Genomic DNA, 56261 nt, shown 5'->3' with positions numbered 1-56261 from the left:
GGCCTGTCGGTCGGCGCGATCGTGTTCAAGACGCGGCCGCTGTTCCGCAAGATGCAGGTCCGTCTGGACACCGTGAACCGCGTGCTGCGCGAGCAGATCACCGGCAACCGCGTGATCCGCGCCTTCATCCGCGACGACTACGAGAAGGACCGGTTCCGGGAGGCCAACGCCGACCTGACCGGGGTCTCCCTCGCCGCCGGCAAGCTGCTCGCGCTGATGTTCCCGACGGTCATCGTGGTCGTGAACATCTCCAGCGTCGCCGTCATCTGGTTCGGCGCGATGCGCGTCGACAGCGGCGGCATGGAGATCGGCCAGCTGACGGCCTTCCTCGCCTATCTGATGCAGATCGTCATGTCCGTGATGATGGCCACCTTCATGTTCATGATGGTGCCGCGCGCCGAGGTCTGCGCCGAGCGCGTCCAGGAGGTCCTGGACACCGAGTCCAGCGTGGTCCCGCCCGTGGATCCCGTGCGCAAGCTGCTCGCCCGCGGGCAGCTGGAACTGCGCGGCGCCGACTTCCGCTACCCGGGCGCCGAGGCGCCGGTGCTGCGCGGGGTGGACCTGGTGGCCCGCCCCGGCGAGACCACCGCGGTCATCGGCTCCACCGGCAGCGGCAAGTCCACGCTGCTGGGCCTGGTCCCGCGGCTGTTCGACGCGACCGGCGGCGATGTGCTGGTCGACGGCCAGGACGTACGCCGCCTCGATCCGGAGCTGCTGGCCAAGACGGTCGGCATGGTGCCGCAGAAGCCGTACCTCTTCTCCGGGACCGTCGCCTCCAACCTGCGGTACGGGCGTCCCGACGCCACCGACGAGGAGCTGTGGCACGCGCTGGAGGTGGCGCAGGCCAAGGACTTCGTCTCCGAGCTTGAGGGCGGTCTGGACGCGCCCGTCACCCAGGGCGGAACCAATGTCTCCGGCGGCCAGCGCCAGCGCCTGGCCATCGCCCGCACGCTGGTGCAGCGCCCCGAGATCTACCTCTTCGACGACTCCTTCTCCGCCCTCGACTACGCGACGGACGCGGCGCTGCGCTCGGCGCTCTCGCGCGAGACGGAGGAGGCGACGGTGGTGATCGTCGCTCAGCGGGTCTCCACGATCCGCGACGCCGACCGGATCATCGTGCTGGACGAGGGCCAGGTCGTGGGCGAAGGACGCCACCACGAGCTGATGGCCGACAACGAGACCTACCGGGAGATCGTGCTCTCCCAGCTGACGGAGGCGGAGGCCGCATGAGCGGGCCCGGAGGACGGATGATGATGGGGCCGGCCGAGCGGTCCATGGACTTCAAGGGCTCGGGCAAGCGGCTGCTGGGCCAGATCGCGCAGGACCGGGGCAGGCTCTGGGGCATGGTCGTCGCCGTCGTCGGCAGCGTCGGCTGTTCGGTCGTCGGTCCGAAGATCCTCGGTGAGGCGACCGACCTGGTGTTCGCGGGGATCGTCGGCCGCCAGATGCCGGCCGGGATCACCAAGGAGCAGGCCCTGGACGGGCTGCGCGCCAAGGGCGAGGGCGGGATGGCGGACATGCTGTCCGGCACCGACTTCACCCCCGGCCAGGGCATCGACTTCGGTGCCGTCGGGGTCGTGGCGATCTGGGCGCTGGTGGTCTTCACCCTCGCCGGCCTGCTGATGCTGGTCGCGACGAGGCTGTCGAACCACATCATGAACGGCACCGTGTACCGGATGCGCGAGGAGCTCCAGGGGAAGCTCTCGCGACTGCCGCTGTCGTACTTCGACCGGCAGAAGCGCGGCGAGGTGCTCAGCCGCGCCACGAACGACATAGACAACATCGGGCAGACGCTCCAGCAGACGATGGGGCAGCTGCTCAACTCGCTGCTGACGATCGTCGGTGTGCTGGCGATGATGTTCTGGATCTCCCCGCTGCTGGCGCTGGTCGCGCTGGTGACGATCCCGGTGTCGGTGTTCGTCGCGGCGAAGATCGGCAAGAAGTCGCAGCCGCAGTTCGTCGCGCAGTGGAAGTCGACGGGCGCGCTGAACGCGCACATCGAGGAGATGTACTCGGGCCACACGCTGGTCAAGGTGTTCGGCCGGCAGAAGGAGTCCGCGGCGGTCTTCGCCGAGCACAACGAGGCCCTGTACCGGGCCTCGTTCAAGGCGCAGCTGGTCAGCGGGATCATGCAGCCGGTGATGTTCTTCATCTCGAACATCAACTACGTGCTGGTGGCGGTCGTCGGCGGTCTGCGGGTGGCCTCGGGGTCCCTGTCGATCGGTGACGTGCAGGCGTTCATCCAGTACTCGCGCCAGTTCTCGATGCCGCTGACGCAGGTCGCGTCGATGGCGAACCTGGTGCAGTCCGGCGTGGCCTCGGCGGAGCGGGTGTACGAGCTGCTCGACGCGGAGGAGCAGGAGCCGGACGCGGAGGTTCCGGAGCGTCCGGAGCAGATCCGCGGCCAGGTCACCCTCGACAAGGTGGCCTTCCGCTACGAGCCGGACAAGCCGCTGATCGAGAACCTGTCGCTGACGGTCGAGCCCGGCCACACGGTGGCGATCGTCGGCCCGACGGGCGCCGGCAAGACCACGCTGGTGAACCTGCTGATGCGGTTCTACGAGGTCACGGGCGGCGAGATCGCCCTGGACGGCGTGGACATCGCCAAGATGACCCGTGAGGAACTGCGCGGCGGCATCGGCATGGTGCTCCAGGACACCTGGCTGTTCGGCGGCACCATCGCGCAGAACATCGCCTACGGCGCGGCGCGCGAGGTCACGCGCGCCGAGATCGAGGAGGCGGCGCGCGCCGCCCACGCGGACCGGTTCATCCGCACCCTGCCGGACGGCTACGACACCGTGCTGGACGACGAGGGCGCGGGCGTCAGCGCCGGCGAGAAGCAGCTGATCACCATCGCCCGGGCGTTCCTCTCGGATCCGGTGATCCTGGTGCTCGACGAGGCGACGAGCTCGGTGGACACCCGTACCGAGGTGCTGATCCAGAAGGCGATGGCGCGCCTCGCGCACGGCCGTACGTCCTTCGTGATCGCGCACCGGCTGTCCACGATCCGCGACGCCGACGTGATCCTGGTGATGGAGAACGGCTCGATCGTGGAGCAGGGCACGCACGAGGAGCTGCTGGACGCGGAGGGTGCGTACGCGCGCCTGTACGCGGCACAGTTCGCGCAGGCGGTGGCCGAGGTCGACTAGCGTCGGGGGCTCGGCTTGGCGTGGGGGTGCCCTCCTGACGGGGGCACCCCTTCTCCGTGTCAGTCTCCGTACTCAGTCCAGGTAGCCGCGGAGCTGGTCGGCGAAGGCGTGGTCGCGGAGCTTGTTGAGCGTCTTGGACTCGATCTGCCGGATGCGTTCGCGGGTCACGCCGAAGATCCGCCCGATCTCCTCCAGGGTGCGGGGCCTGCCGTCGGCGAGGCCGTAGCGCAGCTGCACGACCTTGCGCTCGCGCTCGCCGAGGGTGGACAGCACGGCTTCCAGGTGCTCGCGGAGCAGGAAGAACGCGGCGGACTCCATGGGCGAGGCGGCGTCCCCGTCCTCGATCAGATCGCCGAGGGCGACGTCGTCCTCCTCGCCGACCGGCGCGTGGAGCGAGACCGGCTCCTGGGCGAGGCGCAGTACCTCCAGGACCCGCTCGGGGGTCAGCTCCAGGTGGACGGCGACTTCTTCGGCGGTGGGCTCGTACCCGCGCTCCTGGAGCATGCGGCGCTGGACGCGCACGACGCGGTTGATCAGCTCGACGACGTGGACGGGGACGCGGATGGTGCGGGCCTGGTCGGCGAGGGCCCGCGACATCGCCTGCCGGATCCACCAGGTGGCGTAGGTGGAGAACTTGTAGCCGCGGGCGTAGTCGAATTTCTCGACGGCCCGGATGAGTCCGAGGTTCCCCTCCTGGACGAGGTCGAGCATGGTGAGCCCGCGGCCCACGTAGCGTTTGGCGACGGAGACGACGAGCCGCAGGTTCGACTCGATGAGGCGCCTCTTGGCCATCCGGCCCATCACGACGAGCTTGTCGAGGTCGAGGGCGAGGCGCAGGTCGAGGTCTGGGCTGTTGCCCAGCTTCTCCTCGGCGAACAGGCCGGCTTCGACGCGTCGCGCGAGTTCGACCTCCTCGGCGGCGGAGAGCAGCGGGATCCTGCCTATCTCGCGCAGGTACTGGCGGAACAGGTCTGCGGAGGGGCCGGCTCCGCCGGTGTCGGCGCGGCGGCGCGGCTCGGGCACCTGCTCGATGAGCTCCGGTACCTCGGGCTCTTCGGGCTCCTCGTCCACGGCGTCCACCTCGGGCTCTTCACCCGCGGTGGCCTGGGTGTCTTGGACGGGCGGGCTCGCGTTGACGGTCAGGATCCGGGTCTGCACGGGGGCGACCTCCAGGGCTCCGAGGACGGGGGCACCGCACCTCAGTGTGGGGTACGGCACATCGCTGCCACGAGGGGCGTGCGGGCACTTTCTGAGTCCGGTGCGTGACCGGATGGTTACCCGCCGCCGGGAATCCCGATGCGGACCGGACGCATGTCCGAGAAGTTCGATGCCGTGCAAACGCCCCCGGGACCCTGGTCCGGGGGCGCTCGTGCCGGTGGGCGGCGGCGAGAGGTGACCGGCGGTCAGGCCGGCTCCACGCGGACCGCGCACACCTTGAACTCCGGCATCCGGGAGACCGGGTCGAGGGCCGGGTTGGTCAGGGTGTTGGCGCGGCCCTCGCCAGGCCAGTGGAACGGCATGAAGACCGTGTCCGCACGGATCGTGTCCGTGATGCGGGCCGGTGCCACGGCGCGGCCGCGGCGGGAGACGACCGCGAGCGGGGCCCCCTCGACCGCGCCGATACGGGTCGCGAGGCGCGGGTGGAGTTCCACGAAGGGGCCGGGGGCGGCCGAGTTGAGCTCGTCCACGCGGCGGGTCTGGGCGCCCGACTGGTACTGGGCGACCACGCGGCCGGTGGTGAGCAGCAGCGGGTACTCGGCGTCGGGGACCTCGGCGGCCTCGCGGTGGGAGACGGGCGCGAAGCGGGCCCGGCCGTCGTCGGTGGCGAAGCGGTCGAGGAACAGGCGCGGGGTGCCGGCGTGGGAGTCGTCCGGGCAGGGCCAGAAGACGCCCTGTTCGGCTTCGATGCGGGCGTAGGAGATGCCCGAGTAGTCCGCCGGGCCGCCGGCCGAGGCCCGGCGGAGCTCCTCGAAGACCTCCTGGGGGTCGGTCGGGAAGCCCTTCTCGATGCCGAGGCGGTCGGCCAGGCCGTGCAGGACGTCCAGGTCGGTGCGCACCCCCGGCGGCGGGGTCAGGGCCCGGCGGCGCAGCAGGACGCGGCCCTCCAGGTTGGTGGTGGTGCCGGTCTCCTCCGCCCACTGGGCGACCGGGAGGACCACGTCCGCGAGGGCCGCCGTCTCGGAGAGGACCACGTCCGCCACGGCCAGGAAGTCCAGGGAGCGGATGCGGTCTTCGACATGGGCGGCGCGGGGGGCCGAGACCACCGGGTTGGACCCCATGAGGAGCAGGGCCTTCACCTCCGTGCCGAGGGCGTCGAGGAGTTCGTAGGCGCTGCGGCCGGGGCCGGGCAGGGTCCCGGGGTCGACCCCCCAGACCTCGGCCACGTGCGCCCGCGCGGCCGGGTCGGTGAGCTTGCGGTAGCCGGGGAGCTGGTCGGCCTTCTGGCCGTGCTCGCGGCCTCCCTGGCCGTTGCCCTGGCCGGTGAGGCAGCCGTACCCGGAGAGCGGGCGGCCCGCGCGGCCGGTGGCCAGGCAGAGGTTGATCCAGGCGCCGACGGTGTCGGTGCCCTTGGACTGCTGCTCGGGCCCGCGGGCGGTCAGCACCATCGCGGAGTCCGGTTCGCAGAACAGGGCGGCGGCCTCGCGGAGTTTGGGGACGGGCACACCGGTGATCCGTTCCACCAGCTCCGGCCAGTGCGCCATGGCCGCGGCGCGGGCCTGCGGCCAGCCGGTGGTGCGCCCGGCGATGAACTCCTCGTCGGTGCGCCCCTCGGCGACGACCAGGTGCAGCAGGCCGAGGGCCAGGGCGAGGTCGGTGCCGGGGCGGGGGGCGAGGTGCAGGTCGGCCTGCTCGGCGGTGCGCGTGCGGCGCGGGTCGACGACGATCAGCGTGCCGCCGTTCGCCTTGAGTTCGGTGAGGTAGCGCAGGGCGGGTGGCATGGTCTCGGCGGGGTTGGAGCCGACGAGGATGACACAGCCGGTCCGCGGGACGTCCTCCAGGGGGAAGGGCAGTCCGCGGTCCAGGCCGAAGGCCCGCTGGTGGGCCGCGGCGGCCGAGGACATGCAGAAGCGGCCGTTGTAGTCGATCTGCGAGGTCCGCAGGGCGACGCGGGCGAACTTGCCGAGCGCGTAGGCCTTCTCGTTGGTCAGCCCGCCGCCCCCGAACACCCCGACCGCGTCGGGTCCGTGCGCACGGCCCGTGCGGGCGAGGCCCTCGGCGACGGCGTCGAGGGCCTCCTCCCAGGTGGCCGGCTCCAGCCGTCCGGTGGCGTGGGTGCGGACGAGCGGCCCGGTCAGGCGCACCCGGGAGGAGAGCACGGCGGGGGCGGTCCGCCCCTTGCCGCACAGCGCGCCCCGGTTCACGGGGAAATCGGCCCGCTCTTCCACCACCACGCCCGCGCCGCCCGGCTCAGGGCGGAGGTTCATCCCGCATTGCAGCGCGCAGTACGGGCAGTGCGTGGCGGTGGCGGGATCGGGGGTGCGCATGCGGCCCAGCCTGCGCCGCCGGTGTTACGCCGACCGCCGCCTCCGGTTACGCCTCCCGTACGACCGCCTCAGCACGCCCGCCGCCGCCCGGTGAGGACCGGCGCTACCGCACGCCGGGGTTCCGTATCGGCGGGCCCGCCGTCCAGCCGCCGTCCACGGCCAGTTCGGCGCCCGTCATGTACGCGGCGGCGTCGGAGAGGAGGAAGGCGACGGCCGCGGCCGTCTCCTCCGGGGCGCCGACGCGGCCCAGCGGGGCGCCGGGGAATCCGCCCTCGCCGGACCGGATGCCGATCGGGGCGGTCATCGGGGTCAGCGTCATGCCCGGGTGGACCGAGTTGACGCGGATCCCCGCCTCGGCGAGCTCGACCGCGCCGATCTTCGACAGGCCGCGCACGCCCCACTTGGAGGCTCCGTACCCGGCGGTGAGCGCCAGGCCCATGAGCCCGGCCGCCGAGGAGATGTTGACGATGGAGCCGCCGCCGCTCGCCCGCAGCAGAGGTATCGCGGTCTTGATGCCGATGAAGGTGCCGACCAGGTTGATCTCGACGACCTGCCGGAAGTGCTCGACGCTCTCGTGCTCCAGGAGCTGCCCGGTGGCTATGCCGGCGTTGTTCACCAGGCCGTCGATCCGCCCGAACTCGGCCACCGCGTGGTCGAGGGCGGCCTGCCAGTCGGCCTCGCTCGTGACGTCGTGCCGCAGGAACCGCGCCGCGCCGCCCAGCTTCTCGGCCGTCGAAGCGCCCTCCGCCTCCAGCACGTCGGTGATCAGCACGCTGCCGCCCCCGTCCACGACGGCCCGCGCGGCCGCCGCGCCCAGCCCGCGCGCTCCCCCGGTGACGACGACGGTCTTGCCGGTCAGATCCACAACAGCCATGGTCCACACCCCTGACGAAGCCATATGACTAATCGGCATACCAGGCCGACGGTGCGTCAGTCTGCCAGAGCGGCCAGGACCCGCGACACCCCCTGCTCCTTCGGCCCCAGGAAGCGCGGCTCCGGCTTGAAGGCCGCGTCCAGCGCGGCCTTGCCCGCCGCGAAGACCTCGCGCGTGCCGCCGTAGTACCAGGTCGCGTCGTGCTCGTCGTCCACCCCGACCCCGTACGCGTCCAGGCCCGCCGCGCCGCACAGCGCGACGGCCCGGCGTATGTGGAAGCCCTGGCTGATCAGCACGGCCCGCTTCACCCCGAAGATCTCCTTGGCCCGGACGCAGGAGTCCCACGTGTCGAACCCGGCGTAGTCGCTGACGACGCGGTCGTCCGGCACCCCGTGCGCCGTCAGGTACGTCCGCATCGCGTCGGGCTCGTCGTACTCGGTGCGGCCGTTGTCCCCGGTGACGAGCACCACCTTGGCCTTGCCCGTGTGGTACAGCTCCACCGCCGCGTCGAGCCGCCTCGCCAGATACGGGGTCGGCCGCCCGTTCCACAGCCCCGCCCCGAACACCACCGCCACCTCGGCGGCCGGAGCGTCGGCCGTGGTCCGCAGCCGGTCCGCGGCCGCCGCGTGCGTCCAGGCCGAGGGCAGCAGGAACAGCACGCATCCGGCCACCACCGCCCGGACGGCCCGCCGCCGCCCCGCCACCGTCCTCATCCAGCCCGGCGACGGCTTCCGCTTCCCCGCCCGCTCCAACGTCCGCTTCATGGCCGATCCCCCCGTTGCGCCACACCTCGTTCGCACACATTGACGATCAACGCCCGCGACGCAGTTCCCCCCGCCTCGCCTTTCACTCGTACGAATGAGCGGGTGAGCTACCGGTAAACACCCGTCACCCTTGCGCAACGCCACCGACATCTGCGGACCGCAGGATCGGTTCATGACGGAGCTGGTGCACCCTCCCGAGTCCCTGTCCCTCCCCTTTCCCCCCGCCACCGGCACGGAGCTGCTGACCCGGATCACCACCCAGCTCGGCACGCAGCTCAGCGGTCTGCGCCCCTGGCGCCCGGCGGGGGGCCGGTCCGACGGAGCCCCCTCATGCAGCCCACACTCGTCGCCGTCGCCCACGGCAGCCGTGACCCCCGCGCCCTCCCCGCCGCCTCCGCCCTCCTCGACCGGATCCGCGAGCTCCGCCCCCGCCTCGACGTCCGGCTCGGCCACATCGAGCTGAACCGGCCACTGCTCGGCGAGACCCTCCGGGAGACGACCGGCGCGGCCGTCCTCGTCCCGCTGCTCCTCGGCCGCGGCCACCACGTCAAGCGCGACCTCCCCGCGGCCGCCGCCCGCGCCACCCACCTGGACACCCGCGTCGCCGCCCCGCTCGGCCCGCATCCGCTGCTGGTCGAGGCCCTGTACGAGCGGCTGCTGGAGGCCGGCTGGGTCGCCGGCGCGGGCACCGCCGTCGTCCTCGCCGCCGCCGGCTCCCGCGACCCCGACGCGGCGGCCGACACCCGCCGCACCGCCGGCCTGCTCTCCGAACGCCTCGGCGGCGCGGCCGTCGTACCGGCCTACGCCTCCGCCGCCGCACCCACCGTCCCCGACGCCGTCCGCGCCCTCGCCGCCCGCGGCCACCACCGGATCGCGGTGGCCTCCTACTTCACCGCCCCCGGCCGCTTCGCCGCGCAGTGCGCCGCCGCCGCGCCCGGCCCCGCGTCCGCGCCGCTCGGCGACCACCCGGCCCTGGCCCGCCTCGTACTGCGGCGCTACGACGAGGCCCTGGCCGTGCAGCGCACTTCCCCGCCCGCCCCGACCGCCCTCGAACTGGCCACCGCGTAAAGACCCCGCCCGCGCGAATTGCTCAGATTGGTCGCATTGTCGGTGTTCCCGGTTACCGTCTGAGCATGGAAGGCATGGAACGCACCGGCACCGCACCCGCCCCGCACCCCGACCCGGACGCCCCCGGCGCCCCGTACGACGCGTCCGACACCGAGCGCTGGGCCGCCGAGCCCGACAAACGCCCCGGCCGGACCGCCTTCCAGCGCGACCGGGCCCGCGTGCTGCACTCCGCCGCCCTGCGCCGCCTCGCCGGGAAGACCCAGGTGGTCACCCCCGGCAGCCGCTCGTACGACTGGGACGCCAGCCCCCGGACCCGACTGACGCACTCCCTGGAGTGCGCCCAGGTCGGCCGCGAGCTCGGCGCGGCCCTCGGCTGCGATCCCGACCTCGTCGAGGCCGCCTGCCTCTCGCACGACATGGGCCACCCGCCCTTCGGTCACAACGGCGAGGAGGCGCTGAACGAGTTCGCCAAGGACTGCGGCGGATTCGAGGGCAACGCCCAGTCGCTGCGCCTGCTGACCCGCCTGGAGCCGAAGCGTTTCGTGCCCGACCCGGCCACCGGCGAGCTCGTCAGCGTCGGCCTCAACCTCACCCGGGCCTGCCTGGACGCCGCCACCAAGTACCCCTGGGCCCGCGGCGGCCACCCCACCGATCCCGACTCGGTCAAGTTCGGCGCGTACGAGGACGACCTGCCGGTCTTCGAGTGGCTGCGGCGCGGCGCGCCCGCGGACCGCAAGTGCTTCGAGGCCCAGGTGATGGACTGGTCGGACGACGTGGCCTACTCCGTCCACGACTTCGAGGACGGGCTGCACGCCGGGCACCTCGACCCGAACCTCCTCTTCGCCGAGCCCGAGCGCACGGCCATCTGGCGGGTCGCGATCGGCCGGTACGTGCCGGCCGACACCGCGCCCGAGGAGCTGCGCGAGGCCCTCGACCGGCTGATGGAGCAGGAGTGGTGGCCCCACGGGTACGACGGGTCGGCCGTCGCCCAGGCCCGCCTCAAGGACGCCACCAGCCAGCTGATCGGCCGGTTCTGCCTGGCCGCCGAGGGCGCCACCCGCGAGGCGTACGGCTCCGGCCGCCTGACCCGGTACGCGGCGGAGCTGGTCGTCCCGCGCGAGGCGCGCAACGAGTGCGCGGTCCTCAAGGCGGTGGCCGACCTGTACGTGATGCAGCGCGACGAGCAGGAGCGGCTCCGCGCCGACCAGCGCATCGTCCTGGCCGAACTCGCCGAGGCCCTCAGCGCCCGCGCCCCCGAGGGACTGGACCCGCAGTTCCGGGCGATCTTCGATGCGGCGCCCGACGACAGGGCGCGCAAACGGGCCGTCATCGACCAGATCGCGGCGCTCACGGACGCCTCCGCGCGCTCCCTGCACGCCCGGCTCACACGGCGCGCGCGCCGTGCGGTCGGGTGAGCCGATCGGGCCATTCCCCCTTCACGCGGCAGGCTCAGTGCGGGACGCTCGCATGTGGTCGCATGTGGCGGAGAGGTTATGAGGAGGCATCAGGTGGTCGACGCACACCGGACATTCGTCATCGTCGGCGCGGGGCTCGCCGGGGCCAAGGCGGCGGAGACGCTGAGGTCCGAGGGGTTCACGGGGCGGGTGATCCTGGTCGGCGACGAGCGCGACCATCCCTACGAACGGCCCCCGCTGTCCAAGGGGTACCTCCAGGGCAAGGAGGAGCGCGACAGCGTCTTCGTCCACGAGCCGTCCTGGTACGCGAAGGCCGACATCGAGCTGCACCTCGGCCAGCCCGCGGTCCAGCTGGACCGGGAGGCCCGCAAGATCGTCCTCGGTGACGGCACGGCGCTGCACTACGACAAGCTGCTGCTGGCCACGGGGGCCGAGCCGCGCCGCCTCGACATCCCGGGCACGGGCCTGGCCGGGGTGCACCACCTGCGCCGGCTCGCGCACGCCGAGCGGCTGAAGGGCGTACTGGCCGCCCTCGGCCGGGACAACGGCCACCTGCTGATCGCGGGCGCCGGGTGGATCGGCCTGGAGGTCGCCGCAGCGGCCCGCGCCTACGGGGCCGAGGTCACCGTGGTCGAGCCTCTGGCCACGCCGCTGCACGCGGTGCTCGGTCCGGAGATCGGCCGTCTCTTCGGTGACCTGCACGAGGAGCACGGGGTCCGCTTCCACTTCGGCGCGCGGCTCACCGAGATCGTCGGGCACGACGGCATGGTGCTCGCGGCCCGCACCGACGACGGGGAGGAGCATCCGGCGCACGCCGTGCTCGCGGCGATCGGGGCGGCGCCGCGGACGGCGCTCGCCGAGACCTCCGGGCTCGAGCTGGTCGACCGCCAGCACGGCGGCGGCATCGCCGTGGACGCCTCGCTGCGCACCAGCGATCCGAACGTGTTCGCCGTCGGGGACGTGGCCGCCGCGCACCACCCGCTGCTCGGGACCCGGCTGCGGGTCGAGCACTGGGCGAACGCCCTCAACGGGGGTCCGGCCGCGGCCCGGGCGATGCTGGGCCAGGAGGTCTCGTACGACCGGGTGCCGTACTTCTTCTCCGACCAGTACGACGTGGGCCTGGAGTACTCGGGCTACGCCCCGGCGGGCGGCTACGACCAGGTGCTGATCCGCGGGGACGTGGCCAAGCGGGAGTTCATCGCGTTCTGGCTGTCCGACGGGCGGGTGCTGGCCGGAATGAACGTGAATGTGTGGGATGTCACCGAGCACATCCAGGCGCTGATCCGCTCGAAGGCCCCGGTCGACCGCGAGGCCCTGGCGGACCCGTCGGTTCCGCTGGACTCCCTGGTGGGGGCGGAGGGGGCCTGACGGGTTTGTCGGCGCCCGGCCGTAGACTTCACGGGTGGCAGGACGGATCAACGACGACGATGTGAAGGCGGTACGGGACGCGGTCCCGATCGACGCCGTGGTCTCCGACTACCTCCAGCTGCGCAACGCGGGCGGCGGCAACCTCAAGGGCCTCTGCCCCTTCCACGACGAGAAGTCCCCGTCCTTCCAGGTCAGTCCCAGCAAGGGTCTCTACCACTGCTTCGGCTGCCAGGCGGGCGGGGACACCCTCGACTTCATCATGAAGATCGACCACCTCTCCTTCTCCGAGGCGGTCGAGCGCCTGGCCGGGCAGGCCGGCATCACCCTCCGGTACGAGGAGGGCGGGTACACCGCCGGCACCAGCGGTCGCGGAGAGCGCATCCGGCTGGTCGAGGCGCACAAGGCGGCCGCCCAGTTCTACGTCGAGCAGCTGGGCGGCGCCGAGGCCGAGATCGGCCGAAGGTTCCTCGCGGAGCGCGGCTTCGACCAGGCCGCGGCCGAGCACTTCAGCGTCGGGTACAGCCCGGCCGGCTGGGACCACCTGACCCGCTTCCTGCGCGGCAAGGGCTTCAGCGACAAGGAGCTGATCACCTCCGGCCTGGCCCAGGACAGCCGCAGCGGCAAGCCCATCGACCGCTTCCGCGGCCGGCTGATGTGGCCGATCCGCGACATCAGCGGCGAGGTGGTCGGCTTCGGCGCGCGCAAGCTGCGCGACGACGACAACGGGCCGAAGTACCTGAACACCCCCGAGACGGCGATCTACAAGAAGTCCCAGGTCCTGTACGGCATCGACCTGGCGAAGAAGGAGATCGCGCGGACCTCTCGGGCCGTGGTGGTCGAGGGCTACACGGACGTGATGGCCTGCCACATGGCCGGGGTCACCACCGCGATCGCGACCTGCGGCACCGCCTTCGGCGGCGACCACATCAAGATCCTGCGCCGCCTGCTGATGGACAACGCGACGGCCGAGGTGATCTTCACCTTCGACGGGGACGCGGCCGGCCAGAAGGCCGCGCTCCGCGCCTTCGAGGACGACCAGAAGTTCGCCGCCGAAACCTCCATCACCATCGCCCCCGGCGGCATGGACCCGTGCGACCTGCGCCTGGCGCAGGGGGACGCGGCGGTGTCCGGGCTGGTGGAGGCCCGTACCCCGCTGTTCGAGTTCGCGCTGCGGCACATCGTGGCCCGGCACAACCTGGAGAACCCGGCGGGCCGCGCCGCCGCGCTGGACGAGGCGGCCCCGGTCGTCGCCAACATCAAGAACATCGCGATCCAGCACGAGTCGGCGGTCCAGCTCGCCGGGATGCTCGGCATCCGCGACGAGCAGTTCGTCGTCAAGCGGGTCGCGCAGCTGGCGCGCTGGGCGCGTGAGCGGGGCGGCCAGGGCGGCGGGCAGCAGCAGGGCCGCGGCCGGTCCTCGCAGGCGTCCTCGTACGAGGCGGCCCCCGCGCCGAGCGCCCCCGCGGGCGGCGGACCGGCGCTGAACCTGCGCAGCCCCGCGCACCGCACCGAGCGCGAGCTGCTCAAGCTGGCGCTCCAGCGGCCGGCCCTGGTCTCCCCGGCCTTCGACGCGTACGGGGTCGACGAGTTCACCGCCCCGCCGTACGCGGCGGTCCGCGAGGCCATCCAGTCCGCGGGCGGCGCCTCGCTGGGCACCGACGACTACCTGGCCCGGGTCCGCGACGCCGCGCCGAACGACACGGTCCGCGCGCTGGTCACCGAGCTGGCCGTCGAGGCCATCCACGCCAAGACGGTGGACGAGGTGTACGCGGGCGTGCAGCTGGTCCAGGTCCGGCTGCGCGCGGTAGACCGCCGGGTCCACGAGATCCAGGGCACGATGTCGCGCCTGGGCACCCAGGCCCCGCCGGAGCAGCTGGCGGCGGTCCAAGAGGAGCTCTGGGTCCTCCAGCAGTACGGGCAGCGCCTGCGCAACCGGGGCGCCGAGGGCCTCTAGGGGGCCCGCGTACCCCGCGACTGCGTCCGGCGGAACCAGTCGCCGCCCGGTATCTCGGTGCCGGACTCGCGCAGCCTGCGGGCCAGCAGCGGGGCGGCCAGGTAGACCCAGGCGGTGGTGCGGGTGCCGTCGGGGCGGAGGGCGTCCCGTCGGACCCGGTCGTAGACGTTCAGGGGCCGGCCGGGACCGTGGTACTCCTCCAGCCGGTCCAGTTCGGCCAGCAGCCTCCCGTACGCGCCGGGGGCCGCGGTGACCAGCTCGCCGACGATCTCCGACCCCTGGTGCGGGACGGCGTACGGGTAGCCGGGGCCGTCGTACAGGAGCGCGTCCGGCAGCCGGGCGGGCTCCTCGGCGGCCGTGCGGCCCCGCAGGAACAGATCGTGGTTGACCTCGCCCGGGCGCAGGGTCCCGTACACGAAGAAGGGGAGTTCGGCGGTCATCCGGCCTTCCCCTGTGCCGGCTTCCGCGGCCGATCGGCTGATGTCACGGGGCCCTCCCTCGGGTACGGCGGACAGCGCACCGTCCGGGACTTTGGTCCCGATTCTGCCTGCGCCCCTCCACCGTACGCACCGCTGTTACACAACCTCCCGGTGCCCGTGATCGTCGCCGACTACCGTCGTTCCGTCCTGGCTCAGAACCCATTTGGCTCCTCATGACGCGACCGACCCGCACCCTCGCCGCCGCCCTCCTGTGCGCCGTCCTCTGCGCGCTCGCCGTCGGCGGCTGCTCCGCACCCGGAGGGCTGGGCGCAGGCGAGCCCGCACCGCCCGTATCGGCCCAGCCGCGTCCCGAGTCGCTCTGGCCGCTGTGGACCGACCAGTCCGTTTCGGGACCGGGCGCATCGGTCGGCACCCGGGAGCCCCCGCCGCAGCCGTTGAAGAACGCGCCCGAGGTGGGGCCCGGCGGGCTGCCCGCGGTGAACGTGCAGGACGTCGTACGCGCCGACAAGCAGATGAAGGCGTTCGCGGCGAAGGGCTGGATCAGCGCGCCCGGCAAGGTCGGGATGCGCCCGCCCGTCTTCCGCGACCTCACCGGTGACGGGGGCCAGGAGCTGATCGTCGCGGCCGACGCGGAGACGGGGCGCACCGCGCTGACCGTGTACACCGCCGAGGGGACCCGGATCGTCCCCATCCTCTTCACCGTCGGCCGCCGGCTGGCCGCCGAGACGATCGGCGGCGACCTGCTGCTGCGCACCGCCGCCGACGACGGCTCCGAACAGGCGGTCCGCTACCACTGGGACGGCGAGCGGATGCGGGTCGTCAGCGACGAGCGGCGCTACAGCAAGTCCGTGCCGGGCTGCGACGGCGACCCGGCCACCCCGCGGCCGAAGCGCACCGACAGGTACGGCCAGGTGTGCGAGTGAGGCCCGTCCTGGTCCGCTGCCGCCACCTCCTGCGGGCCCTCGGCCTGCGCTGGAAGATCTCGATCCTGCTCGCGGTCGGCTGCTCGCTGGTCGCCGTGACCATCGGCGTGCTGATCCACGAGGCGAGGGCGCAGCAGGTGGGCGAGGGCGCCCGGCAGAGCGCGCTCGCGCAGCTGATCCGCGTACGCCAGGTGTACGAGCTCACCGGGCGGCTGGACGAGGACAAGGTCGGCGAGGCCGACGCGTGGATCGACTGCCCGCAGCTGCCGACGCCGCTGCGCCGGGCGGCCCTGGCGGGGCAGCGCACCACCTACCTCGACCTGAGCGGGCCGGATCCGTCGGTGTGGGCGGCGCGCCCGGTCGGCGGGGAGCACGTGCTGTCCGTACGGCGGTCGCTCACCGCCGAGCAGGCCGAACTGGTCGAGCTGGACCAGCAGCTGGTGGCCTCGGGGGCCGGGGTGGTGACGCTCGCGGCGATCGGCGGCGCGCTGATGGCGAGCCGGCTGAGCAAGGACCTGCGGACGGCGGCCGAGACGGCCCGCCGGATCAGCGAGGGCGAACTGGACGCCCGGATCGGGGCGTCAGGCGTGCCGGGAACGCGCAATGAGGTCGCCGAGCTGTCCTCGGCCGTCGACACGATGGCGGCCAGCCTCCAGCAGAGGCTGGAGGCGGAGCAGCGGTTCACGGCGGACGTGGCGCACGAGCTGCGGACCCCGCTCACGGGGCTGCACACGGCGGCCGAACTGCTGCCTGCGGGGCGGCCGACAGAGCTGGTGCGGGACCGGGTCGCGGCGCTGCGGACGCTCACCGAGGACCTGCTGGAGGTGGCGCGGCTGGACGCGCGCCGGGAGGAGGCGCAGCTGGGGGCGCACGCGCTGGGTCCGCTGGTCGCGAAGATCGCGCAGCGGTCGGGGGTGGCGGCGGAGGTGGTGGGCGGGGACTGCCCGGAGGTGGTCCGCACCGATGCGCGGCGCCTGGAGCGGATCCTGATGAACCTGCTGGCCAATGCCCGTCGCCACGGCGTGGAGCCGGTCACGGTGACGGTCTGCGGGAACGTGGTGACGGTACGGGACCACGGTCCGGGCTTTCCGGCGAAGCTGCTGCGCGAGGGGCCGCAGCGGTTCCTGACGGGTGCGGTGGAGCGGGGGCAGGGGACGGGGCTGGGCCTGACGATCGCGTTCGGGCAGGCGCAGGTGATCGGGGCGCGAGTGAGGCTGTCGAACCCGGCTCCGGGGGGTGCGGCGGCGACGGTGACGCTGCCGGCGGCGTGAGCCGGGGGCCGGGACGGGATGCGCACTTCGGCCCTGTCTCACCCGGACGGCGTGACACCCCCCGATGGCCGAAGTCAGGGCCTTGACCTGCGCAAACGGGAGCGATACGGCAGGATCTGACGGAACATCGGCATGCGCGTCACGGCCGGGCCGGGTTTCCTCGGGATCACGACCCCGTGTCTCCAGGAGCCCCCATGCGCCGACGCACCGCCCACGTGCTCACCGCCACCGTGCTGACCGCCGCCGCGTTCACGGGCCCGGTCGCCGGGGCGGTCGCCGCCGCGGAGCTCGGCACGGCGGGTTTCGCCCCCGGCGACTTCGCGAAGCTGGAAGTCTGGCCGAAAAACGCCGTTCCCGGAGCCAGTGTCACCGTGAACACCACCGCCTGCGGCGTCGGCGGCCACGCCGACGGGGATGCCACCACGGTCGGCGGTGGCCGCTTCAAGCTGGTCCCCGGCACCCATAAAGAAGTGGTCATCGGACAATTCCAAATCGCCCGCGGCATTCGCCCGGGCACGTACAGCATTGGCGCGACCTGCGCCGACGGGAAATTCGCCACCGGCGATCTCGTCGTCACCGAACGCGGCCCCAAGGGCCACGTCAGCACCGGGGTGGGTGGCGGGACGACCACCACCGTCGACCCCACCAAGATCACGGCGGGAGCGGTCGTACTGGCCGCGGCCGCCGTCGGCGGTACCTGGCTCCTGCGTCGCCGGGCGAGCGGCACGCGGAGCTGACGGACGCCCACCGCGGCTGCGGCCGCGGTCCGACCGGTACCGTCCCCCGTCGCCCGCCCCGCGAGGTCCCCCCGTTCGCGGGGCCGGGCGACGGCCTGCAGGCCGGAAGGCGGCCGCGCGGAGAACCGCCGCGCCAGGCCCGCCGCACCGAACACGGACCGGAACTCACCGCCAGGGGGCACCCATGGGCAGAGGCCAGGCCGGCCGCGGCGGACTCGTCGCGCTCGCCGCCTGCGTCGGCGTCTGGCTCGTCGGCAGCGGCTCCAGCCAGTCGATCGGTCCCCCGCTGCCCTCCCCCGCCGATGCGCTGGGCACGCAGGCGCACTACCCCGGCAGCATCGACCCGCTCCCCGGATCCCCGCCGAGCAGGATCGAGATCCCGTCCATCCGGGTGGACGCCCCGCTGACCGGACTGGGCCTCGGCCCGGACGGGAGCATCGAAGTACCGCCGCCCGCCCGCCGCGACCTGGCGGGCTGGTACCGGGACGGCACCACCCCCGGAGCCGTCGGCACCGCCGTCATCGTGGGCCACGTCGACCACGCGACCGGCCCCTCGGTCTTCTACCACCTGGGCGCGCTGCACCGCGGAGCCACGATCGAGGTGCCGCGCGCGGACGGACGTACCGCCGTGTTCACCGTCCACGCGGTCGAGGTGTACGAAGCCGACCGCTTCCCCGACTCCCGCGTGTACGGGCCCTCGCCGCGCGCCGAGCTCCGGGTGATCACCTGCGGCGGGGGCTTCTCGCCCCGAACCGGCTACCAGGGCAACGTGGTCGTCTTCGCCCATCTCACCGGCACCCGCTGAGGGGTCCGCTGAGCTCAGAGCCCGGCCCGGCCGGTCAGCCCCACTGCTCCAGACCGAGCTTGATCACCAGTGCGCCGACCACCGTCAGCAGCACGCCGCGCACGAACCCGCTGCCCTTCTTCAGCGCCATCCGAGCTCCGACCATGCCGCCCGCCAGGTTGAACACCGCCATCAGCGCGGCCAGCTGCCACAGCACCATCCCCTGGTACGCGAACATCGCGAGCGCCCCGGCGTTCGTGCAGCAGTTGACGATCTTGGCGGTCGCGGAGGCGCTCACCAGGTCGAGGTGGAGCAGCGCGGTGAGGGCCAGCACCAGGAAGGTGCCGGTGCCGGGCCCGATGAGACCGTCGTAGAACCCGATGCCGAGGCCGGCGAGCCCGATGGCGAGCAGCACCCGCTGCCGGCTGACGGGCGCGGTCGAGGGGGCGGTGCCGAAGCCCGGCTTGAAGATCACGATGCCCGCGACGACCACGAGTACGCCCATGATGAGCGGGCGCATGGTGTCCTTGCTGATCCCGCCGGCCAGCGCGGCCCCGCCCATGGAGCCGGCGAGCGCGGCGAGGCCGATCCGGACGGCGAGCTTCACGTTCACCGGGGCCTTGCGTACGTACGTCACCGCCGCTCCCGCGGTGCCGACGATCGCCACGGCCTTGTTGGTGCCGAGCACGGCGGCGGGCTGGGCGTTCGGCAGGCCGAGGAGCAGGGCGGGCAGGAGCAGCAGTCCGCCGCCGCCCACCACGGCGTCGATCCAGCCGGCCGCGGCCGCGGCCACGCACAGCACGATGATCATGGTCGTTGATATGTCAGGCACGGTCACGACCCTATGGAGCCGATGGGTGCACAGCCCATCAATCCCCGGAAACTTGCGCAAAGGTTGAGCTTTGCCGGGCAGGCACCCGGTCAGGGGCCGCCGGGGCGGCCGGGTTCACCGTCGCCGTCAGCGCCGTCGCGGCCAGCACGCTGGCCAGCCCGAGCCCGGCCGCGAGCCGCCGCGCGGGCGGTACGGCGGCCAGTGCGGCCGCGCCCGTCCGCAGGGCGGAGGGGCGCCGGTGCCCCCGGTGCCGGGCGGCGGGTACCGCGGGCGCGGCGGGGGCGGGGGCGGCGGCACCGGGAGCCGCGACCGGTACGGACAGCGGGACGTGGAGCGGATGGCGCATGGCGCGGCGGCCTCTCGGAATCACGGGGCGGGGCGGAGTCGGAAAGCGGAAGAGGGAAGGGGGGAAGGGGGGAAGGGGGTCAGAAGCTGAAGCACTCGGAATGGACGCGCCCGGCCGGCACCCCGGCCCGCAGCAGCGCGCTCCGCGTCGCCTCGGCCATTCCCGGCGGCCCGCACAGGTAGACGTCGTGCCCGGTGAGGTCCGGTACGAGCGCGAGCAGCGCCTGCGGGGCCAGCGGATCGTAGGCGTCGTCGGAGGACCCGAGCAGGTAGTGCAGCCCGGCCTGCCGCTCGGCTGCGATGGCCTCCAGCTCGGAGCGCAGCACCAAGTGCTCCGCGGCCCCGGCCCGGTAGAGCAGGGTGATGTCCCCCGGCCCGCCGGGCAGCGTCTCGAACAGCGCCCGCATCGGCGTGATGCCGACGCCGCCCGCGATCAGCAGCACCTTGGCCCGGGTCCGCCGGGCGGCGGTCAGCGCCCCGAACGGCCCGGTGGCGATGACCCTGGTCCCGGGACGCAGCCGGCGGATCCGCCGGGAATGCCCGCCGAGCGCCTTCACGGTGATCCGCAGGGCGTGGCCCTGGACCGGAGCGGACAGCGAGAACGGCAGGGCGGTGTGCCACAGGCGGCGTTGCAGGAACCGCCAGCGCAGGAACTGGCCGGGCTCCGCGCGCAGTTCCGCCAGGTGCCGCCCGCACACGACGACGGAGACCACCCCGGGGCCCTCGACGCGCACCTCGGCCACCCGCAGCGCGTGCCGCAGGGCCTGCCGTACGGGGACCACGGCCCGGTACCAGAGCAGCAGGACGGCGACGGTGGCGTGGGCGAGGGCCCAGAACCAGCCGGCCGGGGCGAGATCGGGCCCGGCGAGCTGGTGGCCGAAGGCCAGGGAGGCGGCGAGGTAGACGAGGAGGTGCACCCCGCGCCAGGTTTCGTGGCTGACGCGGCGGCGTACGGCCCGGGCGGAGCTCACGCCGACGGCGGCCAGCAGGGCCGTCCCGGCGGAGGCGGCGGCCAGCGCGGGGTAGCCGAGCAGCTCCCGGACGGCGGAGACCACGTCGACGCCTTGGTGGACGGCGTATCCGAACAGGGCGAGGAGGGCGTGTCCGAAGCAGAGCAGGAGCACGTGCCGGCCGCCCCGGGCGTGCCAGCGGGCGAGCCGGTCGGCGCCCACGCCGTGCTCGACGGCGGGTACCCGGGCCATCAGGAAGAGCAGGACGAGCACCCCGTAGCCGGCGAGCAGGCCGGTCAGGTGGGCGGCGGTCGCGAAGAGCGCGTCGAGCCGCGCGGAGGGCCGCACCTGGGCCGCCCACACCAGCGCCACCAGCCCCGCCCCGCCGAGCATCCCGCCCTTGACCCGCATCGCCGCATCTCGCACACGGCTCACGCTAAGGGCGGTCAACGCGCCTCTGAGCTGCCCGAACCGATCCTTAAGCCGCCCTTGAGGGACGCCTCACCGACCCTTAACCCGGGCGCTGAGGTACGCGTTCCGTCCGGGTAACAGGGGCGATGCGGCGGGGAAACAGCGGACGCGCACGCTCGTCCCATGACCTCGGAACAGCAGCGTGTGGTGGTGATCGGCGGCGGCCTCGCGGGCCTGCGGCTCGCCGCGCGGCTGGGCGCCGACACGGGTACGGGTACAGGCGGTACGGGGGCAGGTACGGGTACGAGTACGGGTGCGCAGGTGACCGTGCTCGGCGAGGAGTCGCACGTCCCGTACAACCGGGTCCTGCTGGCGGAGGTCCTGGCCGGCCGGTACGCACCGGAGGTGACCGCCCTCCCCGACCCCGGCCCGGTCCTGCGGCGGGGCGTGCGGGCGGTCCGCGTCGACCGCGCCGACCGGACGGTCCACTGCGACGACGGCAGCACCGAGCGGTACGACACGCTGGTCCTGGCCACGGGCTCGAACGCGGTCCTCCCGCCGCTGCGCGGGCTGTTCGAGCCTCAAGGGCGGGAACTGCCCGACGGGGTCCACGCGTTCCGCACCATGGACGACTGCCTCGCGCTGTCGGCCGCGGTGGCCGTACGGCCCGGGGTGCGCGCGGTGGTGATCGGCGGCGGCCTCCTCGGCGTCTCCGCCGCCCGCGCCCTGGCCGAGCGCGGCGCCCAGGTGGTCCTGGCCCAGCAGGGCGAGCGCCTGATGGAGCGCCAGCTGGACGCGGAAGCCTCGGCGCTGCTGCACGCCCATCTGACCGCACTCGGCATCGAGATCCACACGCAGTGCCGGGTGCGCGGCCTGACGACCACGCGCGGCCCCGCAGGCGGGCGGCGCGTCAACGGCGTCGAGTTCGCCGACGGGTACCGGCTCGATGGCGAGGTCGTCGTACTCGCCTGCGGCGTGCGCCCCCGCACCGGTCTCGCGCTCGCCGCCGGGCTCGACGTACGCACCGGGATCGTCGTGGACGACCGGCTGCGGACCAGCGACCCCAGGGTCCACGCCATCGGCGACTGCGCCGAGCACGCCGGCCGGGTGTACGGCCTCGCGGGCCCCGCGCTGGACCAGGCCGACGCCCTGGCACAGCAGCTGAGCGGCGCCACCGCCCCCGGATACACCGGAACCCGCGCCCTCACCCGCCTCACCCTCACCACCCCCGCCGCAGGCACAGCCACCGCGAACACCGCCACCGCAGGCACCACCACCGGCACGCTCGACCTCGCCGCCTTCGGCGAGACCACCGCGCTGCCCGGCGACGACGTGGTCCGCCTCGCCGACGCCACCCGCCGGACCTACCGGAAGGTCGTCGTGCGCGGCGACCGCCTCGTCGGCGGGGTCCTGCTCGGCGAACTCTCCACCGTGGGCGCCCTCGCCCGCAGCTGGCAGGACGCCGAGACCCTGACCGACCTGTTCCACCTGCTCACCGACGACGGAGGCTCCTGATCATGGCCGCAGCCACGCCCACGCCCACCCCCGCCATCGTGCTCATCGGCCACGGCATGGTCGGCCAGCGCTACCTGGAGGCCCTCGCCGAGCGCGGGGCCACCGCAACGCACCGGATCACCGTGCTCTGCGAGGAGCCCCGGCCCGCGTACGACCGCGTCCACCTCACCTCGTACTTCTCCGGCAGCACCCCCGAGGACCTCTCCCTCACCCCGGCCGGGTTCATGGAGCAGCACGGGATCGAGCTGCACCTCGGCGACCCCGCCGAGTCGATCGACCGCGGCGCCCGCACCGTCACCTCCCGCTCCGGGCGGGTGATCCCGTACGACGTGCTGGTCCTCGCGACCGGCAGTTACCCCTTCGTACCGCCGGTCCCCGGCAAGGACGCCCCCGGCTGCTTCGTCTACCGCACCATCGAGGACCTGCTCGCGATCGAGGAGTACGCCAGATCCCTCCCCCGGACTTCGTCCGGGGGGACCCCCAGCGGCGCCGTCGTGGGCGGCGGGCTCCTCGGGCTGGAGGCGGCCGGCGCCCTCAACGGTCTCGGGCTCGCCACCCGCGTCGTCGAGTTCGCCCCGCGCCTGATGCCCGTCCAGGTCGACGACGGCGGCGGCGCGGCCCTGCTGCGCACCATCGAGTCGATGGGACTCACCGTCCACACCGGGGTCGGCACCCAGGAGGTGCTCACCGGAGCGGACGGCTCCGTCACCGGCATGCGGCTCTCCGACGGCTCCACCGTCGACACCGACCTCGTCGTCTTCTCCGCCGGGGTCCGCCCCCGCGACCACCTCGCCCGGACCTCGGGCCTGACCGTCGGCGAGCGCGGCGGCATCGGCGTCGACGCCCGCTGCCGCACGTCCGACCCGCGCGTCTACGCGATCGGCGAGTGCGCGCTGGCCGCCGACGGCCGGGTGTACGGGCTGGTCGGCCCCGGGTACGAGATGGCCGAGACGGCCGCCGAGGACCTGCTGGGCCGGGACAAGGAGTTCACCGGGGCCGACCTCTCCACCAAGCTCAAACTGCTCGGCGTGGACGTGGCCTCCTTCGGCGACGCCCACGGCACGGCCCCCGACAGCCTCGACGTCGTCTACTCCGACTCCCGTTCCGGGGTCTACAAGAAGCTGGTCGTCTCCCCCGACGGGGTCCTCCTCGGCGGGGTGCTGGTCGGCGACGCCGACGCGTACGGCCTGCTGCGCCCGCTGACCGGCAGCGTCCCGCCGGTCAGCCCCGACCAGCTGGTCCTGCCCGCCGGCCTCGGCGCGCCCGTCGCGCTCGGCCCGTCGGCGCTGCCCGACTCCGCGGTGATCTGCTCCTGCCACAACGTCACCAAGAAGGCGATCACCGCCTGCGCCACCCTCCCCGAGGTCAAGCAGTGCACCAAGGCGGGCACCGGCTGCGGCAGCTGCATCAAGACGATCGGCCAGCTGCTGCCCGCGGCCACCGACAAGGGGCTGTGCGGCTGCTTCCCCTTCACCCGGGCGGAGCTCTACGAGATCGTCCGCACCCGCCGGCTGACCTCGTTCGAGCAGCTCCTCGACGGCCACGGCCGGGAGAAGGCCCGCGGCGGCAACGGCTGCGAGGTCTGCAAGCCCACCGTCGGCTCGATCATCGCCTCGCTCGCCCCCACCCTCGGGGCGAGCGGCTACGTCCTCGACGGGGAGCAGGCCGCCCTCCAGGACACCAACGACCACTTCCTGGCGAACCTCCAGCGCAACGGCTCGTACTCGGTGGTCCCGCGCATCCCCGGCGGCGAGATCACCCCCGACAAGCTCATCGTGATCGGCGAGGTGGCCCGCGACTTCGGGCTCTACACGAAGATCACCGGCGGCCAGCGCATCGACCTCTTCGGGGCCAGCGTGGACCAGCTCCCGCGGATCTGGGCCCGGCTCGTGGAGGCCGGGTTCGAGTCGGGACACGCGTACGGGAAGGCACTGCGCACGGTGAAGTCCTGCGTGGGCCAGACCTGGTGCCGGTACGGGGTCCAGGACTCGGTCCGCATGGCCATCGACCTGGAGCTGCGCTACCGGGGCCTGCGCGCCCCGCACAAGCTCAAGTCGGCGGTCTCCGGCTGCGCGCGCGAGTGCGCGGAGGCACAGAGCAAGGACTTCGGGGTGATCGCCACGGCCAATGGCTGGAACCTGTACGTCGGCGGCAACGGCGGGGCCACCCCGCGCCATGCCGATCTGCTGGCCCAGGACCTGTCGGACGCCGAACTGGTGCGGCTCATCGACCGGTTCCTGATGTTCTACATCCGCACGGCGGACCGGCTGGAGCGCACCTCCACCTGGCTGGACCGGCTGGAGGGCGGCCTGGACCACCTGCGGGACGTGGTCGTGCACGACTCGCTCGGGCTGTGCGCGGAGCTGGAGGCGCTGATGGCCGACCACGTGGCCCACTACCGCGACGAATGGGCCGAGACCCTCCAGGACCCGGAGCGGCTGCGCCGGTTCGTGTCCTTCGTGAACGCGCCCGGCGCCCCCGACCCGACCGTGAAGTTCGTCCCCGAACGCGACCAGGTCAAGCCCGACCTGACCATTCTCGACATCCGGCCGCTGGAGGCCGTGGGAGGCAACCGATGACCGTGGAACTGCAGGCGGCCGAAGGCTGGCTGACGGTGTGCGAACTGTCCGACCTGACCCCCGGACGGGGGGTCGCGGTACTGCTCCCCGACGGGAGCCAGGCCGCGGTGTTCATCACCCGGTCGGGGAGTACGTACGCCATCGACAACCGGGATCCGTTCACCGGGGCGGCCGTGCTCTCGCGGGGGCTGATCGGGTGCGCGGAGGGCCGGCCCTTCGTGGCCTCTCCGCTGCTCAAGCAGCGCTTCGACCTCGTGTCGGGGCGCTGCCTGGACGACGAGGCGGCGGCGGTCCGGACCTACCCGGTGCGGACCGCCGTGACCTCGGCGGCGGTGGCGGTGGCGTAGCGGGCATCAGCCCTGGACGGCCGCCGGGTCCATCCAGACGAACTCCCAGACGTGGCCGTCCAGGTCCTCGAAAGCACGGCCGTACATGAAGCCGAGGTCCTGGGCCGGACGGGGCTCGGTGGCGCCCGCCGCGAGGGCGGCGCCGAGCACCTCGTCGACCTGCTCCCGGCTCTCCGCGCTCAGGGCGAGCATGACCTCGGTGGTCTTGGTGGCGTCCGCGACCTCCTTGGTGGCGAAGTCCTTGAAGCGGGCCTCGGTCATCAGCATCGCGAAGATCGTGTCGCTGATGACGAGGCAGCCGGTGTTCTCGTCGCTGAACTGGGGGTTGAAGGAGTAGCCGAGCTTGACCCAGAACGCCTTGGCGGCCTCGATGTCCTTGGCCGGCAGGTTGACGAAGATCATGGTGGGCATCTCGGTGCCTCTTCTCTCGTGTGTGCGTCTCGTGTGCGCTTTCGAGAGGTAGACCGGGGGCTCCGGGAAAACTCATCGCTCCCGCGGAAACTTTTCCACGAGCCTCACTGCGAGGCGCATCCGCCCTGGTCAGGCCGTGGAGCGGAGCTCCAGGGCGGCCAGCGGGACGAAGCCGCGGGTGTCCTGACGCCGGAGCAGCGCCGGGTCGGGGCCGGCCAGCCGCTTGTGCAGGGCCAGGGCGATCCGCTCGCCCGTCGCCTTGGCCCGCTCCGCGTTCGGCCCGCGGTGCAGGCCGTCGACGGCGGCGTTCCACAGCTGCACCCAGCGCCCGAAGTCCTCGGCGGTCATCGTCCGCGCCGCGTGCAGGGCGGCGTGCGGGGCGAAGGCGTCGCGCCCGTAGCCGGCCGTACGGAACAGGGCGCGCTCCCAGAAATCCGTGATGCGCGGCAGGTGGACCTCCAGGTCCGTGCCGGCGATCTCGGTGAAGAACGGCCCGATCCGCCGGTCGGCGAAGGCGGCCGTGTAGAAGCGGCGCAGCACGACGGTGAGGTCGGCGCGGCCGGAGATGTCGTGATCCGCGGCGAACTGGTTCATGGCTTCACCATCTTGGCGCACGCGGGGGTGTGCCAGGGCGGAAAGTCCCGCCGTTCGTCACTTCGTGCGGATCGCGGGCGAACGGGCCGCCCATGCGGGCCCCCGCCCGTATGACGGGGCGGGGGCCCTCTGACGGGGCCGGGGCCCTCGACAGGACCGGGAAGGCCCCGGCCGGGCCAGGAGGGCGTGAGGGGGCCTGGAGGCCCCGTCGCGCCCCGGAGGCCCTGGCAGGGCTAGGAGGCCACCGCTCCGCCCTTGAGCAGCGCGGCCCCCAGCGGGGTCACCGTGTGCAGGACGGCGTTGCCCCGGCGCAGGGTGGTGACCAGGCCCGCCTCGCGCATCACGCAGGCGTGCTGGCTCGCGGAGGCCAGCGAGACCCCGGCCCGGCGGGCGAGCTCACTGGTGGTGGCCCCGTCGCCGATGGCCCGCAGCACCACCGAACGGGTGTGCCCGACGAGCTTGCCCAGCGTGCGCTGGCGCTGCTCCTCCAGGGGCCGAATCGATTCGCCCGAGCCGGGCGCAGAGGCCAGCTGCGCCGCAGCCGGGTAGACCAGCACCGGCGGCAGCTCCGGGTCGTGCAGGGTCACGGCGGTGCGCCGGCAGAAGAAGGACGGCTGGAGCAGCAGCCCGCGCCCCCGCAGCCGTACGTCCCGGTCCACCGGGTAGTCGCACTCCAGGACCGGCGCCCGCCAGCGCAGCATCGGCGGCAGCGAGGCCAGCAGTTCGTCCGCGCCCCCGTCCAGCAGGGCCCGGCCGCGCGCGGCCCGCTCGGCCTCGATCTGGGCCTGGATGTGCGTCCAGTACGGCTCCACGGCCGCCCGGTGGTAGCCGCGCAGTTCGCCCAGCAGCCTGGGCAGGTGCTTGGTGCCGCCTTCCATGAAGTCCCGCAGCCGTCGCGGGACCGATGCGTCGGCACCCCCGCTGACGGCCGAGGGCATGCCGAACGCCGCCCCCACGCCGGTGCCCGCGCCGAGCAGCGCCAGCTCGCGCCGCATCCGCTCGGGACGGATCCCGCGCAGGGCGTCGAGCCCCACGTCCCACCCGTACTGCCCCTCCACAGGGGTCAGGAAATCGGGAAAATAACCACGACTCGGTATGAGCGCACCGAGCAAACGTGTTTCACTATTCAACCTGCTCCGGGTTTCCGTACGCCATTCACCGAAGAGCCGCGCATCACGCCGGTCTCTTAAGCGGTGAAAACTCAGAATCGTTTCCCACAACGCATCGGGACGCCCTGCCATCCGTACGCGTGCCAGGTCCACTCCAGTGAAATGGATACGCAGCACCGAACCCCCACCTGTGCAACCGCAATCCCCCCGCTCCATGAGTATGCATGCCGTCACACGACGTCACCACGCCCTTTCGGCCACAGTTGAAACCCCTTTCGGCGGGGGCGTGACAACCGAAATCCTGTACTCCGCCAGGCACACTCCGATGCGACCGAAACGCTCCGTGAAGGCCGTGGGGGGCTTTGCGGGGCCTGGCGGTCGGTCGCACCGGGAAGCGCCGACGTGCCTGGCAGATTGCCGGCAGGCGGTGGACGGGTGGGGATCCGTCCACCGCCTGCTGGCGTAAAGATTTGTTGAACAACATAAAGATGCGCGTCCGCCCTCGGGGGTCAGGGAACCCGGGGGCGGACGCGCAGTCAGCGGGCCGTGTCAGGCCTGGAGGGGCTCAGCGGCTGTCGCTGCCCTTCGACTCGGCGGCGGCACGGCCGGCCTCCAGACGCGCCACCGGGATCCGGAACGGCGAGCAGGAGACGTAGTCGAGACCCACCTCGTGGAAGAAGTGGACGGACTCGGGGTCGCCGCCGTGCTCTCCGCAGACTCCGAGCTTGAGGTCGGGACGGGTCTCCCGGCCGGCCTGGACCGCACTGCGGACCAGCGCGCCGACACCGTCCTTGTCGATGGTCTCGAAGGGCGAGACCCCGAAGATGCCCTTCTCCAGGTACGCGGTGAAGAAGCTGGCCTCGACGTCGTCGCGGGAGAAGCCCCACACCGTCTGGGTCAGGTCGTTCGTGCCGAAGGAGAAGAACTGCGCGGCCTCGGCGATCTGCCCGGCCGTGAGGGCGGCGCGGGGCAGCTCGATCATCGTGCCGATGGACAGCTTGAGGCTGGTGCCGGTGGCGGCCTCGACCTCGGCGATGACCGCGTCGGCCTCCTCGCGGACGATCTCCAGCTCCTGGACCGTGCCCACGAGCGGGACCATGATCTCGGCGCGCGGGTCGCCCTTGGCGTTCTTGCGCTCGGCCGCGGCCTCGGCGATCGCCCGGACCTGCATGGCGAACAGGCCGGGGATGACCAGGCCGAGGCGGACACCGCGCAGACCCAGCATCGGGTTCTGCTCGTGCAGCTTGTGCACGGCCTGGAGCAGGCGCAGGTCGTTCTCGTTGGCGTCCTTGCGGGCCTCGGCGAGGGCGACGCGCACCGACAGCTCGGTGATGTCGGGCAGGAACTCGTGCAGCGGCGGGTCGAGGAGGCGGACGGTGACGGGCAGTCCGTCCATCGCCTCGAACAGCTCGACGAAGTCCTTCTTCTGGAGCGGCAGGAGGGCACTCAGTGCCTCCTCGCGCTCCTTGTCGGTGTCGGCGAGGATCAGGTGCTCGACCAGCTCGCGGCGCTCGCCGAGGAACATGTGCTCGGTGCGGCACAGGCCGATGCCCTGGGCGCCGAAACGGCGGGCGCGCAGCGCGTCCTCGGCGTTGTCGGCGTTGGCGCGCACCCGCAGCCGGCGGACGCGGTCCGCGTAGGCCATGATCCGGTGCACGGCCTGGACCAGCTCGTCGGCGTCGTCGGCGCCGGCGTGCATGCGGCCCTCGAAGTACTCGACGACCGGGGACGGTACGACGGGTACCTCACCGAGGTAGACCTTGCCGGTGGAGCCGTCGATCGAGACGACGTCGCCCTCCTCGATCACCTTGCCGCCGACCGTCATGCGGCGGCGCTTGGTGTCGACCTCCAGGTCCTCGGCGCCGCAGACGCAGGTCTTGCCCATGCCGCGGGCCACGACGGCGGCGTGCGAGGTCTTGCCGCCGCGCGAGGTCAGGATGCCCTCGGCGGCGATCATGCCGTCCAGGTCGTCCGGGTTGGTCTCGCGGCGGATCAGGATGACCTTCTCGCCGGAGCGGGACCACTTGACGGCCGTGTACGAGTCGAAGACGGCCTTGCCGACGGCCGCGCCCGGGGAGGCGGCGATGCCGCGGCCGAGCAGCTCGGTGCTGGCGCCCTCGTCGAAGCGGGGGAACATCAGCTGCGCGAGCTGGGCGCCGTTGACGCGCTGGAGGGCCTCGGCCTCGTCGATGAGGCCCTGGTCCACGAGCTGGGTGGCGATGCGGAAGGCGGCGCCGGCGGTGCGCTTGCCGACGCGGGTCTGCAGCATCCACAGCTGGCCGCGCTCGATCGTGAACTCGATGTCGCAGAGATCCTTGTAGTGGGTCTCCAGCGTCGTCATGATCGTCATGAGCTGGTCGTAGGAGGCCTTGTCGATGGTCTCCAGGTCCGCCAGCGGGACGGTGTTGCGGATGCCCGCGACGACGTCCTCGCCCTGGGCGTTCTGCAGGTAGTCGCCGTAGACGCCCGCGTGGCCGCTGGCCGGGTCGCGGGTGAAGGCGACGCCGGTGCCGGAGTCGGGGCCGAGGTTGCCGAAGACCATGGAGCAGATGTTGACCGCGGTGCCCAGGTCGCTCGGGATGCGCTCCTGGCGGCGGTAGAGCTTGGCGCGGTCGGTGTTCCAGGAGTTGAAGACCGCCTCGACGGCGAGGTCGAGCTGCTCGCGGGCGTCCTGCGGGAACTCGCGGCCGGCCTGCTTGGCGACGATCTTCTTGAAGCGGGTGACCAGCTTCTTGAGGTCGGCGGCGTCGAGGTCGGTGTCGACGGTGACCTTCTTGGCGGCCTTGGCCTCGTCGAGGGCCTCCTCGAAGAGCTCGCCGTCCACGTCCAGGACGGTCTTGCCGAACATCTGGATGAGGCGGCGGTACGAGTCCCACGCGAAGCGCTCGTTGCCGGCCTGGGAGGCGAGGCCGGCGACCGACTCGTCGGAGAGGCCGATGTTGAGGACCGTGTCCATCATGCCCGGCATCGAGAACTTGGCGCCGGAGCGCACGGAGACCAGCAGCGGGTCGTCCGACTGGCCGAGCTTCTTGCCCATCTTCGCTTCGAGGGCCGCCAGGTGGGCGCTGACCTCGTCGCGCAGCGCGGCCGGGGCCTCACCGCTGGCGAGGTAGACCTTGCAGGCCTCGGTGGTGATGGTGAAGCCGGGAGGGACCGGCAGACCCAGGTTGGTCATCTCGGCGAGGTTGGCCCCCTTGCCGCCGAGAAGGTCCTTGAGGTCGCGGTTTCCCTCGGTGAAGTCGTAGACGAACTTCTGATCTTTGTTTTCCGACACGGGTCTCGACTCCTCGAGGACTCGGTGGCTGCCCTGACGGCCAGGAACATACCCAGATCGAAGGCTTCTGGGTACGTCCACTTGGTCGTCATGTGGCTGTAACCACCCGTGCGCCACCAGATCGAAAGTAACCGATGAGTAGCCGGAACATACGAAGAGCGTTCACCTCCCGAAGGGGGGAGAGCCTCCTGAGGCCTGTTTCCGCTCGGATGAGCGATCATCGATACATTTGCGTTCAAGTCTTGAACAAACAAAGGGTGGCACCCAGTGCCACCCTTTGGAAGTCATACCCGTGATTTTCGCGCTCATGTGAGCGCAACCCCACCCATGCGTGGCGTATGTCACGCCGCCGGTGGCAGAGTTTGTCAGCTGATTCTCAGCCCCCGGACGTGTCCAGTTCCGCATCCTCACTCACGCCCGCACAGTCGTAAGGATCCTTCAGCCAGCCATCCGGGAGGACAACCCGGTTGTTTCCGGACGTCCGGCCGCGCGGACCGTCCGCGCTGTCGGGCCACGCCTGGTCCAGGTCGAGCTCGCTCAGATGAGCGTTCAGCTCGGCCAGGGACGAGGTGACCGCCAGCTTCTTCCGCATCTCGGAACCCACCGAGAAGCCCTTGAGGTACCAGGCCACGTGCTTACGGAAGTCGATCACCCCGCGCGTCTCGTCGCCGATCCACTCCCCCAGCAGCTGGGCGTGCCGGTGCATGGTGCCCGCGACCTCGCGCAGCGTGGGCTTGTGGAAGTCCTCCGGGCGCCCCTCGAAGGCCGCGACCAGGTCGTTGAACAGCCACGGGCGGCCCAGGCAGCCGCGCCCGACGACCACGCCGTCGCAGCCGGTCTCGCGGACCATGCGCAGCGCGTCCTCGGCGCACCAGATGTCGCCGTTGCCGAGCACGGGGATCTCCGGGACGTGCTCCTTGAGCCGCGCGATGGCGTCCCAGTCGGCGGTGCCGCCGTAGTGCTGGGCCGTGGTGCGCCCGTGCAGGGCGATGGCGGTGACGCCCTCCTCGACGGCGATGCGGCCGGCGTCCAGGTAGGTGAGGTGGTCGTCGTTGATGCCCTTGCGCATCTTCATCGTGACCGGCAGGTCGCCGGCGCCCGCGACGGCCTCGCGCAGGATCGCGCGCAGCAGGTTCCGCTTGTACGGGAGGGCCGAGCCGCCGCCCTTGCGGGTCACCTTGGGGACGGGGCAGCCGAAGTTGAGGTCGATGTGGTCGGCGCGGTCCTCTTCGACGATCATGCGGACCGCCTTGCCGACCGTCGCCGGATCCACTCCGTACAGCTGGATCGAGCGAGGCTTCTCGGTCTCGTCGAAGTGGATCAGCTGCATGGTCTTCTCGTTGCGCTCGACCAGGGCGCGGGTCGTGATCATCTCGCTCACGAACAGTCCCTTGCCGCCGCTGAACTCCCGGCAGAGGGTGCGGAACGGGGCATTGGTGATGCCGGCCATGGGGGCGAGCACCACGGGGGGCTGCACGGTGTGCGGGCCGATCGCGAGCGGCGGGGGGAGCGTGGTCATCCCCCCATTGTCGCCCAGACGGAGTGGGGCACGCATCTCTTTAGTTAGGCGTACTATCGGAACCATGTCGGAGTTGAGCCGCCGACGGCGGATGCTGGTCCTGGCGATCTGCTGCATGAGCCTGCTCATCGTCAGCCTCGACGTGACCGTCCTGAACGTCGCCCTGCCCTCGATGCGCCGCGAGCTGGGCGCCTCGGTCTCCGGCATGCAGTGGACGATCGACGCGTACACGCTGGTCCTGGCCTCGCTGCTGATGCTGGCGGGCTCCACCGCGGACCGGATCGGGCGCCGCAGGGTCTTCACCGTGGGCCTGGTGTTCTTCACGGCCGGCTCGCTGCTCTGCTCGCTGGCGCCGACGCTGGAGTGGCTGATCGTCTTCCGGATGGTCCAGGCCGTGGGCGGGTCGATGCTCAACCCGGTCGCCATGTCGATCATCACCAACACCTTCACGGATCCCCGCGAGCGGGCCCGGGCCATCGGCGCCTGGGGCGCGGTGGTGGGCATCTCCATGGCCGTGGGACCGCTGATCGGCGGGCTCCTGGTGGAGTCCGTCGGATGGCGGTCCATCTTCTGGATCAACCTCCCGATCGGGCTGCTTGCCCTGGTGCTGACCCTGCGGTTCGTCCCCGAGTCCCGGGCCGCGCACCCGCGCCGCCCGGACCCGGTGGGGCAGGTGCTGGTCATGGCCCTGCTCGGCTCCGTGACGTACGGGATCATCGAGGCGCCGAGCGCGGGCTGGAACGCCCCGGTCATCCTCGGCTGCGCGGCCCTGGCCGTGGCCTCGCTGGTGGGCCTGCTGGTGTACGAGCCGCGGCGGACGGAGCCGCTGATCGACCCGCGGTTCTTCCGGAGCGCTCCGTTCAGCGGCGCGACGCTGATCGCGATCGGCGCCTTCGCCGCGCTGTCGGGGTTCCTCTTCCTGAACACCCTGTACTTGCAGGACGTACGGGGGCTCAGCGCGCTCGACGCCGGGCTCTACATGCTGCCGATGGCCCTGATGACCTTCCTGTGCGCCCCGCTGTCGGGCCGGCTGGTCGGCAACCGCGGACCGCGACCGTCGCTGCTGATCGCGGGAACGGCCATGGCGGCGAGCGGGGTGCTGTTCGCCGCGTTCTCGGCGGAGACCTCGACGCCGCTGCTGTTCACCGCCTACGTGCTGTTCGGGCTCGGATTCGGCATGGTGAACGCGCCCATCACCAATACGGCGGTCTCCGGCATGCCCCGGGCCCAGGCGGGGGTGGCGGCCGCGGTCGCCTCGACCAGCAGGCAGACCGGCGGCACGCTGGGCGTGGCCGTGATCGGCGCGGTCCTGGCGGCGGGGACGGCGGGCGGCGCCGGTTTCGTCGAGGCGACGCGGCCGGCCTGGTGGATCATCACGGGCTGCGGGCTGCTCGCGCTCGTGGTGGGCGCCGCGACCAGCGGCCGGTGGGCCATGGGGACGGCGGAGCGTACGGCCCGCACGCTGGAAGCGGCGGCGGCAGGGCCCTCGCGGGCGACGGCTCCGCCGCGCGGCTGAGGCCCGGCGGCAGGGCTGCGGGGGGGGCGGGCGGGCCCGGAGGGCTCCTACTCCCCGCAGTCGAAGTGCTCGGGGTTCGAGTCGATCCGGCCGAGCAGTGCGCGCAGCGCGTTCTTGTCGGCGTGCGAGAACGCGGAGAAGAGCGAGAGCTCCACCTCGTCGAGGGCCGCGTTCGTCTTGGCGAGGGCCGTCGATCCGGCCTCGGTGATGGCCACGTTGTGGCGGCGGCGGTCGGCCGGGTCCCGGCGGCGGACGGCCAGCCCCTCCCCCTCCAGGTCGTTGAGGATGCCGACCAGCACGCTCGGATCCACGTCCAGCCGCTCGGCGAGGGCCCGCTGGCCGATGGGGCCGTCCTCCAGATACATCAGCGTCATCGCGTGGCGCGGGGTGAGCCCGGCCGTACTGAGCGCCCGCTTCATGAGTGACTCGGTGATCGAGCCGTGCCAGGCCAGGAGCAGGCCCAGCCGCTGCGGGGGGTGCGGGGACTCCTGAGCTGCCGTCATATCGGACATCGTAACAATCCGGGAATGGTTGCGGGCTCCCGATCGTTGATGCTGTTCAATGATCTGACATCATCAATCGTTGGAGTTCATCATGTTCATTGCCTACGCCGTCGTCGCCGGCCTGCTCACCCTCGTCCTGGCCGCGTCCGCCACCTTCACGCTCCAGCGGAACGAGGCGGTCGTGGCGAGCATGCGGAAGGTCCGGGTGCCGGACTCCTGGCTGCCGCGGCTGGCCACCCTGAAGGCCGCCGGCGCGATAGGCCTGGTGGCGGGCCTGTGGGTGACTCCGCTGGGCGTGGCCGCCGCGGTCGGCGTGACGCTCTACTTCATCGGCGCGGTCATCAGCCACCTGCGGGTCAAGGACTTCGAACTGGCCCCTGCGGCCGTCCTCGCCCTGGTCGCGGCGGCGGCCCTGGCCCTCCGGGTGGCGGCGTAGCCGCCCTGACGGGTGACAGATATTGAAATCTGTCACCCGTCATGCCATGGTTGTTCCATGACCACGAACGAGAACACCCGAACCCTCGGCTCCACCGGCCCCTCCGTCTTCCCGCTGGGGCTGGGCTGCATGGGCATGTCCGCCCTGTACGGGGAGGCCGACCGCACCGAGTCGATCGCGACCATCCACGCCTACCTGGACGCCGTCCCCGAGGGCGCGAGCGCACTGCTCGACACGGGCGACTTCTACGGCATGGGGCACAACGAGATGCTGATCGGCGAAGCCCTGCGCTCCGCGCCCGCCGCGGCCGCGGAGCAGGCGCTGATCAGCGTGAAGTTCGGCGCCCTGCGCACCGTCGAGGGCGGCTTCACCGGCTATGACGGCCGCCCCGAGGCCGTCAAGAACTTCCTGGCCTACTCGCTCCAGCGGCTGGGCCGGGACCACATCGACGTCTACCGGATCGCCCGCGTCGATCCGGACGTCCCGATCGAGGAGACCGTCGGCGCCATCGCCGAGGCCGTCGAGGCCGGGCACGTGCGGCACATCGGCCTCTCGGAGGTCGGCGCCGACACCCTGCGCCGGGCCGCCGCCGTGGCGCCGATCTCGGACCTCCAGATCGAGTACTCGCTCGTCTCCCGCGGCATCGAGGCGGAGATCCTGCCGACCGCCCGAGAGCTGGGCATCGGGGTCACGGCGTACGGGGTGCTGAGCCGCGGTCTGATCAGCGGGCACTTCAGCCGCGACCGGGAGCTGGCGCCGGGCGACTTCCGCGGGATGAGCCCGCGCTTCCAGGGCGAGAACCTGCAGCGCAATCTCGACCTGGTCGACGCCCTGCGCAAGGTCGCGGAGGACAAGGGGGTCAGCGTCGCGCAGACCGCCATCGCCTGGGTGCTCTCGCGCGGCGAGGACATCGTGCCGCTGGTGGGCGCCCGCCGCCGGGACAGACTGTCCGAGGCACTGGGTGCCATGGCCGTGGAGCTGACGACCGCGGACCTTGCGGCCATCGAGGAGGCGGTCCCCGCGGGAGCGGCGGCCGGCGACCGGTACCCGGAAGCGCAGATGGCCCACCTCGACAGCGAGCACTGAGCGGGCGGTACGGTCGTACTCATGCCCCCCGCTGCTGCCGAGCCCCTGACACCCGAGCGCATCCTCGAGACCACCGAGGAGGTGCTGCGCCGCTTCGGCCCCACCAAGGCGACCGTGGTGGACGTGGCCCGCGCCCTAGGCGTCAGCCACGGCAGTGTGTACCGGCACTTCCCGTCGAAGGCGGCGCTGCGCGAGGCGGTCACGGACCGCTGGCTCACCAAGAACGTCATCCTCCTGGAAGCGATCACGTCGGCCCCCACCGGGACCGCGCCCTCCAAGCTGGAGGCGTGGCTGGAGGCGCTGTTCGAGGCCAAGCGCCACAAGGCGGGTGACGACCCGGAGCTGTTCGCGACGTACACGGTGCTGCTCGCCGAGAACAGCGGCGTGGTGGACCACCATCTGAGTCAGCTGATCGAGCAGTTGTGCCGGATCATCGCTGAGGGCGTCGCGGCGGGCTCGCTCAGCGCGCCCGATGTCCCGGGAGCCGCCCGGGCGGTGTTCGACGCCACCGGCCGTTTCCATGATCCGCAGTACGCGGCGGAATGGCAGAAGCCCACGATCATCACGGAGTTCGAGGCGGTCACCGCGCTCGTGATCCGGGGCCTGCGCGCCTGACCGGCCGAGAACGTCCGGAACGGGCCACTCCGGACGACTTGATGATCATTTGGCACGAGCTCACCTTGTCCGTACCCCGTCAAACTCCATACGTTCCCCCTACCACCCTTCATCAGGCACGTTCCAGGGGGAACCTTGTCCGCTCAACCAACTCAGGCGACGCAGCCCAAGCCTCCGGCCCGTTCGGGCGGCGCCGCTGCCCTCGGCTGGATCCTGACCATCGGCCTCAACGTGGTCGCGCCGATCCTCACGTACAACCAGCTGCACGACCACGGCTGGAGCGAGTTCAGCGCGCTGCTGGTCAGCGGCGCGTGGCCGGTGCTCGACAGTGCCATCAGCCTGGCCTGGCGCCGCAAGCTGGACGAATTCGCCATCGTCACCCTGGTGTTCCTGGTGATCACGGCCGTCGTCTCGCTCGTCGGCGCGCACTCGGCGCGCGCGCTGCTGATCAAGGACTCGGGGGTGACCGGGCTGTTCGGGCTGCTCTGCCTCGCCACCCTGCTCGCACCGCGTCCGCTGATGTTCTACTTCGGCCGCAAGTTCGCCACCGACGGCACCCCCGAGAGCACCGCCTGGTGGAACGGCCTGTGGCAGTTCGACGGCTTCCGCCGCACGATGACCGTCATGACCACCGTGTGGGGAGTGGCCTACCTGGCGGAGGCCGCGGTGCGGGTCGGCCTGGCGTACCTGCTGCCCACCGACACCATGGTGGTCGTCAGCCCGGTCCTGATCTACGGGACGCTGGGCCTGCTGGCCCTGTGGACCGCGCGCTACGCGAAGCGCTCGCAGGCCGAGGGTGAGCGGCGTGCCGCCGAGGCGGCCGAGGCGGAGGCCCGGGTCCAGTCCCAGGCCCAGGCCTGAACCGGGGCGGAAACGACGGTGGCCCGGTGCGCGTGACGCGCACCGGGCCACCGGCCGTTCCGCCCCGCACGGGGCAGGGACCTAGCAGCCGAGCAGACGGCTGCCGAGGTAGCTCTGGATCTGGTCCAGGGAGACGCGCTCCTGCTTCATGGTGTCGCGCTCGCGCACGGTCACCGCGTTGTCGTCCAGGGTGTCGAAGTCGACGGTGACGCAGAACGGCGTACCGATCTCGTCCTGGCGGCGGTAGCGGCGGCCGATGGCGCCCGCGTCGTCGAACTCGATGTTCCAGAACTTGCGCAGGTCGGCGGCGAGGCCCTTGGCCTTCGGCGACAGCTGCGCGTTGCGGGACAGCGGCAGGACGGCGACCTTGATCGGGGCCAGGCGCGGGTCGAAGCGCATCACGGTGCGCTTCTCCATGACGCCCTTGGCGTTCGGGGCCTCGTCCTCGTTGAACGCGTCGAGCATGAAGGCGAGCATCGCGCGGTTCACACCGGCCGCCGGCTCGATGACGTACGGGGTGTACTTCTCCTTCGTCTCCTGGTCGAAGTAGACGAGCTCCTGGCCGGAGGCCGCGGAGTGCGCCTTCAGGTCGAAGTCGGTGCGGTTGGCGACGCCCTCAAGCTCGGAGAACTCGTTGCCGCCGAAGTTGAAGCGGTACTCGATGTCGGCGGTGCGCTTCGAGTAGTGGGACAGCTTCTCCTTCGGGTGCTCGTACCAGCGGATGTTCTCCTCGCGGATGCCGAGGTCGCGGTACCAGTTCCACCGCTCCTGCATCCAGTACTCCTGCCACTGCTCGTCCTCGCCCGGCTTGACGAAGAACTCCATCTCCATCTGCTCGAACTCGCGCGTGCGGAAGATGAAGTTGCCCGGAGTGATCTCGTTGCGGAAGGACTTGCCCATCTGCGCGATGCCGAACGGGGGCTTCTTGCGCGCGGTGGTCTGCACGTGGGCGTAGTTGGTGAAGATGCCCTGGGCGGTCTCGGGGCGCAGGAACGCCTTCGAGCCGGTGTCCTGGGTCGGGCCGAGGTGGGTCTCCAGCATGCCGGAGAACTGCTTCGGCTCGGTGAACTGGCCCTTCACGCCGCAGTTGGGGCAGTTGATGTCGGCGAGGCCGTTCGCGGGGAGGCGGCCGTGCTTGGCCTCGTACGCCTCTTCCAGGTGGTCGGCGCGGTGGCGCTTGTGACAGGAGGTGCACTCGGTCAGCGGGTCCGAGAAGGTCGCGACGTGGCCGGAGGCCACCCAGACCTCGGGGGCCAGGATCACGGAAGAGTCGAGGCCGACGATGTCCTCGCGCCCGGTGACCATGGCCTTCCACCACTGGCGCTTGATGTTCTCCTTGAGCTCGACACCCAGCGGACCGTAGTCCCAGGCGGCCTTGGAGCCGCCGTAGATGTCACTGCACGGGAAAACGAAGCCACGGCGCTTGCTCAGGCTGACGATGGTTTCGATCTTGTCGGCGGCCACGGTGCTCTCTTCATTACGAGGACGAACGGCGAAGGCTTTAGGTTACCGGCGCCCGCACCCCCCCTTTCAAATCGGTTCCCGTTCGAGGGCGCCTCCCCCGGGCCCCCCACCTGGGTTTTTGACAATCGTTTCCATCTTTGATGAAAATGGATGTCATGAACGTACGACGCCTCATACCCGCCGCCGCCCTCGCCGGAGCCGTGACCCTCGGCGCCACGGCCCTCACCGCGTGCTCCGGAGCCTCTGCCGGAACCGGCAAGGACGGCAAGCTGCACGTCATGTCGTCGTTCTACCCGATGCAGTTCCTCGCCGAACAGATCGGCAAGGACCACGTGAAGGCCGACACCCTGACCAAGCCGGGCGTCGAACCGCACGACCTGGAGATCACCCCGAAGCAGACCGGGCAGCTGGGCGAATCCGATGTCGTCCTCTACCTCAAGGGCCTCCAGCCCGCCGTCGACAAGGCCGTCGCCCAGTCCGGCGTGAAGAACGTCGTCGACGCCGCCAAGCTCACCAAGCTGGAGGTCCACGGTTCCTCGGGCCACGACCACGCCCACGAGGGCGAGGAGGGCCATACCGAGGGCGAGGAGGGCCACGGCCACTCCCACGGCGAGGCCGGCGAGGACCCGCACGTCTGGCTCGACCCGGTGAAGTACGCCGAGGTCGCCAAGGGCGTGGGCGCGGCCCTGGAGAAGGCCGACCCGGACCACGCGGCGGACTACCGCAAGAACACCGACGAGCTGCTCGGCAAGCTCACGGCGCTCGACACGGAGTTCAAGGACGGCCTGAAGAACACCGCCTCCAAGACCTTCATCACCACGCACTCCGCCTTCGGCTACCTCGCCGAGCGCTACGGCCTCGACCAGGAGGGCATCTCCGGCGTGGACCCCGAGTCCGAGCCGAGCCCGGCCCGGATGAAGGAGCTCCAGGCCGTCGCGAAGAAGGACAATGTCTCGACCGTGTTCTTCGAGACCCTGGCCAGCGACAAGACCGCCAAGACGCTCGCCGCCGACACGGGCCTGAAGACCGATGTCCTCGACCCGCTCGAAGGAATCACCGACAAGTCCCAGGGCGCTGACTACTTCGAGGTCATGCGGTCCAACCTGAAGAACCTGCAGAAGGCGCTCGGTAGCAAGTGATGGCAGTAACGGAGGCGCGTGCCATGGAGTCCCAGCCCGCGGAGGCAGCGGACCAGCCCGTCATATCCCTGCGCGGGGCCACGGCCTCGCTCGGCTCGCGCCCCGTGCTGCGCGGGGTCGACCTCACCGTGCGGCGCGGCGAGGTCGTCGCGCTGCTCGGCGCCAACGGCTCGGGCAAGTCCACGGCCGTGCGCGCGATCGTCGGTCAGGTCCCGCTCTCCGACGGCGGGCTGGCCCTGTTCGGCACCGACTTCAAGCGCTTCCGCGCCTGGTCGCGCATCGGGTACGTCCCGCAGCGCACCACCGCCGCCAGCGGGGTCCCGGCCACCGTCCGCGAGGTCGTCTCCTCGGGCCGGCTCGCCCGCTCCCGTTTCGGCATCCTGCGCAAGGCCGACAAGGCGGCCGTCGAGCGGGCCCTGGCCCTCGTCGACATGAGCCAGCACGCCGACGCCTCCGTCAACGCCCTCTCCGGCGGCCAGCACCAGCGCGTACTCATCGCGCGGGCGCTCGCCGTGGAGCCCGAACTCCTGATCATGGACGAGCCGATGGCCGGCGTGGACCTCGCCAACCAGGAGGTCCTCGCGAACGCCCTGCGCGAGCAGGTCTCCGCCGGCTCGACCGTCCTGCTCGTCCTGCACGAGCTGGGCCCGCTGGAGCCGCTGATCGACCGCGCCGTCGTCCTGCGCGACGGCTGCGTCGTCCACGACGGCCCGCCGCCCGAGGCCGTGGGGCAGCACGCCCTGCCCGGCCACGACCACGTACACCCCCACGCGGCGCACGACGCCGAGCCGCTCCGGACGGGATTGCTGAGCTGATGGACCTCCTCCACTACGCCTTCATGCAGCGGGCCCTGCTCGCGGCCGTCCTGGTCGGCGTCACCGCCCCCGCCATCGGCACGTACCTCGTCCAGCGCCGCCAGGCCGTCATGGGCGACGGCATCGGCCACGTGGCCATGACCGGTGTCGCGCTCGGCTTCCTCTTCAACGCGAGCCCGGTGTGGATGGCGACCCTGGTCGCGGTGATCGGCGCGGTCGGCATGGAGCTGATCCGCTCCCGCGGCAAGACAAGCGGCGACATCGCCCTCGCCATGCTCTTCTACGGCGGCCTGGCCGGCGGCGTGATGATCATCAACCTGGCTCCGGGCGGCTCGACGGCCAACCTGACCAGCTACCTCTTCGGATCGATCACCACGGTCTCCGCCGAGGACGTCACGGCCGTCGTGATCCTCGCGGCCTTCGTCATCGCCGTCACCCTCGGACTGCGCCGCCAGCTGTTCGCCGTCTGCCAGGACGAGGAGTTCGCCCGGGTCACCGGCCTGCCGGTGCGCTTCCTGAACCTGCTGATCGCGGTCACCGCCGCCGTCACCGTCACCGTGGCCATGCGCATCGTCGGCCTGCTGCTGGTCAGCGCCATGATGGTGATCCCGGTCGCGGCGGCGCAGCGCGTCACCCGCGGGTTCACCGCGACGCTGTCGGTGGCCATGGTGATCGGCGTGCTGGTGTCGCTCTCCGGCACGACCCTGACGTACTACATCGACGCCCCCTCGGGCGGCACGATCGTGCTGCTCGCCATCGGCGTCTTCATGGTGATGACAGCGGTGTCCACCCCGCTGGCCCGGCGCCGCGCGAACGCGGCCCGCGCCACCGAAGAGGTCTGCACGCGCGATGATGTGAAGGTCTAGGCAGATCCGGGAGGTACGGCCGCCTGGCACAATGGGCCGAGGCCGATACGAGGAGGAACCGGTGGCGACTGCGCCTGGCGAGATGAATACCGCGCCAGTACGAGGACGATCCACCCGGCAGCGGGCAGCCGTCGCCGCGGCGCTGGACGAGGTGGACGAGTTCCGCAGCGCCCAGGAACTGCACGACATGCTCAAGCACCGCGGTGACTCGGTGGGCCTGACCACCGTGTACCGCACCCTCCAGTCGCTCGCCGACGCCGGCGAGGTCGACGTACTGCGCACCAGCGACGGGGAGTCGGTCTACCGGCGCTGTTCCACGGGGGACCACCACCATCACCTGGTCTGCCGCAAGTGCGGCAAGGCGGTCGAGGTGGAGGGCCCGGCGGTGGAGAAGTGGGCGGAGTCCATCGCGGCCGAGCACGGCTACGTGAACGTGGCCCACACGGTGGAGATCTTCGGCACCTGCGCCGACTGCGCGGCGGCCTCCGCCTCCGCCTAGAGCCTGCGCAGGTTCCGGTCGAGGATCCCGCGCAGGCGGTCGACGTCGGCCGGCTCCTCGGCCCCCCGCTTCGGCAGCACCGCGAGGCAGCTCGCGCGCGGGCCCCCGAGCAGGACGAAGAGCTCCGGCGTCTCGGCCCAGTGCGTGAAGAGCGTCCAGTCGCCCGTGTACGACATGGTCCGGCCGGTCGTAGCGGTGCCCCGCTCGTCGACCACCGTGCGGCACTGCCCGTACGCTGCCATCACCCCGTGGAGCCGGCGCGCCATGCCGCGCCGACCGCGCGAGACCCCGAAGGCCCCGGCGCCCAGGCCCAGCACCGCGCAGACCGCGACGAGGCCCGGCAGGAACCCCCGGAACAGGGCGAACCCCACCATGACGCCGGTCGTCACCAGCGGGACCAGGACCGTCTCCGCGCGGCCCGCCCCCGTCCGCCGGGCGCGGGCCCGGACGGCCCCGCGGAAGTCCTCGAACGCCGGCTCGTACACGAACACGGCCTGTTCCGTCCGCCCGGCCGGCCGCGTGCGCGTCGACCGCGCGCCATCCTCACTCATGTGCATGACACAGGAGCTTAGGCGACCCTCAGGCCCTGGGGCCCGGCTCGGGCTGGTTCGGGACGGCGCCGCCGAAGCGGCGGTCGCGCTGGGCGTACTCCAGGCAGGCCGCCCACAGGTCGCGGCGGTCGAAGTCCGGCCACAGCACGTCCTGGAAGACCATCTCGGCGTAGGCGCTCTGCCAGAGCAGGTAGTTGGAGGTGCGCTGCTCGCCGCTCGGCCGCAGGAACAGGTCCACGTCCGGCATGTCCGGGTAGTACATGTACTTCGCGAAGGTCTTCTCGTTGACCTTCGACGGGTCCAGCCTCCCCGCGGCCACGTCCCGGGCGATCGCCTGCGCCGCGTCCGCGATCTCCGCGCGGCCGCCGTAGTTCACGCAGAAGTACAGGGTCATCGCGTCGTTGTCGACGGTCTGCTCCTGGGCGACCTGGAGCTCCTGGACGACCGACTTCCACATCTTCGGCATGCGGCCGACCCAGCGGATCCGGATGCCCAGCTCGTTCATCTCGTCGCGGCGGCGCCGGATGACGTCACGGTTGAAGTTCATCAGGAAGCGGACCTCGTCGGGCGAGCGCTTCCAGTTCTCCGTCGAGAAGGCGTACAGGGAGAGGTTCTTGACGCCCATCTCCAGGCAGCCCTTGAGCACGTCGAGCACGACGCCCTCGCCGACCTTGTGGCCCTCGGTGCGCGGCAGCCCGCGCTCCTTGGCCCAGCGGCCGTTGCCGTCCATGACCACCGCGACGTGGTTCGGGACGAGCTCGCCGGGGATCTTCGGCGGGCGCTCACCGGACGGGTGCGGCTCGGGAACCTTGTACTCCCGGCGAGAGCGCCCCAGAATCCCGCGTCGTGCCATGTGTCCAGCTCCTATTTCTCGACGTATCGCAGGGAGCGTAGCCCGCGCTCCAGATGCCAGTGCAAATAGGCGGAGACGAGCCCACTGCCCTCCCGCACGTACCGCGCCTCGCAGGCGTCCGCATGCCCCCAGTCGCCCGTCAGCAGCGCGCTGAGCAGGGCGATGGCCTCCGACGAGGGTACGACGCTGCCGGCGACCCGGCAGTCACCGCAGACGACCCCGCCCGCGGCGACCGAGAAGTGCCGGTTGGGGCCATGGATCCCGCACTTCGCGCAGTCCGTGAAGCTGGGCGCGTAGCCGTTGACGGCGAGGGAGCGCAGCAGGAACGCGTCGAGGATGAGGTTCGGCTCGTGCTCGCCGCGCGAGAGCGTGCGCAGGGCGCCGATCAGCAGCAGGTACTGCTGTACGGCGGGCTCGCCCTCGTTCTCGGTGAACCGCTCGGCGGTCTCCAGCATCGCGGTGCCGGCGGTGTAGCGGGCGTAGTCGGTGACGATGCCGTTGCCGTACGGGGCGATGATCTCGGTCTGGGTGCAGAGCGGGAGGCTGCGGCCGATCAGCTCGCTGCCTCGCGCGAAGAACTGCACGTCGGCGTGGGAGAAAGGTTCCAGCCCGGCGCCGAACTTGGACTTCGTACGCCGCACCCCGCGGGCGACGGCCCGCACCCGGCCGTGGCCCCGGGTGAGGAGCGTGATGATGCGGTCCGCCTCACCCAGCTTCTGGGTGCGCAGCACGATGCCGTCGTCGCGGAACAGACTCATGCGCCCATTGTCGCCTGCCCGGGCGCGGCGATGGCCCTCCGCCCGGACACCGGTCCGGGTGGAGGGCCATCGACCGTGGGAGGGTCAGGAGGCGGGCGGGGCCTCCTCGTCCGCGCCGGCCTTCACGGCGACGGCGGGTGCCGTGCTCACGGCGGCGCCGACGGCGGCCTCGGCCACCGTCTCGGCCTCGGCCTCGGCCTCGGCAGGCTCCGCCGCCGGCGTCGCCGTCGCCATGGCCGCGGCCGGAGCCGTCGCCTGGGAGGGCACCGCGGCCGGTACGGCGCCGTGCGCATCGTCCTTGGCCAGGCCGTTGAAGATCAGGTTGAGCACGATCGCGGCCGAGGCGCCGAGCGTCACCCCGCTGTTGAGGAGCGAGGACAGGTCCGCGCCCATGTGGTCCTTGAAGAGCACCGGGACGGTCGCCGGCAGCAGGGCGAAGGCCAGGGAGACGCCCACGACCAGCGCGTTCTTCTCCTCCTTGAGGTCGACCTTGGCCAGGGTCTGGATACCGGCCAGCGCCACCATCGCGAACATCACCGTCGCCGCGCCGCCGAGCACTCCGTGCGGGACCGCGGCGACGATCGCGGCGGCCTTCGGGATCAGCCCGAGCACGATCATGAAGACGCCCGCGGCGACCACGACGAAGCGGCTCTTCACCTTGGTCATGCGCACCAGGCCGACGTTCTCGGCGAAGGCCACGTACGGGAAGGAGTTCAGGACGCCGCCGAGGGCGGTCGCGGCTCCGTCGGCGCGCAGGGCGCGGGCCACGGTCTCGCTGTCGATCTCCTTGCCGACGATGTCGCCGACGGCGTACGTGTCGCCGGTCGTCTCGACCATGGTGATCAGCATGACGATGAGCATCAGCAGGATCGGGAACCAGGCGAACTTCGGCGCCCCGTAGTGGAACGGGGTGGTGATGCCGATCCAGTCCGAGTTGCTCACATCGCCGAACTTGGCGTCGCCGAGCAGGAAGGCGACCGCGGTGCCGCCGACCAGGCCGATCAGGATCGCGATGCTGGACAGGAAGGGCTTGCCGAGCTTCATCAGGACGAGGATGAAGAGCATCGTGCCGCCGGCGTACGCGAAGTTCTTCGGGTCGCCGAAGTCCGGGCTGCCGAGACCGCCCGCGGCGTCGTTGAGACCGACGGGGATCAGGACGATGCCGAGGACGGTGATCACCGTGCCCGTGACGACCGGCGGGAAGAGCCTCATGACCGCACGGAAGGCCTTGGGGGGCAGCCAGGCGAAGGCGAAGGTCGCGATGCCGGCCGTGATGACCGCGCCGTAGATGACGAGCAGGCCCGCCGTGCCGCCGCCCGCTCCGAGCCCGATGGCGATCATCGGGGAGACCGCGGTGAAGGTGACGCCCTGGATCAGCGGCAGGCGGGCGCCGATCCGGCCGATGCCCCACGCTTGGATGATCGAGGCGATGCCGCAGGTGAACAGGTCGGCGTTGATCAGGTAGACCAGCTGCTCGGTGGTCAGGCCGAGGGCACCGCCCACGATGATCGGGACGATCACCGCACCGGCGTAGAACGCGAGTACGTGCTGGAAGCCGTACAGCGCCAGCTTGGGGAGGGGGAGCACCTCGTCGACCGGGTGCGTGCTGGGCTCTCCGCTGACGGGGAACCGGGCGGCGACACGTGCCATCTCTGCCTTGCCCTTCAAGAGGTAGGTAAACGAGAGGAATCTGGTTATCCCTGGGCGAAGCGGGTCTCCCCCGGCTACCGCCGGGAGGGGCCCCAGCCATTGGTTCGCCAGGGTTGTCAGTGCGTTCACGTGAATCGAAGCCCCGCTGTGTTACCGGCGGCGTCTCGTCGTGTGACCGGAATTGAACGCCTGTGGGGGTGCTCACAGATATCGTGGACTTCCACAAAGTGTTGACGCCTGGAGGCCTCAGGTCTGTGGGTATCTCCACTGGCGGATGTCTGCGCAGGGGCGTAATGCCGAGCGCGTCGAAACGCGTAGGCGCAGGTCAAAGCCCCGTCCGGATGTCCAAGGGGTGGACGGCCGAGGCCGGAACGCACGAATCCCCCCTTCACGCGGAGTGTGAAGGGGGGCGGATTCAGTAGCGCGAGGCCGGATCGTTACCCCGTCGAAGGCCCGGCGAGGCCGTCCCGAGACGGCACCGAGGCCGTACCGAGCCCGGACCGAGGCCGTTTCGGTCAGGATTACGGAGCCCGGACCGCCGACAGCAGACGGGCCACGTCCTCGGAGGCGATCCGCAGCGCGGCGCCCACCGTCGCGAGCACCTCGCGCTCGGCCGGGGTGTACGGGCCGTCCGCGAGGGCGATCCGGGCACCCTGGAGCAGGATCGATTCCCGACCGGGCCCGGCCAGATGCGGAGCCAGCGGCTCCAGGACCTCGTGGAGCTCGATCGCCAGCGCGGCGCCGCAGCACTCGGGCACGTCGTACAGCCCGAGCCGGCCCTCGTCGGTGGCCAGCGCCTCCACGAGGGACTCCAACTGCTCCTCCGTGCAGTCCTGGAAGCCCGCCGCCCGTACGGCCGACACGGCGGCGTCCAGCGCCCCGCGCGAGGCGGTCCCGCCTGCCGCCAGCACCGCCAGCGTCACGGTGTGCACGGCGTCGCGCAGCATCGCCGAGAAGCGGGTGGTGGTCAGGTGGTCGAGGACCTCGGTGTCGAAGCGCTCCCGGCAGCCGTGGCACTCGATGACGGGCCCGGCCGCTCCGCGCGGCAGCAGCGGGACGCCGAGGACCGTGAACCGGCGGCGCCCGGTGCGCCGGCGGTAGTTGCGGTCGCCACCGCAGTCGGGGCAGAAGAACTCCCCGTCACCCACGGTGCTCCAGGTGGTACGGATGCCCCAGACCGTCAGCTTCCGGCCGTCCCCACCCCGAACTGGCAGCACGTCGCACCTCCGTCACCTTCCGGCAGCATCGCCGGTTTGGCGTGATGTTAGCCACATCGGTGAGGATCCGTCAGTCGTGTGACAAGACAACCTGCGCCACCCGGGGGACTTGGCCGAACTGCGCCCCCGCCCGTCTCCGTTTTTCCCTACGCTCTGCCGCGTGAACGAGAAGTCCTGTCTGGTGACGGGTGCCGCGAGCGGCATCGGCAAGGCCACCGCCCTGTTGCTGGCCCGCTCCGGAGCCCGCGTCACCGCGGCTGACATCAATGGCCCCGGGGTCGGGGAAGTGCGTACGGAACTGGCCGCCGAGGGCATCGGCATCACCGTCGTGACGGGTGACGTCGCGGATCCGCGGGCCAACCGGGCGATGGTCGACGCCGCGGTGGAGGCGTACGGGAGGCTCGACGTCGCCGTGGCGAACGCGGGGGTGCTCCCCCTTTCGGACGTGAACGAGACCAGCCCCGAGGACTGGGACCACGTCATGGCGGTCGACGGCCGGGGCATGTTCTTGACCTGCAAGTACGCGATCGAGGCGATGACCGCGCAGGAGCGGCCGGGCGGGGCGCTGGTGTGCGTCTCCTCGGTCTCGGGCGTGGCCGGGCAGGCCCGGCAGGCGGCGTACGGGCCGGCGAAGTTCGTGGCGTCGGGGCTGACCAAGCACCTGGCGGTGGAGTGGGCGGCGCGCGGGATCCGGGTCAACGCGGTGGCACCCGGCACCATCCGTACGGAGCGGGTGCTGGCGCTCAGGGACGAGCCGGGCGGCCCGGAGTACCTGGCGGAGGTCTCCGCGGCCCATCCGATGGGGCGCCTCGGCGAGCCGGAGGAGGTGGCCCGGGTCATCGCCTTCCTTGCCTCGGACGCGGCCTCGTTCGTGACGGGCGCGATCGTGCCGGTGGACGGCGGCTACCTGGCCCGCTGAGCCCGGGAACGACGGAGCCCCGCCCCTCCGGAGGAGGGACGGGGCTACGCGTACGAGGGATCAGCGGCCCGCGCGGTTGACGGCGGAGATGACCGCCTTCAGGGAGGCGCGGGTGGTGTTGGCGTCGATGCCGATGCCCCACAGGACGCGGCCGTCGATCGCGCACTCGATGTACGAGGCGGCGACTGCGGAGGCGCCCTCGCTCATGGTGTGCTCGGTGTAGTCCAGCAGGCGGGCGTCGATGCCGATGCCGGCCAGCGCGTCGAAGAAGGCGGAGATCGGACCGTTGCCGGTGCCGTTCAGCACCGTCTCCACGCCGTCCACGACCGCCTCGACGGTCAGCGTGTCGGTGCCGTCCTTGTCGGTGGCCGTCGAGCCGGAGCGCAGCTGGATGCGTCCCCACGGGTTCTCGGGGTTCGGCAGGTACTCGTCGCAGAAGACGTCCCAGATCGCCTTCGGCGTGACCTCGCCGCCCTCGGCGTCGGTCTTGGCCTGGATGATCCGCGAGAACTCGATCTGCATGCGGCGCGGCAGTTCCAGCTTGTGGTCGTTCTTCAGGACGTACGCGATGCCGCCCTTGCCGGACTGCGAGTTGACCCGGATGACGGCCTCGTAGGAGCGGCCGACGTCCTTCGGGTCGATCGGCAGGTACGGAACCGCCCACTCGATGTCGTCGACCGTCTTGCCGGCGGCGGCCGCGTCGGCCTCCATGGCGTCGAAGCCCTTCTTGATGGCGTCCTGGTGGGAGCCGGAGAAGGCGGTGTAGACCAGGTCGCCCGCGTAGGGGTGGCGCGGGTGGACCTCCATCTGGTTGCAGTACTCGCTGGTGCGACGGATCTCGTCGATCTGCGAGAAGTCGATCTGCGGGTCGATGCCCTGCGAGAACAGGTTCATGCCCAGCGTGATCAGGTCGACGTTGCCGGTGCGCTCGCCCTGCCCGAACAGGCAGCCCTCGATGCGGTCGGCACCGGCCATCAGGGCCAGCTCGGCGGCGGCGACGGCGGTGCCGCGGTCGTTGTGCGGGTGCACGGAGATGCAGATGTGCTCGCGGCGGGTCAGGTTGCGGGCCATCCACTCGAAGCGGTCCGCGTGCGTGGAAGGCGTCGAACGCTCCACGGTGGCGGGCAGGTTCAGGATGATCTCGCGGCCCTCGGACGGCTGCCAGACGTCACAGACGGCCTCGCAGACCTCCAGGGCGAAGTCCAGCTCGGTGTCGGTGAAGATCTCCGGGCTGTACTGGTAGCCGAAGGTGGTCTCCGGACCCAGCAGCTTCTCGGCGTACTCCATGACCAGTCGGGTGCCGTCGACGGCGATCTGCTTGATCTGCTCCTTGGAACCGCGGAAGACGACCCGGCGGAAGGTGGGAGCGGTCGCGTTGTACAGGTGCACGGTGGCGCGCTTGGCGCCGACCAGGGACTCCACGGTCCGCTCGATCAGGTCCTCGCGGGCCTGGGTCAGTACGGAGATGGTGACGTCGTCCGGGACCGCGCCCTCTTCGATGATGGAGCGCACGAAGGCGAAGTCGGTCTCGCCGGAGGAGGGGAAGCCGACCTCGATCTCCTTGTAGCCCATGCGCACCAGCAGGTCGAACATCTCGCGCTTGCGGGCGGGGGTCATCGGGTCGATCAGCGACTGGTTGCCGTCGCGCAGGTCCGTGGAGAGCCAGCGGGGGGCCTTGGTGACGCGGGCGTCCGGCCAGGTGCGGTCCGCGATGTCGACCTGCTCGTACCGGCCGTACTTGTGGATCGGCATCCCGGAGGTCTTCTGGGTGTGGGTCGCGTTGGTGATGGGCGTGGGGCGACCGACAAAAGGCTGCTGGCTCATGGCGTTGGGCTCCTCGCGTGTCCGCGTGTAGTTCGCTGGGACGGCCGACGGCGGTCGTAAAAACCGCAACACCAAACTCCGCGGGGAGGGGGTCGGCCTACGACTACAGACCCTCGCCGCGGCAGCTAAGGAGAAGCAGCCCGAAACGCATGATGGGCCGAGCCTAACCGAGCCGCGCCGTAACGCGAGGACCTGTTTCAGTATGCGGGACCGGCCTGTCCGATTTGTACCCAATGTGAGTTAAATTGCTTTTCTCGATACAGGTCCGGCCGATCCGTCAACGCGGCGTGACCACTTTCAGACAACCGAATGAATCATGGTTGCAGGTAGTGACAAGGCGATGACTCACTGCCACATTGCCGGGATGGATGCCTCCCACGTTTCCCGCCACCCCGTCTTCTGCACGGTGGTCCCGCCCCACCTGCTCGACAAGATCGCCCAGTCCGAGCGGCTCCCGCGCGCCGACGCCGCCCAGCGCACCCTCGAACAGGACGCCCTGCTGCGCACCCGGCGCAGCGTCACCACCCTGCGCGGGATCGCCCCCGCCGTGGCGACGCCCGTCTCCGACGGGCCCCGCCGGACCATCTACGACGCCCAGCACCGCACCCGGCTGCCCGGGAAGAAGGTCCGCGGGGAGGGCGACGGGGCAAGCGGCGACGCCACCGTCAACCGCGCCTACGCGGGGCTCGGCGCCACGTACGAGCTGTTCCTGAAGGGCTTCGGCCGGCACTCGATCGACGACTCCGGGCTGGCCCTGGACGCGAGCGTGCACTACGGGCAGGAGTACAACAACGCCTTCTGGGACGGGCAGCAGATGGTGTTCGGCGACGGGGACGGGGACATCTTCCTCGACTTCACCGTGTCGATCGACGTCATCGGGCACGAGCTCACGCACGGGGTCACCCAGTACACCGCGAACCTCGAATACCACGGGCAGTCGGGCGCCCTGAACGAGTCGATGTCCGACGTCTTCGGCTCGCTGATCAAGCAGTACTCGCTGGACCAGACCGCCCAGGACGCGGACTGGCTGATCGGCGCCGGCCTGCTGGGACCGGACGTCAGCGGGGTCGCGCTGCGCTCGATGAAGGCACCGGGCACGGCATACGACGACGACGAGCTCGGCAAGGACCCGCAGCCGGCGACGATGGACGACTACGTGAGGACCTCGCAGGACAACGGCGGGGTGCACATCAATTCGGGCATCCCCAACCACGCCTTCTACCTGGTGGCGACCGAGCTGGGCGGCAAGGCGTGGGAGCGGGCCGGGCGGATCTGGTACGCCACGCTGACGGGCGGCGAGCTGGCCTCGGACGCGGACTTCAAGGACTTCGCCCGGCTGTCGGCCGCCTCCGCGGTGAGCCTGTACGGGGAAGGCGGCGCGGAGCACCAGGCCCTCCAGAAGGCGTGGTCGGCGGTCGGCCTGGGGTAGAACGCCGGACATGCGGATTCTGGTGGTGCGGACGGGCGGCTTCGCGGGCATCGAGCGCCGGGCCGAGGTGGACACCTCGGGCCGGCCCGACGAGGACGAGTGGCGGGCCCTGGCCCTCCTCGCGCTGCGGGCCGTCCCGCCCGCCCCCGGCTCGGACCGGATCCGGGACGGGTTCTCGTACCGGATCACCGTCGACGGCCGGACCGTCTCGTGCAAGGAGCCGAACCTGTCGGAGGCCCAGCGGACGCTGATCTCCCGGCTGCTGAAGGAGGGCGCCTGAGCGGCACTGCCGGAACGGCGGCGGCGACGCGGCGCCGGCGGCGCGGCGTTGCCGGAACGGCAACGGGGTTTGCCCGGGCGGGCGGGGCGGGCGGAGCATCGCCCGTACCGGCACCCGTACGGGAAGAGGAACCCATGACCGATCACGCGCACACGCACACGCACCCGCAGCCCCACCCGGCGTCCGGGCCCCCGGCGGGGGAGGAGTTCTGGGACGGCCGCTACGCGGAGAGCGGCCGGATCTGGAGCGGCGAGCCCAACGCCATGCTGGTGCACGAGGTGTCCGGCCTCGCCGCGGGGCGGGCCCTGGACCTCGGCTGCGGCGAGGGCGGCGACGCCGTGTGGCTGGCCCGTCGCGGGTGGACCGTCACCGGGACCGACATCTCCGGGGTCGCCCTCGGCCGGGCGGCCGGGCACGCGGCGGACGCCGGGGTCGCGGACCGGGTCTCCTTCGCGCGGCACGATCTGACGCAGTCCTTCCCCCAGGGGGAGTTCGACCTCGTCTCGGCCTGTTTCCTGCACAACTACGGGGACTTCCCGCGTGACGCCGTCCTGCGCACGGCCGCCGCGGCCGTGGCCCCCGGCGGCACCCTGCTGGTGGTCGGCCACGCGGGATGGGCGCCCTGGCAGGAGGACCGGGAGGAGGCGCACTTCCCCACGCCGGAGGAGGTGCTCGCGCAGCTGGAGCCGGTCACGGCGGGCTGGGAGGTGCTGCGCGCCGAGGAGACCGAGCGGGTCCAGGCGAAGCCCGACGGTACGCCGGGGCACCGTACGGACAACGTGGTGCGGGTACGCCGGCCCGCGTAGCGGCCCGGCACGACGACGGACGGACGCGGCCCCCGGGTGGGGGCCGCGTCCGTCCGTCGTGGTGCGGTTCGGCCGGTTCGGCCGCGCGCCTCAGAAGCCCAGCTTGCGCAGCTGCTTGGGGTCGCGCTGCCAGTCCTTGGCCACCTTGACGTGCAGGTCGAGGAAGACCGGGGTGCCGAGCAGCGCCTCGATGTGCTTGCGCGACTTCATCCCGACCTCCTTCAGCCGGGAGCCCTTCGGGCCGATGATGATGCCCTTCTGGCTGGGGCGCTCGATGTAGACGTTCGCGTGGATGTCCAGCAGCGGGCGGTCCGCCGGGCGGTTCTCCCGGGGGATCATCTCCTCGACCACGACGGCGATGGAGTGCGGGAGCTCGTCCCGTACGCCCTCCAGCGCGGCCTCGCGGATCAGCTCCGCGACCATCACCATCTCGGGCTCGTCGGTGAGGTCGCCCTCCGGGTACAGCGGCGGGCTCTCCGGCAGCAGCGGCGCGATCAGGTCGGCCAGCAGCTGGACCTGGGTGTCGCCGACCGCCGAGACGGGGACGATCTCGGTCCACTCGAAGCCCAGCTCCTCGGCGAGCTGGTGAACGGCGAGGAGCTGCTCGCCCACCTGCTTGGACTCGACCAGGTCGGTCTTGGTGATGATGGCGATCTTGGGGGTCTTCTTGATCCCCGCGAGCTCCTTGGCGATGAATTTGTCGCCGGGGCCGAGCTTCTGGTCGGCCGGCAGGCAGAAGCCGATCACGTCGACCTCGGCCCACGTGGTGCGCACGACGTCGTTCAGCCGCTCGCCGAGCAGGGTGCGCGGCTTGTGCAGACCGGGCGTGTCGACCAGGACGAGCTGGGCGTCGGGGCGGTGCACGATGCCGCGGACGGTGTGGCGGGTGGTCTGCGGCCGGTTGGAGGTGATCGCGACCTTGGTGCCCACGAGTGCGTTGGTCAGGGTCGACTTCCCCGCGTTGGGGCGGCCGACGAAGCAGGCGAAGCCCGCACGGTGCGGGGCGGTGGACTCGGGGGAACGATCGCTCATACGGGCCATTCTCCCCGATGCGGGTCCCGGCGCCGACCAGTCCGCCGCGAGGAGGGCCGGACAGGGGTCACGAGAGGGTCAGGGTCAGGACCGCCCGGTACGCGCCCGGCGGGGTGTACGGCGGCAGCGTGAGGGTGACGGCCGCGTCGATCGTGAAGGTGCCGCCCACCGAAGCGGCGTCCGGTACGGAGGCCAGCACCGCCCCCTCCGGTCCGACCGGCCCCGCGCTGCCCGCCGCGCACCGGCTCGCGCTTCCCGGCGCCGCCGTGCAGGTCGGGGTCCAGCTCAGCGAGGCGCCCGGGACCACGGCGCCGCCCGAACCCGTGAGGGCCGTGACCTTGCCGATCAGCGACCATCCCCTGGTTCCGCCCCGGGCGTCCCTGACCGTGACCGTCCCGATCCGGCCGGGGGCCGCGCCGCCCGCCCCGTACGGGTGCGGGCCCAGCGTGATCGACGCGCCGGTCTGGGTCAGCGACAGGGCGTCCGGATCGACCACCAGCGCCGTCACCTCCTGCACGGCCGCCCGCGGCGGGGCCGGGGCGAGCACCGTGTACGCCGCCGGGCCCGAGCCCTCCCGCGCCGACCACCGCGTGCCCTCGTACGCCACCACCGCCGTCGTGGCCCGGTCGGTGACCGGCAGCCGCGCCCGGACCTCCCCCCGCCCGTCCGCCGTCGCCGTCACCCGGTCCGCGGTCTCGGCGGCGCCCGACCGGCCGGCCACCGTCACCGCCGCACCCGGGACGAAGCCCGCGCCGGTGACCTCGACCTCCGCTCCCGGTTTCCCGTACGCCGTGCCGAGCGCGACCGAGCGCAGGTTGACCCGGGCGGGGGTCCCCCCGGCGGTGACCGGGGGAGCGCTCGCGGTCAGCCGTGCGGACACCGGCGCCCCGCCGGTGGCTTCGCAGGCGGTGTCCAGGTCCAGCAGGTGGCTGGTGTGGAGCGTGTAGCCGCCCGGGGCCAGGGTGATCCCGCCCGGCGCGGTGACGGTGAAGGTGCCGGTCATGGTGACGGCCGGCAGTCCCGCCCCCGCCTGGACGGGGTCGTTGCGCTTCGCCCCCACGACGGTCACCTCACCGCTCTGCGCACCCCCGAGCAGGATCCGTCCGGTGGGGGTCAGTACATCGGCCGGGAGCGCGCCGGCGATCGGGTTCACGGCGGGGGTCCGGGTCACCTGGTACGTCACGGTGACCGTGTCCCCGACCTCGGGCGCCGGGTCGTCCACGGTGATCCGGGCCGCGGTCGGGCCGTCGGCGGGCGCCAGAGCGGCCTCCTGGGGCGGCAGGCACCGCGTCGGGAACTCCACCTGGCCGGAGGGGGTTTCCGATTCGGCGGCGGCGGGCGGGCTCAGCACTCCCCCGGTCGTCGCCGCGAGCGCGGCCACGCCGAAGGCCACCGACCATCTCCTGCTGCTGCCCGCCCGTGTTCGCACGGCCCGCCCCCTGGGTTCCCTCGCGCCGACAGGGGGCCATTCACGAGCGGGCGGGGGAAGAAGTCAAGGCACGGACCCGGCAGAAACTGATGGCCCATCAGGAGATGGCGGATTCCCCTCGTCCGCCGGCCGCGCGGAACGTGCGCCGGTACGCCGTCGGGCTCACCCCGAGCGCCGCCTGCACGTGCTTGCGCAGGGACTGCGCCGTCCCGAAACCCGTCTCCCGCGCCACCTGTTCCATCGGCAGCTCCGTCCTCTCCAGCAGCCGGCGGGCCCGCTCCACCCGCTGGCCGACGATCCACTCCCCCGGACTGACCCCCGATTCCTCCCGGAAGCGGCGCGTGAACGTCCGTACCGACATGGCCTCCTGCCGGGCCAGGTCCACCAGACGCACCGGCTCGTGCAGCCGGTCCAGCACCCACGCGCGGGCCGCCGCCGTACTGGCCAGCTGCGGCTGCGGTACCGGACGGTCGATGAACTGGGCCTGCCCGCCGTCCCGGTGCGGCGGTACGACGGTCCGCCGGGCCACGTCGTTCGCGACGGCCGCGCCGTGGTCGCGGCGCACGATGTGCAGGCACAGGTCGATGCCGGCGGCGACCCCGGCCGAGGTCAGCACGTCCCCGTCGTCGGTGTACAGCACGTCCGCGTCCACCCGGACGGCCGGGAAGAGCCGCTGGAAGTGCTCGGCGTGGAACCAGTGGGTGGTGGCCGGGCGGCCGTCCAGGAACCCCGCGGCGGCCAGCACGTACCCGCCGGTGCAGATCGAGACGAGCCGCGTCCCGGGCCGGATGTGCGCGAGCGCCGCGGCGAGTTCACCGGTCAGCAGACCCTCCTCGTACACCGGCCCCAGCTCGTACGAGGCGGGCACGACCACCGTGTCGGCGGTGGCCAGCAGCTCGGGGCCGTGCTCGACCTGGACCGCGAAATCGGCGTCCGTGCGCACCGGCCCGGCGGCCAGGGCACAGGTGAGGATCTCGTACAGCGGCGCTCCGGCGGGATCTTTGGCGCGGCCGAAGATCCGGTGCGGGATGCCGAGCTCGAAGGGCAGCAGCCCGGTGAGCGCGAGGACGACGACACGGTGAGGGGCCATGGCCCGATCATATCGAAGGGTGTCGGTCAGGCCACTGTCGTACGGGGGCCTCCCGGCCCGAAGCTGTCGGCGTGACGCAGACAGCCTCCGACGCAGCCCCCGCCCCCGCTCCCCCGGCCCCCGCCCCGAACCCCCCGGGGCGCATCCACCGCGCCTGGTTCGTGGCGGCCGTCGCGTTCGTGACGATCATCGGCGCCGCCGCCTTCGCCTCCCTGCCCGGACTGCTCATCGAGCCGCTGCACGAGGAGTTCGACTGGTCGCGCGGCACGATCGGCTTCGCCGTCTCGGTGAACCTCGCGCTCTACGGGCTCACGGCGCCCTTCGCCGCAGCGCTGATGGACCGTTTCGGCATCCGCAAGGTGGTGGCGCTGGCCCTGCTGGTCATATCCGGCGGCACGGCGGCCACCGTGTGGATGACGGCGTCCTGGCAGCTGGTGCTGTTCTGGGGCGTGCTGGTGGGCCTGGGCAGCGGCTCCATGGCACTGGCCTTCGCGGCGACGGTGAC

Annotated in this window: 51 protein-coding genes (2 of these 51 only partly in view); 27 read left to right on the top strand and 24 right to left on the bottom strand. The window is 71.9% G+C overall.

Going from position 1 to position 56261, the window contains the following annotated elements:
• Together ACFYXV_RS14640 and ACFYXV_RS14635 are read left to right on the top strand one after the other, a co-directional pair.
• Positions 1–1230 carry the 3' portion of an ABC transporter ATP-binding protein gene (locus ACFYXV_RS14640; protein ID WP_385464071.1) on the top strand. The gene continues 504 nt to the left of window position 1, outside the view, so the window shows 1230 of its 1734 coding nt (coding positions 505–1734); the start codon falls outside the window, past its left edge; it ends in the stop codon at positions 1228–1230.
• Positions 1227–3149 carry an ABC transporter ATP-binding protein gene (locus ACFYXV_RS14635; protein ID WP_385464074.1) on the top strand — a complete coding sequence of 641 codons (1923 nt, stop codon included), beginning with the start codon at positions 1227–1229 and terminating at the stop codon, positions 3147–3149. The genes ACFYXV_RS14640 and ACFYXV_RS14635 overlap by 4 nt, the downstream gene beginning before the upstream one ends.
• 72 nt (positions 3150–3221) lie before the next feature.
• Here the strand turns inward: ACFYXV_RS14635 and ACFYXV_RS14630 are convergent, their stop codons facing one another.
• The 4 genes from ACFYXV_RS14630 to ACFYXV_RS14615 form a co-directional block, all read right to left on the bottom strand.
• Positions 3222–4367 (bottom strand): RNA polymerase sigma factor, encoded by a 1146-nt coding sequence (locus ACFYXV_RS14630; RefSeq protein WP_385464079.1) that lies wholly within the window; start codon positions 4365–4367, stop codon positions 3222–3224.
• Between the two features lie 185 nt (positions 4368–4552).
• On the bottom strand, positions 4553–6634 hold the full coding sequence (locus tag ACFYXV_RS14625) for a molybdopterin oxidoreductase family protein (RefSeq protein ID WP_389383035.1): 2082 nt from the start codon (positions 6632–6634) through the stop codon (positions 4553–4555).
• Between the two features lie 103 nt (positions 6635–6737).
• Positions 6738–7508 carry an SDR family oxidoreductase gene (locus tag ACFYXV_RS14620; RefSeq protein WP_385464085.1) on the bottom strand — a complete coding sequence of 257 codons (771 nt, stop codon included), beginning with the start codon at positions 7506–7508 and terminating at the stop codon, positions 6738–6740.
• A 56-nt stretch (positions 7509–7564) separates the two neighbouring features.
• On the bottom strand, positions 7565–8272 hold the full coding sequence (locus ACFYXV_RS14615; protein WP_389383034.1) for a vancomycin high temperature exclusion protein: 708 nt from the start codon (positions 8270–8272) through the stop codon (positions 7565–7567).
• Positions 8273–8602: 330 nt separating this feature from the next.
• Between ACFYXV_RS14615 and ACFYXV_RS14610 the strand changes: the two genes are divergently transcribed.
• The 4 genes from ACFYXV_RS14610 (at position 8603) to dnaG (ending at position 14077) form a co-directional block, all read left to right on the top strand.
• Positions 8603–9340, top strand: a complete 738-nt coding sequence (locus tag ACFYXV_RS14610; protein WP_389383033.1) for a sirohydrochlorin chelatase — start codon at positions 8603–8605, stop codon at positions 9338–9340.
• A 74-nt stretch (positions 9341–9414) separates the two neighbouring features.
• Positions 9415–10755: a deoxyguanosinetriphosphate triphosphohydrolase gene (locus ACFYXV_RS14605; RefSeq protein ID WP_385464177.1), complete on the top strand. Its 1341-nt coding sequence runs from the start codon at positions 9415–9417 to the stop codon at positions 10753–10755.
• Between the two features lie 93 nt (positions 10756–10848).
• Positions 10849–12123 carry an NAD(P)/FAD-dependent oxidoreductase gene (locus tag ACFYXV_RS14600; protein WP_385464094.1) on the top strand — a complete coding sequence of 425 codons (1275 nt, stop codon included), beginning with the start codon at positions 10849–10851 and terminating at the stop codon, positions 12121–12123.
• Positions 12124–12157: 34 nt separating this feature from the next.
• Entirely contained in the window at positions 12158–14077 is a 1920-nt protein-coding gene (gene dnaG, locus ACFYXV_RS14595) for a DNA primase (RefSeq protein WP_389383032.1), read from the top strand.
• Here the strand turns inward: dnaG and ACFYXV_RS14590 are convergent.
• A complete protein-coding gene (locus ACFYXV_RS14590; RefSeq protein ID WP_389383031.1) occupies positions 14074–14517 on the bottom strand; it encodes a gamma-glutamylcyclotransferase family protein in 444 nt (147 codons plus the stop codon). The two genes, dnaG and ACFYXV_RS14590, sit on opposite strands and share 4 nt — an antisense overlap.
• Before the next feature lie 212 nt (positions 14518–14729).
• Here ACFYXV_RS14590 and ACFYXV_RS14585 point away from each other — a divergent pair, with 212 nt between their 5' ends.
• The 4 genes from ACFYXV_RS14585 to ACFYXV_RS14570 all read left to right on the top strand — a co-directional run bounded on the left by ACFYXV_RS14585 (position 14730) and on the right by ACFYXV_RS14570 (position 18253).
• Complete coding sequence (locus ACFYXV_RS14585) at positions 14730–15440, top strand: hypothetical protein (RefSeq protein WP_385464103.1); 711 nt, start codon at positions 14730–14732, stop codon at positions 15438–15440.
• Positions 15437–16711 carry an ATP-binding protein gene (locus ACFYXV_RS14580; protein ID WP_389383030.1) on the top strand — a complete coding sequence of 425 codons (1275 nt, stop codon included), beginning with the start codon at positions 15437–15439 and terminating at the stop codon, positions 16709–16711. The genes ACFYXV_RS14585 and ACFYXV_RS14580 overlap by 4 nt, the downstream gene beginning before the upstream one ends.
• 194 nt (positions 16712–16905) lie before the next feature.
• Complete coding sequence (locus ACFYXV_RS14575; protein ID WP_385464109.1) at positions 16906–17448, top strand: hypothetical protein; 543 nt, start codon at positions 16906–16908, stop codon at positions 17446–17448.
• 184 nt (positions 17449–17632) lie between these two features.
• Positions 17633–18253 carry a class F sortase gene (locus tag ACFYXV_RS14570; protein ID WP_385464112.1) on the top strand — a complete coding sequence of 207 codons (621 nt, stop codon included), beginning with the start codon at positions 17633–17635 and terminating at the stop codon, positions 18251–18253.
• A gap of 34 nt (positions 18254–18287) precedes the next feature.
• Here ACFYXV_RS14570 and ACFYXV_RS14565 read toward each other — a convergent pair whose 3' ends face one another.
• From ACFYXV_RS14565 to ACFYXV_RS14555, 3 genes are all read right to left on the bottom strand, one after another.
• Complete coding sequence (locus tag ACFYXV_RS14565; RefSeq protein ID WP_385464115.1) at positions 18288–19064, bottom strand: sulfite exporter TauE/SafE family protein; 777 nt, start codon at positions 19062–19064, stop codon at positions 18288–18290.
• Between the two features lie 37 nt (positions 19065–19101).
• Entirely contained in the window at positions 19102–19410 is a 309-nt protein-coding gene (locus tag ACFYXV_RS14560; RefSeq protein ID WP_389383029.1) for a hypothetical protein, read from the bottom strand.
• Between the two features lie 79 nt (positions 19411–19489).
• Positions 19490–20785 (bottom strand): ferric reductase-like transmembrane domain-containing protein, encoded by a 1296-nt coding sequence (locus ACFYXV_RS14555; protein WP_389383028.1) that lies wholly within the window; start codon positions 20783–20785, stop codon positions 19490–19492.
• 168 nt (positions 20786–20953) lie between these two features.
• Between ACFYXV_RS14555 and ACFYXV_RS14550 the strand changes: the two genes are divergently transcribed.
• The 3 genes from ACFYXV_RS14550 to nirD are packed head-to-tail and all read left to right on the top strand — an operon-like array spanning position 20954 to position 25211.
• Positions 20954–22285 (top strand): NAD(P)/FAD-dependent oxidoreductase, encoded by a 1332-nt coding sequence (locus tag ACFYXV_RS14550; protein WP_389383027.1) that lies wholly within the window; start codon positions 20954–20956, stop codon positions 22283–22285.
• Positions 22286–22287: 2 nt separating this feature from the next.
• Positions 22288–24864 (top strand): nitrite reductase large subunit NirB, encoded by a 2577-nt coding sequence (nirB, locus tag ACFYXV_RS14545; protein WP_389383026.1) that lies wholly within the window; start codon positions 22288–22290, stop codon positions 24862–24864.
• Positions 24861–25211 carry a nitrite reductase small subunit NirD gene (gene nirD, locus ACFYXV_RS14540; RefSeq protein ID WP_383342675.1) on the top strand — a complete coding sequence of 117 codons (351 nt, stop codon included), beginning with the start codon at positions 24861–24863 and terminating at the stop codon, positions 25209–25211. The genes nirB and nirD overlap by 4 nt, the downstream gene beginning before the upstream one ends.
• Before the next feature lie 6 nt (positions 25212–25217).
• Here the strand turns inward: nirD and ACFYXV_RS14535 are convergent, their stop codons facing one another.
• The 5 genes from ACFYXV_RS14535 to dusB form a co-directional block, all read right to left on the bottom strand.
• Positions 25218–25622, bottom strand: coding sequence for a VOC family protein (locus ACFYXV_RS14535; protein WP_385464130.1), 405 nt, complete (start codon positions 25620–25622; stop codon positions 25218–25220).
• Positions 25623–25751: 129 nt separating this feature from the next.
• Positions 25752–26216, bottom strand: a complete 465-nt coding sequence (locus ACFYXV_RS14530; RefSeq protein ID WP_389383025.1) for a group III truncated hemoglobin — start codon at positions 26214–26216, stop codon at positions 25752–25754.
• A gap of 233 nt (positions 26217–26449) precedes the next feature.
• Positions 26450–27502, bottom strand: coding sequence for a helix-turn-helix domain-containing protein (locus ACFYXV_RS14525; protein ID WP_385464136.1), 1053 nt, complete (start codon positions 27500–27502; stop codon positions 26450–26452).
• Positions 27503–27890: 388 nt separating this feature from the next.
• Positions 27891–30599 (bottom strand): pyruvate, phosphate dikinase, encoded by a 2709-nt coding sequence (gene ppdK, locus ACFYXV_RS14520; protein WP_383342687.1) that lies wholly within the window; start codon positions 30597–30599, stop codon positions 27891–27893.
• Between the two features lie 376 nt (positions 30600–30975).
• Positions 30976–32118 (bottom strand): tRNA dihydrouridine synthase DusB, encoded by a 1143-nt coding sequence (dusB, locus tag ACFYXV_RS14515; RefSeq protein WP_389383024.1) that lies wholly within the window; start codon positions 32116–32118, stop codon positions 30976–30978.
• Between the two features lie 64 nt (positions 32119–32182).
• Between dusB and ACFYXV_RS14510 the strand changes: the two genes are divergently transcribed.
• The gene (locus ACFYXV_RS14510; RefSeq protein WP_385464146.1) at positions 32183–33634 is read left to right on the top strand and encodes a DHA2 family efflux MFS transporter permease subunit; all 1452 of its coding nucleotides are present in this window, start codon (positions 32183–32185) and stop codon (positions 33632–33634) included.
• Positions 33635–33681: 47 nt separating this feature from the next.
• Here the strand turns inward: ACFYXV_RS14510 and ACFYXV_RS14505 are convergent, their stop codons facing one another.
• A complete protein-coding gene (locus ACFYXV_RS14505) occupies positions 33682–34137 on the bottom strand; it encodes a MarR family winged helix-turn-helix transcriptional regulator (protein ID WP_389383023.1) in 456 nt (151 codons plus the stop codon).
• A gap of 91 nt (positions 34138–34228) precedes the next feature.
• Here ACFYXV_RS14505 and ACFYXV_RS14500 point away from each other — a divergent pair, with 91 nt between their 5' ends.
• From ACFYXV_RS14500 to ACFYXV_RS14485, 4 genes are all read left to right on the top strand, one after another.
• Positions 34229–34573 carry a DoxX family protein gene (locus tag ACFYXV_RS14500; protein ID WP_389383022.1) on the top strand — a complete coding sequence of 115 codons (345 nt, stop codon included), beginning with the start codon at positions 34229–34231 and terminating at the stop codon, positions 34571–34573.
• Between the two features lie 57 nt (positions 34574–34630).
• Positions 34631–35659 (top strand): aldo/keto reductase, encoded by a 1029-nt coding sequence (locus ACFYXV_RS14495; RefSeq protein ID WP_389383021.1) that lies wholly within the window; start codon positions 34631–34633, stop codon positions 35657–35659.
• Between the two features lie 21 nt (positions 35660–35680).
• Positions 35681–36274 (top strand): TetR family transcriptional regulator, encoded by a 594-nt coding sequence (locus ACFYXV_RS14490; protein ID WP_385464158.1) that lies wholly within the window; start codon positions 35681–35683, stop codon positions 36272–36274.
• Positions 36275–36409: 135 nt separating this feature from the next.
• Complete coding sequence (locus ACFYXV_RS14485; protein WP_389383020.1) at positions 36410–37135, top strand: VC0807 family protein; 726 nt, start codon at positions 36410–36412, stop codon at positions 37133–37135.
• Positions 37136–37216: 81 nt separating this feature from the next.
• Here the strand turns inward: ACFYXV_RS14485 and ACFYXV_RS14480 are convergent, their stop codons facing one another.
• Entirely contained in the window at positions 37217–38599 is a 1383-nt protein-coding gene (locus ACFYXV_RS14480) for a glycine--tRNA ligase (protein ID WP_383351707.1), read from the bottom strand.
• Positions 38600–38754: 155 nt separating this feature from the next.
• Between ACFYXV_RS14480 and ACFYXV_RS14475 the strand changes: the two genes are divergently transcribed.
• From ACFYXV_RS14475 to ACFYXV_RS14460, 4 genes are all read left to right on the top strand, one after another.
• The gene (locus ACFYXV_RS14475; RefSeq protein ID WP_389383019.1) at positions 38755–39738 is read left to right on the top strand and encodes a metal ABC transporter substrate-binding protein; all 984 of its coding nucleotides are present in this window, start codon (positions 38755–38757) and stop codon (positions 39736–39738) included.
• A gap of 23 nt (positions 39739–39761) precedes the next feature.
• Entirely contained in the window at positions 39762–40553 is a 792-nt protein-coding gene (locus tag ACFYXV_RS14470; RefSeq protein WP_389383018.1) for a metal ABC transporter ATP-binding protein, read from the top strand.
• Entirely contained in the window at positions 40553–41419 is an 867-nt protein-coding gene (locus ACFYXV_RS14465; RefSeq protein WP_385477217.1) for a metal ABC transporter permease, read from the top strand. The genes ACFYXV_RS14470 and ACFYXV_RS14465 overlap by 1 nt, the downstream gene beginning before the upstream one ends.
• Positions 41420–41480: 61 nt before the next feature.
• Positions 41481–41918, top strand: a complete 438-nt coding sequence (locus ACFYXV_RS14460; protein WP_078865624.1) for a Fur family transcriptional regulator — start codon at positions 41481–41483, stop codon at positions 41916–41918.
• On the opposite strand, the gene ACFYXV_RS14455 is transcribed toward ACFYXV_RS14460, so the two are convergent.
• From ACFYXV_RS14455 to ACFYXV_RS14435, 5 genes are all read right to left on the bottom strand, one after another.
• A complete protein-coding gene (locus ACFYXV_RS14455; RefSeq protein WP_389383017.1) occupies positions 41915–42409 on the bottom strand; it encodes a YcxB family protein in 495 nt (164 codons plus the stop codon). The two genes, ACFYXV_RS14460 and ACFYXV_RS14455, sit on opposite strands and share 4 nt — an antisense overlap.
• An 88-nt stretch (positions 42410–42497) precedes the next feature.
• Complete coding sequence (locus ACFYXV_RS14450; protein WP_383351720.1) at positions 42498–43322, bottom strand: isoprenyl transferase; 825 nt, start codon at positions 43320–43322, stop codon at positions 42498–42500.
• Between the two features lie 11 nt (positions 43323–43333).
• Positions 43334–44080, bottom strand: coding sequence for a DNA repair protein RecO (gene recO / locus ACFYXV_RS14445; protein ID WP_030162779.1), 747 nt, complete (start codon positions 44078–44080; stop codon positions 43334–43336).
• 84 nt (positions 44081–44164) lie between these two features.
• A complete protein-coding gene (locus tag ACFYXV_RS14440; protein ID WP_389383016.1) occupies positions 44165–45730 on the bottom strand; it encodes a nucleobase:cation symporter-2 family protein in 1566 nt (521 codons plus the stop codon).
• A 521-nt stretch (positions 45731–46251) separates the two neighbouring features.
• On the bottom strand, positions 46252–46947 hold the full coding sequence (locus ACFYXV_RS14435) for a TerB family tellurite resistance protein (RefSeq protein WP_385477118.1): 696 nt from the start codon (positions 46945–46947) through the stop codon (positions 46252–46254).
• A 160-nt stretch (positions 46948–47107) separates the two neighbouring features.
• On the opposite strand from ACFYXV_RS14435, the gene ACFYXV_RS14430 reads away from it, so the two are divergent.
• Positions 47108–47866: an SDR family NAD(P)-dependent oxidoreductase gene (locus tag ACFYXV_RS14430; protein ID WP_389383015.1), complete on the top strand. Its 759-nt coding sequence runs from the start codon at positions 47108–47110 to the stop codon at positions 47864–47866.
• A 60-nt stretch (positions 47867–47926) separates the two neighbouring features.
• On the opposite strand, the gene leuA is transcribed toward ACFYXV_RS14430, so the two are convergent.
• Positions 47927–49690, bottom strand: a complete 1764-nt coding sequence (gene leuA, locus ACFYXV_RS14425; protein WP_385477112.1) for a 2-isopropylmalate synthase — start codon at positions 49688–49690, stop codon at positions 47927–47929.
• A gap of 364 nt (positions 49691–50054) precedes the next feature.
• Here leuA and ACFYXV_RS14420 point away from each other — a divergent pair, with 364 nt between their 5' ends.
• The 3 genes from ACFYXV_RS14420 to ACFYXV_RS14410 all read left to right on the top strand — a co-directional run bounded on the left by ACFYXV_RS14420 (position 50055) and on the right by ACFYXV_RS14410 (position 52205).
• Entirely contained in the window at positions 50055–51119 is a 1065-nt protein-coding gene (locus tag ACFYXV_RS14420; protein ID WP_385477110.1) for a M4 family metallopeptidase, read from the top strand.
• A 10-nt stretch (positions 51120–51129) separates the two neighbouring features.
• Positions 51130–51399 (top strand): protealysin inhibitor emfourin, encoded by a 270-nt coding sequence (locus ACFYXV_RS14415; RefSeq protein WP_389383014.1) that lies wholly within the window; start codon positions 51130–51132, stop codon positions 51397–51399.
• Positions 51400–51533: 134 nt separating this feature from the next.
• Complete coding sequence (locus ACFYXV_RS14410; RefSeq protein ID WP_389383013.1) at positions 51534–52205, top strand: SAM-dependent methyltransferase; 672 nt, start codon at positions 51534–51536, stop codon at positions 52203–52205.
• 90 nt (positions 52206–52295) lie between these two features.
• Here ACFYXV_RS14410 and era read toward each other — a convergent pair whose 3' ends face one another.
• From era to ACFYXV_RS14395, 3 genes are all read right to left on the bottom strand, one after another.
• Entirely contained in the window at positions 52296–53246 is a 951-nt protein-coding gene (era, locus tag ACFYXV_RS14405) for a GTPase Era (protein WP_030862481.1), read from the bottom strand.
• A 58-nt stretch (positions 53247–53304) separates the two neighbouring features.
• Complete coding sequence (locus ACFYXV_RS14400) at positions 53305–54630, bottom strand: beta-xylosidase (RefSeq protein ID WP_389383012.1); 1326 nt, start codon at positions 54628–54630, stop codon at positions 53305–53307.
• A gap of 133 nt (positions 54631–54763) precedes the next feature.
• Entirely contained in the window at positions 54764–55756 is a 993-nt protein-coding gene (locus ACFYXV_RS14395) for a GlxA family transcriptional regulator (protein WP_385477350.1), read from the bottom strand.
• A 71-nt stretch (positions 55757–55827) separates the two neighbouring features.
• On the opposite strand from ACFYXV_RS14395, the gene ACFYXV_RS14390 reads away from it, so the two are divergent.
• Positions 55828–56261, top strand: the start of a protein-coding gene (locus ACFYXV_RS14390; RefSeq protein WP_389383011.1) for an MFS transporter. 871 nt of this gene lie beyond the right edge of the window; the window shows 434 of its 1305 coding nt (coding positions 1–434); the start codon lies at positions 55828–55830; its stop codon lies beyond the right edge, outside the window.

Origin of the sequence: Streptomyces sp. NPDC002181 (assembly GCF_042890485.1) — a bacterium.
In the GTDB taxonomy this organism is placed as follows: domain Bacteria; phylum Actinomycetota; class Actinomycetes; order Streptomycetales; family Streptomycetaceae; genus Streptomyces.
This window is presented reverse-complemented; position numbering and strand designations above follow the sequence as displayed.

Excerpts from the sequence above, each read along its gene's own strand:
- ACFYXV_RS14635 (WP_385464074.1), top strand. The coding sequence starts at position 1,227 with ATGAGCGGGCCCGGAGGACGGATGATGATGGGGCCGGCCGAGCGGTCC.
- ACFYXV_RS14625 (WP_389383035.1), bottom strand. The coding sequence starts at position 6,634 with ATGCGCACCCCCGATCCCGCCACCGCCACGCACTGCCCGTACTGCGCG.
- ACFYXV_RS14620 (WP_385464085.1), bottom strand. The coding sequence starts at position 7,508 with ATGGCTGTTGTGGATCTGACCGGCAAGACCGTCGTCGTCACCGGGGGA.
- ACFYXV_RS14615 (WP_389383034.1), bottom strand. The coding sequence starts at position 8,272 with ATGAAGCGGACGTTGGAGCGGGCGGGGAAGCGGAAGCCGTCGCCGGGC.
- ACFYXV_RS14610 (WP_389383033.1), top strand. The coding sequence starts at position 8,603 with ATGCAGCCCACACTCGTCGCCGTCGCCCACGGCAGCCGTGACCCCCGC.
- ACFYXV_RS14605 (WP_385464177.1), top strand. The coding sequence starts at position 9,415 with ATGGAACGCACCGGCACCGCACCCGCCCCGCACCCCGACCCGGACGCC.
- ACFYXV_RS14590 (WP_389383031.1), bottom strand. The coding sequence starts at position 14,517 with ATGACCGCCGAACTCCCCTTCTTCGTGTACGGGACCCTGCGCCCGGGC.
- ACFYXV_RS14585 (WP_385464103.1), top strand. The coding sequence starts at position 14,730 with ATGACGCGACCGACCCGCACCCTCGCCGCCGCCCTCCTGTGCGCCGTC.
- ACFYXV_RS14575 (WP_385464109.1), top strand. The coding sequence starts at position 16,906 with ATGCGCCGACGCACCGCCCACGTGCTCACCGCCACCGTGCTGACCGCC.
- ACFYXV_RS14570 (WP_385464112.1), top strand. The coding sequence starts at position 17,633 with ATGGGCAGAGGCCAGGCCGGCCGCGGCGGACTCGTCGCGCTCGCCGCC.
- ACFYXV_RS14560 (WP_389383029.1), bottom strand. The coding sequence starts at position 19,410 with ATGCGCCATCCGCTCCACGTCCCGCTGTCCGTACCGGTCGCGGCTCCC.
- ACFYXV_RS14550 (WP_389383027.1), top strand. The coding sequence starts at position 20,954 with ATGACCTCGGAACAGCAGCGTGTGGTGGTGATCGGCGGCGGCCTCGCG.
- nirB (WP_389383026.1), top strand. The coding sequence starts at position 22,288 with ATGGCCGCAGCCACGCCCACGCCCACCCCCGCCATCGTGCTCATCGGC.
- nirD (WP_383342675.1), top strand. The coding sequence starts at position 24,861 with ATGACCGTGGAACTGCAGGCGGCCGAAGGCTGGCTGACGGTGTGCGAA.
- ACFYXV_RS14535 (WP_385464130.1), bottom strand. The coding sequence starts at position 25,622 with ATGCCCACCATGATCTTCGTCAACCTGCCGGCCAAGGACATCGAGGCC.
- ACFYXV_RS14530 (WP_389383025.1), bottom strand. The coding sequence starts at position 26,216 with ATGAACCAGTTCGCCGCGGATCACGACATCTCCGGCCGCGCCGACCTC.
- dusB (WP_389383024.1), bottom strand. The coding sequence starts at position 32,118 with ATGACCACGCTCCCCCCGCCGCTCGCGATCGGCCCGCACACCGTGCAG.
- ACFYXV_RS14510 (WP_385464146.1), top strand. The coding sequence starts at position 32,183 with ATGTCGGAGTTGAGCCGCCGACGGCGGATGCTGGTCCTGGCGATCTGC.
- ACFYXV_RS14505 (WP_389383023.1), bottom strand. The coding sequence starts at position 34,137 with ATGACGGCAGCTCAGGAGTCCCCGCACCCCCCGCAGCGGCTGGGCCTG.
- ACFYXV_RS14500 (WP_389383022.1), top strand. The coding sequence starts at position 34,229 with ATGTTCATTGCCTACGCCGTCGTCGCCGGCCTGCTCACCCTCGTCCTG.
- ACFYXV_RS14495 (WP_389383021.1), top strand. The coding sequence starts at position 34,631 with ATGACCACGAACGAGAACACCCGAACCCTCGGCTCCACCGGCCCCTCC.
- ACFYXV_RS14490 (WP_385464158.1), top strand. The coding sequence starts at position 35,681 with ATGCCCCCCGCTGCTGCCGAGCCCCTGACACCCGAGCGCATCCTCGAG.
- ACFYXV_RS14475 (WP_389383019.1), top strand. The coding sequence starts at position 38,755 with ATGAACGTACGACGCCTCATACCCGCCGCCGCCCTCGCCGGAGCCGTG.
- ACFYXV_RS14470 (WP_389383018.1), top strand. The coding sequence starts at position 39,762 with ATGGAGTCCCAGCCCGCGGAGGCAGCGGACCAGCCCGTCATATCCCTG.
- ACFYXV_RS14465 (WP_385477217.1), top strand. The coding sequence starts at position 40,553 with ATGGACCTCCTCCACTACGCCTTCATGCAGCGGGCCCTGCTCGCGGCC.
- ACFYXV_RS14450 (WP_383351720.1), bottom strand. The coding sequence starts at position 43,322 with ATGGCACGACGCGGGATTCTGGGGCGCTCTCGCCGGGAGTACAAGGTT.
- recO (WP_030162779.1), bottom strand. The coding sequence starts at position 44,080 with ATGAGTCTGTTCCGCGACGACGGCATCGTGCTGCGCACCCAGAAGCTG.
- ACFYXV_RS14440 (WP_389383016.1), bottom strand. The coding sequence starts at position 45,730 with ATGGCACGTGTCGCCGCCCGGTTCCCCGTCAGCGGAGAGCCCAGCACG.
- leuA (WP_385477112.1), bottom strand. The coding sequence starts at position 49,690 with ATGAGCCAGCAGCCTTTTGTCGGTCGCCCCACGCCCATCACCAACGCG.
- ACFYXV_RS14420 (WP_385477110.1), top strand. The coding sequence starts at position 50,055 with ATGGATGCCTCCCACGTTTCCCGCCACCCCGTCTTCTGCACGGTGGTC.
- ACFYXV_RS14415 (WP_389383014.1), top strand. The coding sequence starts at position 51,130 with ATGCGGATTCTGGTGGTGCGGACGGGCGGCTTCGCGGGCATCGAGCGC.
- ACFYXV_RS14410 (WP_389383013.1), top strand. The coding sequence starts at position 51,534 with ATGACCGATCACGCGCACACGCACACGCACCCGCAGCCCCACCCGGCG.
- era (WP_030862481.1), bottom strand. The coding sequence starts at position 53,246 with ATGGCCCGTATGAGCGATCGTTCCCCCGAGTCCACCGCCCCGCACCGT.
- ACFYXV_RS14395 (WP_385477350.1), bottom strand. The coding sequence starts at position 55,756 with ATGGCCCCTCACCGTGTCGTCGTCCTCGCGCTCACCGGGCTGCTGCCC.